Below are 55,298 nucleotides of genomic sequence, written 5' to 3' on the forward strand. Positions count from 1 at the left end.
TTCTTCGCTGCGGCGGGCATCGACCGCATCGAACGGGTCCTGACCGACAACGCCTGGCCCTACCGCAAGAGCTTCGCCTGGCGTCAGGCGCTGGCCGACCTCGGTGCGGCCGGCACTACCGGCCGCAGACCAACGGCAAGGTCGAACGCTTCAACCGCACCCTGCTCGACGAGTGGGCCTACCTGCGGCCCTACACCAGCAACACCGAACGCACCGAGGCCCTGGCAGACTTCCTGCACACCTACAACCACCACCGCTGCCACACCGCTCTCGGCGGCCAGCCACCCATCAGCCGCGTCAACAACGCTGCGGGTCAATACAACTAGGGCCTGGCGGGGGAGTGGCCGGCCGCCTCCGGGACAGCTGGAAGGGGCCCTGCCGGGATCGGCAGGGCCCCTTCGCGTGCCTTGTGCGAGCCGGTGCGCCGGGAGCCGGTGGCGTCGCGAGGTGCGCGGTCACCGCGGGTGCGTCCCCCGAAGGGCCCTCACCCGCGTGGCCCCCGAGAACAGGCCCCCGTCGGGTCCGGGCCACCAGGATGCCGCCATGGGTATACGCATGCTCCACCGCCGGAAGGCCCACGCACGCGTTCACGCCACGGCGGCCGCGGACTCGCGCTCGGGGCCCGGCGCGGCTTCCCGGACGCGGCCGCGCCCCGCCCTCGCGCCCGGCGCCGCCATCCCTCGCATCCCGTGGACCCCCGCCACGGCCCTGCGTGCGGCCGCCGCACGGCTCCGCGGTCCGGCTCTCACCCGGGTTGCGCCCCGATCGCTGCCTCGGTTGCTGCCCCAGGTCCTGCCCCAGGTCCTGGCCAGGGTCCTGGCCCGGTTCCTCGCCGGGTTCGTTCCCCGCGACGACAGCGGGCGGCGCCTGTGGGCCGACGCGGTACGCGGTCACCTGGTCCTGGCGCTCGACGTCCTCGGCCGACTCCGTGGACCCCGTACGGTCCGTCGCATCCCGCTCTTCGTCGTGACGGCGACCCCCTTCACCGAACGCCCGGGCGACTCCGCCGCACACTGACCCGGTCCGCCGCCCCGTCCGTGTCCGCGTCCACTGCCCCGACCGCGTCCGCCTCCGCTGCCGCGTCCGGCTGCCCGGCGCCGGCATCCGGGGCGGCCGGACGAGCCGGGCGGACGGGACGGGCCGGGCGCCACAGCCGCACGCAGACCGCGTACAGCAGCACCCCCAGCACCAGCCCCGCGCCCGCCCCGAAGCACAGCGTCGGGATCAGCTCCCACGGCTTCGCCTCCCGCGACCCCCAGTACTCCCACCACCGCGTCGCCCGCCGCACCGCCGCGACCAGCGCGCACCCGCCGATCACGGCGCCCGCCCACCACCGGTCCCGCACCGACAGCACCGCGACCCCCACCGGCTCGCCGGCCGGCGCCCGGCGCAGCGCGTACGTCACGAACGCGGCGATCACGACCGCGGCCACGGCCGAACCCCCGTACTGGAGGTACCAGTACAGAGGCGATCCGGCGATGTCCTCGCCGAGGACCGGGAACAGCCGCATGCCCCAGCGGTCCAGGTGCGTGAACGCGTCCCACACCACATGGGTCAGCGCGCCGAGCGCCGCCGAGACGTACCACCACAGGGCGGTGACCGGCCGTACACGCGCGCGTGGCGCCCCGCAGCGGGTCAGCGTGGCCGCCCGGCCCTGCCGGGACCGCGGCAGCAGCGCCACCAGCGGCTCGCGCACCAGCAGCCAGAGCCCCACCAGCACCCAGGCGACGACCACGTCGATCGTGAACACGCCGGGGAGGGAGTGCGTGACGTCGCCGAACTCCATGGCCCCGGACAGGACACTCGCCGCGTAGTAGGTCATGTCGGGAGCGAAGGAACCCGCCAGGAGGGCGGCCGGAACCAGAGGCCCGCGGCCGGTGCCGTCGGCGCGCACGGCGGGTAGCACGGCCGCCGCGTGACTCAGGGTGAACGGCAACGGGGCTCCCCGGGGCGAACGTTGACGGGCCGGGCGGCCCGGTGATCTACGACGTCCAGTATGCGGGGCACGGTTCCAGGCCAACCGCACATGGCCGGCTGGTGAAAACGGCACCCGAACGGGTGCCGGTGCAAAAGAAGTTGTCGTAGGGTCGCCTGGGTCGGCGTGCCCGAGGGCGCGTCGAACGCAAGAGCGGAGCAGGGCGAACCGCCCATGGGTGCAACCCTCGGGGCGGGTTGATCGTCACAACGGTGACGGCGGCCGTAGCGGCGACGGCCACGACAGTGGCAACAGCCGCAACGGCAGGGTGCAGGCGAAGAGACGGGCGTACCGCGTCCACGGGAGGGTTCCACTTCATGTCGGCGCATTTCGGCACGAGGCTGCGCAAGGGAGCGGTCAACACGACCGTGGCCGCACTGGCGGTGGCGGCTCTGGCCGCGTCCCAGGCACCGGACGTCACGGCCGACGGCCACGGCAGACAGACCGCCGCCGACACCCCGTCGTCCGCCGAGAGCGGCAGCGGCACCGGTGACAGCGCCACCGGCAACTCGCCGTACTACACGGACCTGCCGCCGCTGAAGAGCCCGAACCCCGCACCGAGCGAGAGCTCCGCCACCACCCCGGCCGCCGGCGGCACCACGGAGGCGGGCATCCCGGCGACCGTCCTGGACGCCTACAAGAAGGCCGAGGCGGAGCTGGCGCAGTCCAAGCCGGGCTGCAACCTGCCCTGGCAACTCCTCGCCGCCATCGGCAAGGTCGAGTCGGGCCAGGCCCGCGGCGGCAACGTGACCGCCGACGGCACCACCATCTCGCCGATCCTCGGCCCGGTCCTCAACGGCGTCGGCTTCGCGAACATCAGCGACACCGACAACGGCGCGTACGACGGCGACAGCACCTACGACCGTGCCGTGGGCCCCATGCAGTTCATCCCGTCGACCTGGGCATGGGCGGGCCGCGACGGCAACGCCGACGGCAAGAAGGACCCCAACAACATCTACGACGCCGCGCTCGCCGCAGGCCACTACCTGTGCCGTTACGACTGGGACATGTCGGCCACGTCCGGGATGCGCAGCGCGATCCTCAGCTACAACAACTCGACGGACTACCTGAACACCGTCCTGTCGTGGCTGGAGTACTACCGCAAGGGCACGCACGAGATCCCCGACGGCACCGGCACCGTGCCCGACAACCGCAGCGACGACGACAGCGGCTACACGCCCGCCTCGCCGTCCACCCCGTCGACGCCCAGCACACCCAGTACGCCGAGCACGCCGTCGACCCCCGACAAGCCCAGCGCGCCGGCGACACCCAGCACCCCGACGCCGACCCCAACGCCGACCGACACGGTCGGCCACCTCGAGGACGCGGGCACGGCGAGTCTCACCGCCATGGCGGGCGACGCGTTCACCGACCGCGTCAGCACCCGCGCGGAGACGGCCGCAGGCAAGGCCGTCGCCAAGGTCCGGATCCGCTTCACCATCGTCGGCGACACCGACGCCACGTTCACCGGCGGCGAGAGCGTCGCCACGGTCGTCACCGGCGCCACCGGCATCGCCCTCGCACCCGCCCTCCAGGCGGGGGAGAAGACCGGCGGCTTCACCGTCCGCGCCACGGTCGTGGGTCGCACGCTCTCCGCACTTGACTACAAGGCCACCGTCACCGCCCGCGCCGCCGACACCCTCGCCCGCACCAGCGGCACCACGCTGACCTGCACCGCCGGCGGCGAGTTCGCCGACCTGGTCGAGGTGAAGGCCACCTACAAGGGCGCCGTGGCGGACAAGGTCGCGGCCACCGCCACCCTGATCAGGTCGGCCGACGACACGACCGTGAACGACAAGGGCCCCTACTTCAAGGACGCCGCCGGCAACCCCGTGCGCGCCCTGGACCTCCAGACGGACGCGAACGGCCTGCTGCAGCTGCCCAAGCTGTACGCGGACGACACCGCCGGCGCCTATCTGCTCCGCATCACCACCACGGGCGGAGCGACCCTGACGGTGGAACTCACCGTCACGGCCGCCGCGACCACGACGCCCAGTCCGACGCCCAGCGAGTCCGAGTCGACGACCGCCGACTCGTAACCCTTCCCAGGTCCCGGATCCCAGGTCCAGTTCCAGGTCCCAGGTTCCAGGACCCCGCTGCGGACCCTTCCGCGCACGACGACGGCGGCGCCCCTGTCTCCCCAGGGGCGCCGCCGTCGTGTGCGACGTGTTCTCATCTCGCCCGCCCGTTGCTACCGTGCCCGACCTGACGTCCCGTCAGCTCCGGGAGGACCGTATGCGTGCCCTGATCGCCGCCGCGACCGGTCTCGCCGTCGCGCTCGCCCTGGTCCTCACACTCGCCGCACTGGGCACACCGGCCGGCCAGACCTCCCCGAAGCCACTGCTGACGACGGTCCCCGCACACCCGTAGACGCCCCGCCCGCCGTTCCGCCCGCGAAGGAGGCCGAGATGCGCCGCAAGGCCAGCCTGATCCTGCTCGCCCTCGCCGTGTTCTTCGCGGCGCTGTCCCCCCTGCTGCGCTGGTACGCCTACCCGCGCCTGGCCAAGATCCCGGCGAACGAATACCAGACCATGGTCCTGGAGGCCAAGAACGCCACCCTCCTCGACTACGGCAGCATGACCGCCCGCACCGTCCCCAAGGTCACCATCGTGCAGACCCTCAAGGGCGACGTGCAGGCCTCCGAGAAGATCGAGAAGACGGCCGGCCGGGACGTCGTCGTCTGGGACGGCCTCTCCTACGTCCAAGGGCCCGACGGCAAGATGGTCTCCAAGGTCCCCGAGCGGTACATCTTCGACGCCCACACCCAGGAACCCGTGCACGCCACCGGCGAGATGGTCGACGGCGACCCGGTGCGCCGGGAGGGCATCGAGTTCAAGTGGCCCTTCCTGACGGAGAAGCGGGACTACGAGTACTTCGACGCGCAGACCCGCACCACGGCCCCCATCCACTACAAGGGCACCCAGACCTTCCGCGGCCTGGAGGTCTACTACTTCGAGCAGACCGTCCCCTGGACCAAGGTCGCCATGCCCAGGACGATGCCGGTCGAAGGCATCACCCCGGAGACCGTCGCCGGCACCGGCACCACCCGCTGGTACACCACGGTCCGCAAGTTCTGGGTCGAACCCGTCACCGGCGCGCCCGTCAACGGCGAGGAGATCCACCAGGAGGAACTCCGCGGCGGCACCCTGCTCGGCGGCCGCGCCAAGGTCACCGCCTTCGCCGGGCACGTGAAGATGCGCGAGGACTACATCGAGCACACCGTGTCCGTGATCAAGTCCAACCGCACCCTGGTCCTGCTGCTGACCGCCTACCTGCCCTGGAGCTTCCTCCTGCTCGGCGCCCTCCTGATGTCCCTCTCCCTCTACCTGGAGGCCCGCGCCCGCCGCCCGGACGGACCCACCGCCGCCGAGCCCGCCGCACCGCAGCCCGTCACCGCCTGAGCCGCGCGTTGGTGAACCGCGTCGGCTCGGCCCCGGCCGGATCCTCGGGCCACGGATGCTTCGGATACCGGCCGCGCAACTCCGCCCGCACCCCCTTGTAGCCGTCCCTCCAGAAGGAGGCGAGGTCGGCCGTGACGGCCGCGGGCCGCCCGGCCGGCGACAGCAGATGCACCAGCAACGGCACCCCGGCGACCCGCGGCGACTCCTGGAGCCCGAACATCTCCTGCAACTTCACCGCGAGGACCGGCCGCTCCGCATCCGCGTAGTCGATGCGGATCCTGGACCCGCTCGGCACGGTGATCCGCTCCGGCGCCAACTCCTCCAACCGAGCCGCCTCGCCGGAAGCCCAGGGCAGCAGCCGCCCGAGCGCCTCCCCGGCATCGATCCGCCCGAGATCGCTCCGCCGCCGGGCTCGGCTCAGCTCCGGCTCCAGCCACTCGTCCACACGCGCGAGCAGCGACGCGTCACCGACGTCGGGCCACGGCTCGCCCAGATGCCACCGCAGGAACGCCAGCCGCTGCCGCAGGACGCCCGCGTCCGGCGACCACCGCAGCAGCCGCAGCCCGTCCCTCTCCAGCCCCTCGACCAGCGCACCGCGCACCAGCCCGGCGTCGGCGTCCCGGAGCGGACGCACCGCCAGCTCCACCGCCCCCAGCCGCTCCACCCGCCGCGCCACCACATCCCCGTCGGCCCAGTGGACCTCGTCCCCCTCCTCGAGCAGCACACCGGCCGCGAACCGGGCGACCTCCTCGTCCACGACCGCCGCGAGCTGCACACGCGCGTGCCCCTTCCCCACGGGCCGGTCGGCGACGGCGACCGCCAGCCAGGGGGCCCCACGCAGCTCCGTGCCCTCGCGGACCTCGGCCCGGGTGCCCGAGACCATGAGGTAGGAACCCCCGTCGGCCCTGGCGAGCCGCTCCGGGAAGGCGAGCGCGACGACGAGCCCGGCGAGGGCGTCGGAACCGGCACGGTCTCCGCCTGCGCTCCCTCCCGCGACGGTGGGGCCGGCCGACGCCGAGCCCTCGACGACGGCCCGCAACCGGCGCACCTCCGCCCGCCACCGCGAACCGTAGGCGTCACCCCCGCGCCGCGCGGACCGCAACGCGGCGGCCAGATCGTCGCCGTACTCCCGCGGGGCCTCCTCGCTCAACAGCGCGACCACCTCGACGGCCCGCTCCACCCCCACCGACGCGGCCCCGTCCAGCAGAGCCCGACCCAACCGGGGGTGCAATCCCAGCCGGGCCAGCCGCTTCCCCCGCGCCGTGGCCCGCCCCGCGGCGTCCACCGCCCCGATCGCCGTCAGCAAGGACCTCGCGGCCGCCATCGCCCCAGCCGGCGGCGGATCCAGCAACGCCAGCCCGGAAGCGTCCGGATCCCCCCAGCACGCCGCCTGAAGGGCGAACGCCGTCAGGTCGGCCACCCTGATCTCCGGAGCCGGGAACGACGGCAGACGGGCATCCTCCGCCTCCGCCCAGCACCGGTACACCGCACCCGGCGCCTCCCGCCCGGCCCGCCCCGCCCGCTGCCGGCCCGCCGCCTGCGAGGCCCGGACCGTCGCCAGCGCGCTCAGCCCGCGCGCGTGGTCCACCCGCGGCTCCCGCGCCAGCCCCGAGTCGACGACCACCCGCACCCCGGGCACCGTCAGCGAGGACTCCGCCACGGAGGTCGCCAGAACCACCCGCCGCCGCTCCCCGGGAGCCAGCACCGCGTCCTGCACGGCCGCCGGCGCCCGCCCGTGCACCTGGAGCACGTCCACCCCGGCCGGGCTCCCGAGAAGCCCCGCGACCCGAGCGATCTCCCCGACGCCCGGCAGGAAGCACAACACGTCCCCCGACCGCTCGGCCAACGCCCGCCGCACCACCGACGCGACGTGCGCCAACAACGCGGGATCCACCCGCATGCCGTGCGGCGGCCGCACGGGACGGGCCGCAGGCGCCCAGACCACCTCGACGCCGAAGACCGAACCATGGGCCTCCACCACCGGCGCCCCGCCCAGCAGCCGCGCCCAGCCCGCCGTGTCCGTCGTCGCCGAGGCCGCCACCAGCCGCAGCTCCGGCCGCAGCGTCTCGCGCACGTCCCACAGAAAAGCGGCCGAGGTGTCCGCGTCGAGATGCCGCTCGTGACACTCGTCCAGCACCACCACATCGACGCCCGACAGCTCCTGGTCGCGCTGAAGACGCTGAAGCAGCACACCGGTCGTGACGACCTCCACGCGCGTGTGCCGCCCGACGACCCGCTCCCCGCGCACCGTGTGGCCCACGCTCTCCCCGGGCCGCTCACCCAGCAGCCACGCCATCCGCCGGGCCGCCGCCCGCACCGCGATCCGCCGCGGCTCGGCCACGAGCACCCGGCGCGCCGGCCCCTCGCCCAGCAGCCCCGCCAGCGCGAGCGGCACCAGCGTCGTCTTGCCCGTACCGGGCGGCGCGGCCAGGACGGCCGCGCCGTGGCCGTCCAGGGCGTCGTTCAGGGCGGGCAGGGCGGCCCGCACGGGCAGCGAGTCCAGGGCGTCGTCACGGGGGATCACGCCCCCAGTGTCGTACGCCCCCGAGAACCACCTGCACGAACCACCTGCACGCGCGCGTGCGCGTGCAGGTGTCGCGCGTGCAAATGCGCGCAGGCAGGTGTGCAGGGGGGAGGAGAGGAGGGACGGGGGAAGGACGGAGCGGGGAAGGCGACCCGCTAGTCCCGCTCGCAGACGAAGACGGCCGTCCCCGGGATCAGGTTCCCGCGCAGCGGGGACCAGCCGCCCCACTCCGAGGAGTTCCAGGCCGGCCACTCCGGCTCGACCAGGTCCACCAGCCGGAAACCGCCCGCCACGATGTCGCGGACCCGGTCGCCCAGCGTCCGGTGGTGCTCCACGTACACCGCGCGGCCCTGGTCGTCCTGCTCGACGTAGGGAGTGCGGTCGAAGTAGGACGAGGACACGGTCAGCCCCTCCGGGCCCGGCTCGTCCGGGAACGCCCAGCGGATCGGGTGGGTCGCCGAGAACACGAAACGGCCCCCCGGCCGCAGCACCCGCCGCACCTCCTTCAGCACCAGCACCGGGTCGGCCACGAAGGGCAGCGCCCCGTACGCCGAGCAGGCCAGGTCGAAGGAGGCGTCCGCGAAGGGCAGCGCGCCCGCGTCGGCGCACACCAGCGGGAACGACGCGCCGATGCGCAGCGCGTGCTGGAGCTGGCGGTGCGAGAGGTCCAGAGCGACCGGACGCGCGCCCTGCTCGGCCAGCCAGCGCGCGCACTGCGCCGCGCCGGCGCCGATCTCCAGGACCGACTTCCCCTTCAGTTCCTCCGGCGGCCCGAGCAGCTCCGCCTCCACCTCGTCCAGTCCCTCGGGACCCCACACGAAGCGGTCGTCGCCGAGGAAGGTGCCGTGCTCGATCTGGTATTCGTCCGCGTTGCGGTCCCACCAGCCCCGGTTGGCCCGGGAGCTCTCGGCGACGTCGGCGTCACGTCGGGTGGCTTCCGGCTCGAAGGCCGGCTCGGACGATGCGGGCTCTTGGATGATCGGCTCCCTCGTCGTACTCTTCCGTGCAACCCGCCCGGCGGTGTCACCCGAGGTGTCACCGAAGGGGCTTCCTGCGGCCTGCGTGACCTCAGGAGAAGGGTTGTGTGCCGGGTATGCGGCGATCCGCCCCGGGTGTGCGCCTTCGCGCATTGACCCGGCCCGGCTGCCCCCGTATGCTACAAGTTGCGCTGTGGGCCTGCGCACCTCAGACGTAGCAGGCTGCGCTCGCATCTGTTGTATGTCCCCTCGGTTCTCGAGGTGCCATCACCAGTTCTCTGGTGAGGTGCTTCCTAAGCTGTCCGGCTTCTTCAGGGCGATCACGGGCTTCCGGCGTAGCAGTACCTACGACTCACTGTCCGTACCGGAGCCCTTTCCCACATGACGAGCAGCACCGAGACCACCGCCACCACCCCGCAGGTTGCGGTCAACGACATCGGTGACGAGGAAGCATTCCTCGCCGCTATCGACGAGACGATCAAGTACTTCAACGATGGTGACATCGTCGACGGCGTCATCGTCAAGGTTGACCGGGACGAGGTTCTCCTCGACATCGGTTACAAGACCGAAGGTGTCATCCCGAGCCGCGAGCTCTCGATCAAGCACGACGTCGACCCCAATGAGGTCGTCGCCGTCGGTGACGAGATCGAAGCCCTCGTTCTCCAGAAGGAGGACAAGGAAGGCCGCCTGATCCTCTCGAAGAAGCGCGCCCAGTACGAACGCGCCTGGGGCACCATCGAGAAGATCAAGGAAGAGGACGGCATCGTCACCGGTACCGTCATCGAGGTCGTCAAGGGTGGTCTCATCCTCGACATCGGCCTCCGTGGCTTCCTGCCGGCTTCCCTCGTCGAGATGCGCCGCGTCCGCGACCTCCAGCCCTACGTGGGCAAGGAGCTCGAGGCCAAGATCATCGAGCTGGACAAGAACCGCAACAACGTGGTTCTGTCCCGCCGTGCCTGGCTGGAGCAGACCCAGTCCGAGGTCCGCCAGACCTTCCTCACGACCCTCCAGAAGGGTCAGGTCCGCTCCGGCGTGGTCTCCTCGATCGTCAACTTCGGTGCCTTCGTGGACCTGGGTGGCGTCGACGGTCTGGTCCACGTCTCCGAGCTTTCCTGGAAGCACATCGACCACCCCTCCGAGGTTGTCGAGGTCGGCCAGGAAGTCACCGTCGAGGTCCTCGACGTCGACATGGACCGCGAGCGTGTCTCCCTGTCGCTGAAGGCGACCCAGGAAGACCCGTGGCAGCAGTTCGCCCGCACGCACCAGATCGGGCAGGTTGTTCCCGGTAAGGTCACGAAGCTCGTTCCGTTCGGTGCGTTCGTGCGCGTCGACGAGGGCATCGAGGGTCTGGTCCACATCTCCGAGCTGGCCGAGCGCCACGTGGAGATCCCGGAGCAGGTCGTCCAGGTCAACGACGAGATCTTCGTCAAGGTCATCGACATCGACCTCGAGCGCCGCCGCATCAGCCTCTCGCTGAAGCAGGCCAACGAGTCCTTCGGTGCCGACCCGGCCTCGGTCGAGTTCGACCCGACCCTGTACGGCATGGCCGCGTCCTACGACGACCAGGGCAACTACATCTACCCCGAGGGCTTCGACCCCGAGACCAACGACTGGCTCGAGGGCTTCGAGTCGCAGCGTGAGGTCTGGGAGAACCAGTACGCCGAGGCGCAGACGCGCTTCGAGCAGCACCAGGCTCAGGTCATCAAGTCCCGCGAGGCGGACGAGAAGGCCGCTGCCGAGGGTGGCGACGCGGCGAGTGCCGCGCCGGCCGCGTCCGGTGGCAGTGGCGGTGGCGGTTCCTACTCCTCCGAGGGTGCCGACACGTCCGGCGCGCTGGCCTCGGACGAGGCGCTCGCCGCTCTGCGCGAGAAGCTGGCCGGGGGCCAGAGCTGAACTCCCCCACAAAGGGAACCCCCAGCCGCTGAGGGCTAGCAGCTAGTCGAGGGCCCGCACCTTTCGAGGTGCGGGCCCTCGGTGCTGCCCGGAAGCGGCATCGCCGTTCACCCCGTGACCGCCCCCGCGCGTCCCCGACCCGGCCGGCCCTCACCCGGTCGCCACGAGAAGTCGGTCAGAGTCACCTGATCAAGGCGCGTGGACCGGGAATGCCCACGGTCCGGCGCGCGTTGGACAGTAGGAACACGAGGGGAGCGGTCCAAGTGCTTGATCCGCAGGGTTTGTACGCATGGGAGCCGAAGGGCCTGGCAGTCGTCGACATGGCGCTGGCCCAGGAGTCGGCCGGACTTGTCATGCTCTACCACTTCGACGGATACATCGACGCGGGCGAGACCGGTGACCAGATCGTCGACCGGCTCCTCGACTCGCTGCCCCACCAACTCGTCGCCCGCTTCGACCACGACCGGCTGGTCGACTACCGCGCCCGCCGCCCGCTGCTGACCTTCAAGCGCGACCGGTGGACCGAGTACGAGGAGCCGACCATCGAGGTGCGGCTCGTACAGGACACCACCGGTGCACCCTTCCTGCTGCTGTCCGGCCCCGAACCGGACGTGGAATGGGAACGCTTCGCCGTCGCCGTCAAGCAGATCGTGGAGCGGCTCGGCGTCCGCCTGGCGGTGAACTTCCACGGCATCCCCATGGGCGTCCCGCACACCCGCCCCGTGGGCCTCACCCCGCACGGCAACCGCACGGACCTCATGCCGGGCCACCGCAGCCCCTTCGACGAGGCCGAGGTCCCCGGCAGCGCCGAGGCGCTCGTCGAGTACCGCCTCATGGAAGCCGGACACGACATCCTGGGCGTCGCCGCGCACGTCCCGCACTACATCGCCCGCTCGGCGTACCCGGACGCGGCCCTGACCGTCCTGGAGGCGATCACGGCGGCCACCGGCCTGGTCCTCCCGGGCATCGCGCACGCCCTGCGCACGGACGCCCACCGGACGCAGACCGAGATCGACCGCCAGATCCAGGAGGGCGACGAGGAACTCACCTCCCTCGTCCAGGGCCTGGAGCACCAGTACGACGCCGCCGCCGGCGCCGAGACCCGCGGCAACATGCTCGCCGAGCCCGTCGACATCCCGTCGGCCGACGAGATCGGGCAGGAGTTCGAGCGGTTCCTCGCCGAGCGCGAGGGCGAAGCCTGAAACAAGCCGACGAGCGTCAGCGAGCGGTAGAGGCAGACGCAGAGGCAGACACAGAGGGCAGACACAGAGGCAGAGGCAGACGCAGAGGTAGAGGCAGTACGCAGGGGCCTGTCGGGTGCATCGTCACCGACAGGCCCTAAGCTTCCGCTCATGCTGAAAGTGGGCCTGACCGGCGGGATCGGCGCCGGCAAGAGCGAGGTGTCACGGCTGCTCGTCGAGTGCGGGGCCGTACTGATCGACGCGGACCGCATCGCGCGCGAGGTCGTCGCGCCGGGCACCCCGGGACTCGCGGCCGTCGCGGACGCGTTCGGCGAGGACGTCCTCGCCCCGGACGGCAGCCTCGACCGCCCCCGCCTGGGCTCGGTCGTCTTCGCCGACCCCGCGAAACTCGCCCTCCTCAACTCGATCGTGCACCCCCTGGTCGGCGCCCGCTCCCGTGAACTCGAGGCGGCCGCCCCCGAGGACGCCGTCGTCGTCCACGACGTCCCCCTCCTCACCGAGAACGCCCTCGGCCCCCTGTACGACGTCGTGGTCGTCGTCGACGCGGCCCCCGAGACCCAGCTCGACCGGCTGGTGCGGCTCCGCGGCATGTCGGAGGAGGACGCCCGCGCGCGGATGGCCGCCCAGGCGACCCGAGACCAGCGCCGGGAGATCGCGGACATCGTGATCGACAACGACGTACCGCTCGCCGAACTCCACCGACGGGTGAAGGACGTGTGGGCCGATCTCACGCGCAGAGCACACGCGCCGCACGGGGCCACACCGGAATAGCGGCCCTCGCTCCGCGCGTTGAACGCATTGAGCAAGGGAAGGATTTTTCCGTGCCCGATACCAGCGGTTCGACCGGACGTACTCCGGAGACACATGTCATCGACTTCCGTGCCGCGGAGCAGCTGCTCGCCGCACGGGACCCGCGGGGCGCGGTGAAGTTGCTCGACAAGGTCATTGCCGCGCACCCCGAGAACACCGCCGCCCGGCTGCTGCGCGCGCGTGCCTTCTTCGCCGCCGCCCAACTGCGGCCTGCCGAGCTGGAGTTCACCATCGTCCTGGAGCGCGAGCCGGACAACGCCTTCGCGCACTTCGCGCTCGGCCGCACCTATGAGCGGCAGGGCCGTGGTGACCAGGCCAAGCGCCACTTCCGGCTGGCCGCGGCACTGGACCCGAACCCGCAGTACCTCAAGGCCGCGCGCTTCGAAAGCTGACAACGGCCGGCCTCCGGCTGCTGGACCACTGGGCCGCTGGACCACCAGGCAACCGAGCCGCTGGATCAGTGGGCCACCGAGCTGCTGGGGCAGCGGGTCACCGAGCCGCTCGGTCAGCGGGCAACCGAGCTGCTGGGTCAGCGGGCCACCGGGCTTCAAGGGTGACGATGCTCGGGCGGCCGGTACGGCGGGATGTCGCGGCCCGGCTGGTAGTGGGGGCCCTGCCGCCGATGCCTGAGGATCATCGTCAGATCGACCGTGATCACCAGCCACAGCACTCCGCACGCGGCCGCCCACCCCGGGCGCCCCACGAGAGCGAACGCGGCCGTCCCGAAGATCGCCCAGGCCAGGCCCCACAGGGTCAGCCACAGACGCATCCGCAGCGCACTGCGCGCTGTCACCGGCTCACTGCCCGTACGCATCCCGATCACCGCTCCTCCCTGCAACGTACTCCCCGGTCAGGATGTTCTCCAGGGGGCCGGCGTGCTCGCCTCCCACGCCGCTCGAACAGAGCGGCCGTCCCTCGAACGAGTGAACCAGCCTGGATGGGGAACGGCCGTACGCAGACGGGCCGTTGAACGGGCATGAGGCTGGAAATGCGAGACGGATACCAGGGAACGGGTCCCGGTGCGATCACTCCGGACGGCTGTGCGGTCGAGCTCTACTCGCGCCTGCCGGTGGGGAACGAGCCGGAAGTCATCGCCGCGGCGGTGCCCGCGGGCGCGCACATTCTGGAGCTGGGCAGCGGGGTCGGCCGAGTGACCCACGCCCTGCTGGAGCGCGGGTTCACGGTCACGGCGGTGGACGAGTCCGCCGAGATGCTGGAGCGCGTCCGTGGGGCCCGCACGATATGCGGCCCCATCGAGGACCTCGCCCTGGGCGAGACGTTCGACGTGGTGATGCTCGCCTCGTTCCTCGTGCACAACGGGGACGCCGAGGTGCGGCGAAGGATGCTGCGGGCCTGCGCACGGCACGTCGCGAAGGACGGCTGCGTGCTGATCCAACGAGAAGGAGAGGACTACCACTCGAACGTGCCGCGCGAGCGCGTCGACCCGAGCGGCTTCACGATCCGGATCGTCTCCGCCGAGCCCGTCGGGGACGGCGTCCACTCCGTGCGCGCGGAGTACGACTTCCCGGACGCGGCATGGACCCAGACCTTCCGGTCCCGACCGCTGACCAAGGACCAGTTCGAGGAGGCCCTGGCGGAAGCGGGGCTGAGGGTGGAGCGCTACCTGACGGAGGACCGCATCTGGGTGAGGGCGGTGCCGGTGACTGAGTAGAAAGGGGAGGGACGGCGTGAGAAGGTCCGGCGGGTTGCGATGAGTTCGCTGAGGGAGGTCGGTCTACCTCCCTGACAGCACAACGGACCGCTCACCGCAGGAGACCCTCATGTCCGAGACCACGGCTTCCCTCGCCGCCACCACGTCCGCGCCCGCGCCCGTGCCTGTGCCTGCCTCGGCGGTCGCCCGAGGTCGTCGGGCTCGCCGCGGTCGGATCGCCCTGCGAGGCCTTCAGGTGCTCCTCGCGCTCTTCTACGGCATCGCCAGCGCGCTGCCGAAGCTGATCGCGCACCCGTCGGCCTCCGAAGCCTTCGACGAGATGGGCTGGGGCAGCGCGGGCATGTACACCATCGGCGCCCTGGAACTCGCCGGCGCGGTCGCCCTGCTCATCCCGGTGCTCCAGTCCGTGGCGGCGGTGGCGCTGGGTGCGCTGATGGTGGGCGCGTTCATCGTCCAGGTCGTCGTCTTCGACGGCCAGAACGCGGCGACGCCGCTCATCCTGCTCGTACCGCTGGCGCTCATCGCCTGGAAGCGACGGGAGTCGAACGCGGAGCTGCTGCGGTTGGCGCGCCGAGGAGCGTGACCAGTCGGTGGGCAGGAGGGGGAGGGGAGGGGAGGGGGGAGGGGCCCAGCCCCTTGGGTCAGCCGGCTTTGATCCATCCGGCCTGGTCTTACGGTGGAGACATGGACGCCTCGCCCTTCGCCTCCCCTCTGGCCGTGCTCGACCGGCGGGTCGGGGGCTGTCGGGCGTGTCCTCGGTTGGTGGCCTGGCGTGAGGAGGTCGCCCGGACCAAGCGGGCGGCCTTCGCGGAGTGGACGTACTGGGGTCGGCCCGTGCCCGGCTTCGGGCCGCCGGACGCCCGGCTGCTGATCGTAGGGCTGGCCCCGGCTGCGCACGGGGGGAACCGTACGGGGCGGATGTTCACCGGGGACCGTTCCGGCGATGTGCTGTACCAGGCGTTGTACGACGTGGGGCTGGCGTCGCAGCCCACCGCCGTGTCCGTCGACGACGGGCTGGAGCTGTACGGCGTGCGGATCACCTCGCCCGTTCACTGTGCGCCGCCCGCCAACAAGCCCACCCCGGGGGAGCGGGACACGTGTCGGCCCTGGCTCGTGCAGGAGCTGAGGCTGCTGCGGCCGACGTTGCGCGCGGTCGTCGTGCTCGGTGCTTTCGGTTGGCAGGCCGCGCTGCCCGCGTTCGCCGAGGCGGGCTGGACCGTGCCCCGGCCGCGGCCCGCCTTCGGGCACGGGACCCGGGTGCCGCTCGACGCCCCGGAGGCCCCTGACGCCCCGGACAGCCGGGACAGCCGGGACGGCGTCGGCGGCCTCGACGTCTTCGGCTGCTACCACGTCAGCCAGCGCAACACCTTCACCGGCCGGCTCACCCCCGAGATGCTGCGCGATGTGCTGCGCACGGCTGCGGGGGCTGCTGGGCTGTCGTGAGCGCCGGTCAGACGACGCGTGCCGCGGTGACCGGTCGGGACGTGACCGGGTAGGCCTTGTCCCGGGCGGTGTTGACGCTCCAGCGGTAGCGGGAGAATTCTCCGGTGGCGTCGGAGGCGTAGAACATCATGTGGCCGATGCCGACGCCTTCGAACTGCTCCTCCGCGACGAGGCCGACCATGCGGGTGTCGGGATACTTGGGGTAGTTGGTCAGCGCGTACACGCCGTGCGGTTCGGCCGTGCAGTCGACGACCTCGACGGCGTACTGGGTCTCGCCGGTGAAGTCGGCGACTCCGCTGAAGGCGCCCTTGACCTCGCGGACCATGACGATGTGGCCGGTGTTGCCCTCGACCTGGCCGCTGTAGTCCACCGCGATCAGATCGCCCGGCCGGAGGTCGGCGACCTTGCGGATCTGCTGGAAGCGCGGGCCGGCGGTGCCGTCGGCGAAGGCCTGGCGGTAGTCGGCGGCCTCGGGGACGCGGTCCGCGAAGTACTGGGTGAAGTAGGCGTCGGTGGCCCATCCGTAGGTGTGCTTCAGCGCCCAGGTGACGAAGGACGAGCAGCGGGCTCGGGCGATCCAGCTCGCCAGGTCGTCGGGTGTGCCCCAGGTGACGGTCGACGGGGAGCCGATCAGGTAGACGTTGTTGAGGCGGGCCGTGCGGCCGCTGATCAGGGAGATCTCATCGGCGCTCAGGGCGCGGCCGTACGCCCGCACATCGTCCACGGAGCCCTTGAAGTGGTTCACGTAGGCGCCGTTCCAGCGGGCCCTGCCTATGTTGAAGCCCTGGGGGGCGGCCCAGGACAGGGTGGCGTCGGCGGTGCCTTCCAGTACGCCGTTCACGTACAGGTGGACTCGGGTGCCGTCCCACACTCCGCTCAGGTGGGTCCACTTGCCCGGCGTGGGGGCGGTGGTGGCGAGGGCGGAGATCTTGACGCTCTGGTCCTCGGCGCGCACCTTGAACGCCCAGGCGCCCGCGGTGTCGTCGTACTGGAGCAGGAAGCGGCTGCAGCCGGTGCCGTCCTGGCTGACGGCCGTGTACATGTTGGTCAGGGCGGCGTCGTCCGCGAGGCGTACCCAGGCGGAGACCGTGAACGGGGTCGTGGTGTCCAGCACGGAGGCGGTGGCGGCGTAGGCCGCGTCCAGGGTCAGTTCGCCGCCTGCCCGCAGGGTGGTCCAGCTCGCGCCGGTGCCGGGGGAGACGGGGTGGTCGCGGCCGGAGCGGTCGGCGCCGGAGCCGTCCAGTGGCCAGTGGCCGGTGAGGCCGGTGGGCAGGTAGCCGGCCGCGAGGAGGCGCTGGTACTGGACCATCTGCTCGGCCTGGGCGAGATGGGGTGCGGCGACCGGTGTGAACGGGGTGTCCAGTGGGGTGTCGGCGGCCGCGCTTCCGGCGGTGCCGAGCACGCCGGTCACCGCGCCCGCCCCCACGAGTGCGGCTCCGCTCAGCAGTCCGCGTCTGCTCACCATGGTCGTTGTCCCCGTTCCGTCGGCGTGTGTGCGCCTTCGGACGCCTGTCCGAAGGGTCAGGGGATTCTAGGCGGAGCGTGATCGGGGAGGGGCGGCGCTTCGGGGAGGTCGGCTTCCCCGAACAGGTGCCGGACCGTGGAGCGGTAGTTGGCCTGTACGTGGTTCAGGGCGTGGGCGCGGGCGCGGGCCGGGTCGCCGGAGGCGATGGCGTCGTAGAGGTCCTGGTGTTCGGTGAGGAGTTGGGGCCATTCCTCGTTGCGCCGGGTGAGCCATTGCAGGCGGCCGGCGACCGGTTCCATGACCGAGATGAGCAGGGTGTTGTCGGCCATGGCGAGGAGCCGGTCGTGGAAGCGGGTGTTGATGTCGGTGATCGCCTCGGCGTCCCCTGCGTCGGTGGCGCTGGCCGCGCTCGCGAGGAGTTCCCTTAGTTCCGCGAGGTCCTCCGGGGTGGCCCGGGCGGCGGCCAGTCCGGCCGCGTACACCTCCAACGCCTCGCGCAGTTCGAAGAGTTCCTTCACGTCGGTGGGGCTCAGTGGCCGTACGACCGTACGGCGTGGGGTCTCGAACAGGACGAAGCCCTCGGCGACGAGTGCTCGGATGGCCTCCCGGACCGGGACCCGGGAGACGCCGAACCGGTCGGCCAGCTCGCGCTCGACGAGTCGGTCACCGGGACGCAGCCTGCCGGCGATGATCTCCTGCCGCAGGGACCCCAGGACGCGCTCGCGCACCGCTCCGAGGGGTTCGATCTTCGTCATGGGCCCATCTTCGCCGATGCGAGGGGGCTTTTACGGAGCTGTAACGGGGCGGACATCGGTCGGAACGCTTGACGACGGGACCATGTCCGCAGTTTGGTATACCAAACGGTCCGGCAGTAGTCCTCCTCCGTCCCCTCGCCCATGGAGGCCCCGTGTCCCTCGCCGACAGCGCCGAAGCCACCGACGCACCCGCGTTCGTCCCCGACCCCCGGCTCACCAACGAAGACCTCGCGCCCGCCGAGAAGCGGAACTGGAAGGTCTTCGACCTCTTCGCCATGTGGATGTCGGACGTCCACAACCTCGGCAACTACACCTTCGCCGCCGGACTGCTGGTCCTCGGCATGAACGTGTGGCAGATCTTCACGTCCCTCCTCGTCGGCTTCGTGCTCATCTACATCGGCATGAACTGGATGGGCAGGATCGGCCAGAACCACGGTGTGCCCTTCCCGGTGATCAGCCGCATCAGCTTCGGCGTCTGGGGCGCCAACATCCCGGCTCTCATCCGCGCCGTGATCGCCATCATGTGGTACGGCATCCAGACCTACCTCGCCTCGGTCGCCGTCAACGTGATGCTGCTGGCGGCCTGGCCGGGCCTGGAGTCCTGGACGCACAACTCCTTCCTGGGCCTCGACGCGCTGGGCTGGCTCTCCTTCGTGTCCCTCTGGCTGGTCCAGGCGATGATCATCAGTCAGGGCATGGAGTCCGTGCGCAAGTTCCAGGACTTCTGCGGCCCCGCGATCTGGCTGGTGATGATCGCGCTGGCGGTGTGGGTGCTGTCCAAGGCGGGCTGGACCATCTCGCTCACCTCCACCCCGCACCCGGTCTCCGTGGGGGAGCAGTGGCGGCAGTGGTTCGGCGCGATCGGGCTGATCCTCGCCACGTACGGCACGCTGATGCTGAACTTCTGCGACTTCTCCCGCTTCGCGCCCGACTACAGGACGGTCCGCCGCGGCAACTTCTGGGGGCTGCCCCTCAACTCGACGGCCTTCGTGGTCGTCTCCGTGATCGTCACCGCCGGCTCGCTCGAGGTGTTCGGCGAGGCCATCACCGACCCGGCCGAACTGGTCGCGAAGGTCGGCAACACCTGGGTGCTCGTCCTGGGCGCACTCACCTTCGCCATCGCCACCATGGGCGTCAACATCGTCGCCAACTTCGTGTCGCCGGCGTACGACCTCGCCAACGTCTGGCCGCAGAAGATCACCTTCAGGATCGGCGGCATGATCAGCACGGTCGCGGCGCTCGTGGTCACCCCGTGGAACCTGTTCTCCAACCCCACGGTCGTCAACTACTTCCTCGGCGGTCTCGGCGCCTTCCTCGGCCCGCTGTTCGGCGTGATCATGGTCGACTACTACTGGGTCAAGCGCGGTCGCGTCGACGTGAACGAGCTGTTCGACGCCACCCCCGGCTCCCGCTACTACTACCGCAAGGGCGTCAACCCCAAGGCGCTGTGGGCGTTCCTCCCCTCCGCGGCGGTCGCGGCGGTGCTCGCGCTGGTGACGACCTTCAGCGATGTGGCGCCGTACTCCTGGTTCATCGGGACGGCCCTCGGGGCCGGTCTGTACGTGCTGCTGTGCCGCAGTGAGCGGACCGCCGGGGCCGTGGCCGCCGTCGAGAAGCCCGTGGAGGTCTGAGGAGCGTGCGGAACGTGCGGATCGTCGTCACCAACTGCAACACCACGCAGGAGATGACCGAGGAGATCGTGCGAGGTGCCCGGGCCGCGGCAGGCCCGGGCACCACCGTGACCGGACTGACCCCCGCCTGGGGGCCCGAGTCGGCGGAGGGCTGGCTCGACAGCTTTCTCTCCGCCGCGGCGGTCATGGACGCGCTGCGGACCTACGACGGTGCGCCCTACGACGCCGTCGTCATGGCCGGCTTCGGTGAGCACGGACGTGAGGGCGTACGGGAGTTGGTCGACGTGCCCGTCGTCGACATCACCGAGGCCGCGGCGCATCTGGCGTGTCTGCTGGGGCGCCGGTACGGGGTGGTGACCACGCTGGAGCGGTCCTGCGGCCAGATCGAGGACAGCCTGGAACTGGCCGGGGTGGGCCGCAACTGCGCCGCCGTCGTCGGCACCGGACTCGGCGTCCTCGACCTGGGCGACCGCGACCGCACCGGGGCGGCCTTCCTGGCGGCCGCCGAGCGGGCCCGGGCGGCGGGGGCCGAGGTGCTGGTCCTGGGGTGTGCCGGGATGACGGGCCTGGAGCGGATGGTGGGCGACAAGCTGGGTCTTCCGGTCGTCGACGGGGTGGGCGCGGCGGTGAAGCTGGCCGAGGGGCTGGTCGGGCTGGGCCTGACGACCAGCCGGGCGGGGAGTCTCGCGAAGCCGGTGTCGAAGCGGAGGGTGTGGGGGGCCGAGTAGCCGGGCGGCGGTACTCCCGGGGCGGGAGTGGACGGGCGGCGGTACTCCCGGGACGGGAGTAGGCGGGCGGCGGTACTCCCGGCGCGGCGACGCGACGCGCCGGATCAAGGGGTCTCCTCGGGTCCGCGTGTTCGTGGGGCGCACCCGGTCAGGAACTCCTCGCTGCGCTCGGCCGCTTCGACCCGCTCGACGCGGTAGAGGCGCAGCTGCGGCGCGGCCCGCGCACGGGGATCGATGCTGAGCCGGTCCGGGGGCCCCAGCAGTCGGAGCACCAGCGGGCCCGTCCATCCCCGCATCCGCAGTCCGGCCAGCGACACGTACCGCCGTCCGTCCTCCCTGTACCTCACCAAGGCCCGCTCCCCCCGCCGCACTCCGGTCGTCACGTTCTGTGACGACGCTTCCCATTGAAGCGCGCCCCACTGACAATCGCCGTGCGGCGGATACCCGTTGGACAACGCCGAGCCGTGCTCGTCACGCTGAGGCCCATGCGGAGCAAGTACCTGGGTCGATTCACGGCGGCGGACTTCTCAGGGGCCTCGCCGGAAGTTCCGGCGGGCCCGCGGAGGTCTGCCATGTCCCGTACCGTCCATCACGTCCGTCTGCGGCATCGTGTCCGGCCCGATGACCGGCCGTCCCAGCGCCGGGGCTGGAGCACCGGCCACCGTCTCGACGAACTGCGTTACAGCGCACGGGAGTCGGCCCGGGCGCGGCGCGAGGGGCGTCGACCGGTGCCCGTCCCGCTGGTGTGCGCGTTCCGCTCCTACACCTTTCCCCGGTCCCTGAACTCGCCGATCGGCGGCCCGTACGAGTCCCGTGCGCGTGCCGCGCTGTCCGTGTTCCGCTCGACCGCCCGCAACCGTCTGCGCGCCGCCCCGCCGGGCGCGCTGCTCCGCGCGGCCGAGGAACTGGACCACCCGCCGACCCGCCACCGTCACCAGGACGTGTGGAACGGCTGAACGGCTGAACGAGTCCTTCGTGACCGGGGTGCGCGAGGAGCGCAGGCTGAAGTTGCTGACCTGGGTCCTCAAGTGCGCCGACGTGCGACATGGGTGGCTCCACAGAGGCCGGGGGCAGGCCACGCCCCCGGCCCCGCCCCCGTTTCCGGGCTTGCGTTCATAAAGAACGCGGGATCCGGGCCAGGCGTCACCTCGCCGAAACACAACCGCCCCCACCTCTCCAAGACCGCCCCGTACCGTGGACACCACAGCTCACAGCTGACAAGCCCCGGCCACCGTCGCCCGAAGGCACACCCCCGCCCTCGCCCCGACAGGAGCTACGTGTCCCCGCGCCCGCACATTCCCGCTCGCGCATTCCGTCCGCTCGCCGCCCTTCCGCCCTGGCTCGCCCACGCCCTGCGCGCCCAGCGCGGGCCCGTCCCCTGGAGCGCGGTCACGCGTGGGGCGCTGGCCGCCGGGCCGCTGCTCCTCGCGTCCGTCCTCGCCGGCCGGCTCTCTCTCGGGGTGGTCGCCGCCATCGCCGCGATGCTCGCCGGGATCAACGACCGGCCCGGCAGCAGGCGGACCGCCGTGAAGCGGCTCGGGGCGCCCGCGCTCGTGGGTGCGGGAGGACTGCTCGTCGGGACGTACGTCGGGGATCACGTCGGCGCCGTCGCGCTGACGGCCGTCCTCACCGGGCTCGGGCTGCTGGCCGGCGGGATGAGCGCCATCGGGCCCGTCGCGTCCGGCGCCGGGACGCAGCTGCTCGTCGCCTCGGCGATCGGCGCCGGGATGCCGGTCGCGGACGCCGGATGGACGCGCGCCCTCGCCTTCCTCGCCGGGGCCGGCTGGCTGCTCGCGCTGCGGCTGCTGCTGCCCACGCCCGGCGCGATGACCGGCGACTTCCGGTTCGACGGTGAACGGGACGCGGTGGCCCAGGTGTACGACGCCGTCGCGGAGCTGCTCGACGCCACGGGGACCGAGCACGCCACCACCCGCCGCGCCGCGCTCACCGCGGCCCTCGACCACGCCCAGGACGCCCTCGCCGGACCCCGGCTGCGGCGCGGTGCGAGCTCCGTCGCCGAACGGCGGCTGCGTGCCCAGTACGCCGCCGCACTTCCCCTCGCCGAGGCCGCGACCGCCCTCGCCTGGGCCGCGGAGGGCCTCTCCGAGCGAGCCTCGGCCGGGCCCCGACGGCTTGCCGCCGCCGTCCGCGAGAACACCCACACCGGGCCGCTGCCCGCGCCCTCCCGGTCCGCCCCCGCGCTGCGCGCCCTCGACGACGCCCTGCTGCACGCCGCCGACGCCTTCGACCAGGGCGGCGGCGGCGATCTGCACGCCCGCCGGCGCGGCGTCCGCGATCTGCTGCGCACCGGGTTCGGCGCGGGGGGCCGCGAGTACGGGCTGCGGGTCGCCCTCTCCTTCGGGGTCGGCGTCGCCGTCGCGCAGGCCCTGTACCACTCCCAGTGGTACGGCCGGCACACGCACTGGTACTGGCTGCCCGCCACGGCCGTCTTCCTGGTCAAGCCCGACCTCGGGCCCCTGGTGTCCCGGGTGCTGTGCCGGGCCGCGGGGACCGTGCTCGGGGCGCTGCTCTTCGCCGGCCTCGCCGCCGTGCTGCCCCGGCCGGAGGGGCTCGTGGCGCTGGTCGCCCTGTGCGGCGCGCTCATCCCCGTGTCCACCCGGCATTTCGCCGCCCAGACGGCCGTCGTCACGGTCCTCGTGCTGTCCCTGGTGATGGTCGGCGGCGAGCCCCAGGCGTCCGTCAGCCGGATCGTGGAAACCCTGCTGGCCTGCGCGATCGTGCTGATCTTCGGGCATCTGCCGATGCCGGGGGAGCGCGGTGGCCAGGTACGTGCCCGGCTCGCCGCCGCCGCGGGCGCCGCGCACGCCTACCTCACCCATGTGCTCGACGGCTCCGACGACCGCGCCGCCCGCTGGACCCTGCGCCGCGAGGCCTACCGCGCCCTCGCCGAGGCCCGCACCGCCATCGCCCTCGCCGCCCACGAACTGCCCGCCCTCGCTCGGCACACGGAGGGCACGGACGAGGTCGCCGCCGTCCTCGAACGGCTCGTCGACACGACGACCGCCTGCGCCGTCCACCTCGACGACACCGGGCGGCTCACCGCACGGCACCGGGAGCGGCTCGCCGAACTCCTCGACGAACTCGCGGCGGGGCGGGAACGGGTCGGGCTGCGGGCGCCCGTGCCGCATCTGCCGGTGGCCGGCTAACCCTGCCCTGCCCTGCCCCGCCTGGCCTTCCCTGCCCGTCAGTCGATCCGCACCCACACCGGCGCGTGGTCCGACCCCGGTTCGTTCCTGCGCGCCGCCGGGTCGAGCCCCACCGACGGGAGCCGCAACCCCTCCGGCGCCCCAGGACCCGCATCCGTTCCCGTTCCCGTGCCCGTGCCCGCCGACGTCAGCCGGTGGACCAGGCGGTGGCTCGTCAGTATGTGGTCGATCAGCTCGCGCCGCCCGGAGTTGATCCGTGAGTAGCGGCGGTCGGCGGGGATCAGCGGGGCCACGTTCCACAGGCGGGCCGCGTCGCCCCCATCGGGCGTCTCGAACCCGCGGGTGCCGATCTCCGAGCCGGGCGGGCCGAGCAGGATCTGCGTGGTCGCCGCCTGGACCTCGTCGTTCAGGTCGCCCAGCACCGCCACGTCCCGGTCGCGGCCGTCACCGGCCAGGAGGTCGTCGGCGAGCGCGCGCAGCGCCGTCGCCTCGGCTGCCCGACGGTAGAGGGCGTACGCGCCGTAGCGGGCCCGTTCGCCCTCGTCGCGCGGGAAGAAACGATCACCCGGGTACGACAGCAGCTTCGACTTCAGATGGGCCACCGCCACCCGCAGCGGCCCGGCCGGCGTGACCGTCTCCACCGCGAGGAAGCCACGGCCCGAACCGTCCGAGGCGGCCCCCGAGTCGTCCGCCTGCACGGGCCGCAGTCGCGCCGGGTACGCGCGCGTGTCGGCCAGTACCTCCAGGGGCGTGCGGCTGATCACGCCGACCCGGATGCCCCGGCCGTCGGGGTGCGCGGACAGCGCCGCGTGCCAGGTGCCGCCCACCGTCTCCAGCAGGTCCGCCAGCGCCTCGGGCTCCCCGACCTCCTGGACGCCGAGCACGTCCGGGTCGAGCGCGGTGACGACGGCGGCGAGCGCGGCGAGCTTCGTCTCGTAGGCGGACTTGTCCTTCGGGCCGGACGGTCCTCCGGGCCGGTACAGGTTCTCGAGGTTCCAGGTGCCGAGGAGCATGCCGGGCTCCCTCCAGGAGGTGTCGTGGCGCCAGGGTGCCCGTCCGCCGGGGGTCGGCGACAGGTTCGGGACAAGATGCGCGCCACGGCTCACTCGCGGGCACGACACGGTCCTACGTTGACGCGATGACGTCCTCTCCGCCGCCCTCCCCGGAACAGCCGGAGCACCGGGAACCCACGGACCCCCTCGGCGCTCGCGGAGCCCTCCCGAGAGTCGGCGCTCGCGGAGCCCTCCCGAGAGGGAGGACGCCGCGAGCGTCGTCCGGGACGGGGGTCGTGGACCAGGTCGCGAGCGCATCGACGCGCGCGGCCAGGTCGCGCTGCCCGGGCTCGTCAAGACGACGCCTGAAATACGTTCCGCGGCGGCGATGAGTTCCGTGCCGTCCGTGAGTCACCCCCTCCGACGGACCGTCGCACAGGAGGGGCAGCCATGGCGCATCCGGAGCTTCCGGAGATCGTCTCGCGCGAGGAATGGCGCGCCGCGCGCGAGGAACTGCTGGCCAAGGAGGAGGCGGTGGCACGCGCGCGGGACGCGCTCGACGCCGAGCGGCGCGGACTGCCCATGGTCGAGGTCGGCAGGGAGTACGTCTTCGAGGGCGGCGACGGCAAGGCCGGGCTCCTCGACCTCTTCGAGGGCCGCAGGCAACTCGTCGTCCACCACTTCATGTTCGCCCCCGAGTGGCCGACCGGCTGCCGCTGCTGCGCGGCCTTCCTCGACCAGGTCGGTCATCTGGCCCACCTGAACGCGTACGGCACCTCGTTCGCCGTGGTGTCCAGGGCGCCGTTCACGAGGATCCTGCCGTTCAAGGCGCGCATGGGCTGGACGGTGCCCTGGTACTCCTCGTACGACGACGACTTCAACGGGGACTTCGAAGCGACGGTGGGGCGGGACGGCGGCCTCGTCGAGCGGCCCGGGGTCAGCTGCTTCCTGCGGGAGGGCGACCGGGTCTTCCACACCTACTCGGTGTTCGATCGTGCGCTCGACCGGCTGGGCCCGGCGATGAGCTTCCTGGACCTGACGGCGCAGGGGCCGCCGAGCGGTGCGCGGGTCCGCTACCACGACGAGTACGAGTTCTGACACGGAGCGTGCCCGAGATGTTCGTAAGGTGACCGGATTCTCACACTCCGCGTTGAACGCGTGTCAACTACGTCTCAGTCCCGCAACCGGCCGAGGCCTTCCACCTCCCAAGAGCGTTAACTCCTACAAGTACGACGCTGATCGGAGGTGCGAGATGGTGAACGGGCGGACCGTGCTCGAGCGCTTTCCCGCGGGTGGGCCGCGGGGCTCGTGGCCGGCGGAGGAGTTCGCGCACGCGCGACGTATGGAGGGGCTGGCCGCCGAGGTCGTCATGGACCTCGCCACGGACACGTTCCTGGTGGTCGTCCGGGGCGGCGACACCGCGCGGTGAGCCGTCAGCCCGCCTGTGACGGGGCGGGCACCTGCGCCGTGAACTGCTCGGCCTGAAGCGTGTACAGCTCCGCGTAGACGCCACCGCCCGCCAGCAGCTCGTCCGGGGTCCCGGACTCCACCAGCCGGCCCTGGTCCAGGACGTGCACCAGGTCCGCGTGCCGGACCGACGCCAGCCGATGGGTGATCAACACGACCGTCTGACCGCTGTCGGCCAGCGCGCGGATCTTCTCGAAGACCTCCAGCTCGGCCCGGGCGTCCAGGGCCGCCGTCGGCTCGTCCACGATGAGGATGCGCCCACGCCGGTACGCCGCCCGGGCGATGCCGAGGCGCTGCCACTGGCCGCCGGACATCTCGTGACCGCCGCTGAAGTGCCGGGCCAGCAGCGTGTCCAGACCGCGCGGCAGGTCCTCGACCACCTCATGGGCGCCCGCCTCCGCGATCGACGCGGCCAGCCGTTCCTCGGTGAGCGGCGCGGCGGAACGGCCGATCGCGACATTGACCCGGGCCGTGAACGGCCACCGCTTGAAGTCCTGCGCCACCATCGCGATGCGCTCGGCCAGCTGGTGCCGGTCCGCGTCCGCCGCGTCCACGCCGTCCCACAGGATCCGTCCCCGGTCCGGCTTGTAGAGCCCCGCCAGCAGCTTCACCAGGGTCGTCTTGCCGGAGCCGTTCTCGCCGACGAGAGCGATGATCCGGCCGAGGGGGAGTGAGAGGGTGACGTCGTCGAGGGCCGGACGCGCCGACTCGCCCGGATAGCCGAACGTGACGTTCTCGAAGCGGATCTCGCGCGGCTCCTCCGGCAGGGCCGCGCCGCCCACCGGGATCGCCCGTTCGGCCGCCTCCACGTAGAGGCGTTGGAGGTCGCCCACGAACAGGGCCTCCTCGTGCAGCTGGTTTACCTCCAGGACGAGGGTGTTCAGGCTCGCGGAGCCGCTGCGGATCGCGATCACGGCCGTGCCCGCCACCGCCAGCGCCATCGTCCCGGTGAGCAGCAGCCCGCCCAGCGTGGCGTACGTGGCCAGCGTCGCCAGGCCGGTCCAGGTCGCGGCGAACAGTCCGGTGCGGGCCGCGAGCCGGGCCAGCCGGGCCTGCTCCGCCTCCGCCGTCTCCGACATCGCGCGGAAGTGCCGCAGCAGGAAGGGGCCGACGCCGTGGACGCGGATCTCCGGCGCGGCCGCCGGCTCGGTGAGGAGACCGGCGATCAGATGGCCCGCGCGCGCGTGCTGCACCCAGGTGTGGAAGGACTCGTAGCGGCGCCGGGCGTTGGTCAGGGCGCTCCAGGCACTCGGCAGCGTCATCGTCACCAGCAGCGGCAGCAGGAGCGGGTGCAGCACGGTGAGGACGCCCGCCGACGCGGCCAGCGAGATCATCGCGTTCACCACGCGCGTACCGTGACTGATCATGTAGCGGCTGGACCGGGCCCCGTACTGCGCGGTGTCCAGCAGCTTGTGGAAGGCGTGGTCCTCGATCGCGGCGAGCTCGACGGCGGCGGCCCGTTCCAGGTACAGCTCGGTCGCCACCCGTTCCACCTTGGGCTCGAGCCGCCCGGTGGCATACGTCGACGCGGCCCGCAGCAGCGCCCCGATCAGGAGGACGACGGCCATGGCGGACAGAGCGGGGGCGGCGCCGCGCAGCCGGTCCTCGATCGGGCCGCCGGTGATGAGCCGGCCCAGCACGGAGTTCATGGCGAGCAGACCGATCGCCTGCGCCACGCCCCGGGCGATCTCGGCGGACAGCACGATCCGGGCGGCTTTCGGGTCGGCCTGCCGGGCCAGTCGGAGGCTGGTGCGCAGGAGCGACGGCAGCCGGGTGAGCATGGCGCGGAAGTTCAGCTCCAGGAAGGCGTCCCGGTGCTGGTTCCAGCCCATGTCGTAGCGCAGCGGGCCGCCGAAGAGGAGCCGCTCCGACTCGGACACGTCACGTTCGTCGGGACCCTGCGGTTTGCGTGCCTTGCCCGCCTCCTGTGCCTTGCCCGCCTCTCGTGCCTCTCCCACCGTCGGCCCCCCGATCGCGATAGTCGACGAAGGGCCACTATCGCGGGACGAGGCGGGTGAGGGCAGGGCGTGGGGCGGGAGAGCCGGGACGCGCGGGCGTGCGCCGGACGGCCCCGGACCGGCCGACGCAGGGGCGGCGGGCTATGCGCTGATCGCCCGTGACCAGGTGGGCGTCGTGCCCGTGAGGCGGCACAGGGCCAGATAGAGGGGGATCGGCGGGGTGTACGGAAGAGTGCCGTCCGGTCGGTGGATGAGACCGGGGATGTGCGGGGAGTCCGGCAGGAGCGCCCCCGTGGCGTAGTGCGCGGGGGCGGGCCACTCCAGGGCGTAGTCGGAGTCGGAGGGCACCAGCCACCACCAGCGCGCCTCGTCGGCGTAGACGCAGCCCACGCGCGGCAGGCGCGGCATGAGCAGCGGGCCGAGGCGGGCGGGGACGGAGACGGCGTCGCAGCCCAGCGGGGCCGTCATGCCGTCGGGCACGGTCAGTCTGCGCTGAGGCTCGGGGGCCTGCGCACCGCGCGGCCCGCGCTGGAGGCGGACGAGCGTGTCGAGGGTCAGCAGCGGAGTCCGACCGGAGACCGCGCTCATGCCCTTCCCCGCTCGCGGCCGTGCTCGAGCGGGAGAGGGCCGGCGAAGTGGCCGGCCGGCCGGCCGTCGCGGCCGCCCTCGTGTCCGGCGTGGCCGCCGGAGGCGCGGTGCCACTGCGGCGCGACGCGGGGAGCAGGGCCGTCGGGTGCGGATGCGGGCGCCGGTGCGGGTGCGGGCTTGGCGGAGGTCGCGGCGGGTGCGGGCCTGGCGGAGGTGGTGGCGGTTGCGGCCGGCGGCACGGGGTGCGGTCGTCGGGCGGCCCGGCCGGCCATGGCGCGGTACCACTGTTCGGCCTGCTCGTCCTCGTCGGCCGGACCGTCCGCCGGTCCCGGCTTCGGGCGGGAGCCCCAGCCGAGGTCGTTGCGGGGCCCGGTCGGGTCGGTGCGCGGCTCGGCGGGACCGTCGTGGAACTCGTCCAGGGTGTCGAGGAGCTCGCCCAGGTCGGCGTGGTGCGGCTCGGCCGTGTCGAGGCTGTTGCAGGGCTCGGCGGGGTCGCGGGGAGCGTCGGCCTTGCGGGTCAGGTCGGCCCAGACCAGCAGGCCGGGCCCGTGCTCCTGGGCGCCCCAGGCGTGACAGAGGGCTTCGACGAGGAGCAGTCCCCTCCCGTGCTCCTCCTCGGGACGCTGCGGGGAGGGATGGGGCTCACCCGGCGCGCACCCCTCGTCGCGCACGGCTATGCGGACCAGGTCGTCGCCGTCGTGCAGCTCGCAGACGACGATGTCGCTCGCGGTGTGCACGATCGCGTTGGTGACCAGCTCGGATATGACCAGGGCGGCGGTGTCGCAGGTGTCCTCGCACACCGACCAACCGGTCAGCCGGGCCCTCGTCAGGCGTCTGGCCTGGGCGGGGGAACCCGGATGGGCGGCCAGTTCGAATCGGAACCGGCGCTCGGCAGCAGCCTGGTCTGGGCCTGCTCCCGCGCTGGCACCGAGACCCTGGGGGCGGCCTGCGGCGGCGTCTGTTCCTAAGGGCGCGGACGGAATCACGCTTGCCACTATCTCCCCGCCGTGAACACTTGGCAAGTGTCACTCTGAAAAATGCAGAGTGCTGTGTGACGCAGTGAGGGGCCGTGGCACACTGCTCGCAACAGCACGTTGAACGGCGCCAATTGGGATCGGTGAAGATCCGTACGGATTCGTACAGACCTTCGAATCGATCTTCGAGCGGCGCCGTAAGGCTGTCGGGATTCTTTTCGTGACCGGCCGGGTCGGGGCTCGTGCGGCCCCCGCGTGACCGGCCGGGCTCTTCGTGGAGGTGGGGCGTGAGCGAACCGCGGTCCGCGCCGACGGTCGGACAGGTCGTCCTGGGTCGACGCCTGCTGGACCTGCGGGAGCGCGCCGGGCTCAAGCGCGAGGAAGCCGCCCGCATCCTGCGCGTCGCGCCCGCCACGGTCCGGCGTATGGAGATGGCCGAGGTCAGCCTCAAGATTCCGTACCTCCAGCTGCTGCTGAAGGCCTACGGGGTCACCGACGAGGAGGCCGAGGGCTTCGTCCAGCTCGCCGAGGACGCGAACAAGCCGGGCTGGTGGCAACGGTTCCACGACGTCCTGCCCGGCTGGTTCTCGATGCACGTCAGCCTCGAGGGCGCCGCCGCCCTGATCCGCCAGTACGAGCCCCACTTCGTCCCCGGCCTGCTCCAGACCAAGGACTACGCACGCGGTGTCCTGAAGTCCGGCGCCATCGGCCAGACCCGCCCGGAGGACATCGAGCGCCTCGTCGACCTGCGCATACAACGTCAGGACCTGCTCACCCGTCAGGACGCCCCCCGGCTGTGGGTCGTGATGGACGAGACGGTGCTGCGTCGCCCGGTCGGCGGCCCGGAGGTGATGCGCGCGCAGATCGACACCCTGCTCGAGGCCGCGAAGCTGCCCAATGTGACGTTGCAGGTCGCCCCGTATGAGAACGGGCCGCATCCGGGCACGTACGGGCCCTTCGTGCTGTTCCGATTCGCCATGCCGGAGCTTCCGGACATGGTCTACAGCGAGTACCTGACCGGCGCCGTCTATCTCGACGCCCGCACCGAGGTGGCGACCCACCTCGAGGTCATGGACCGCATGGCGGCGCAGGCCGCTACTGCACATCGCACGAAGGAGATCCTCCGGGATCTCCGCAAGGAGTTGTGAATGAACCACATCAGGATCCAGTCCAGGCCGCCTCGGGTCCGCGCTCAGCGGATCTACAACGGCATGCCCGCCCGGGAACTGGGCAGCGAGGGCTGGCACAAGCCGTGGAGCGGCGGCAACGGAGGCAACTGCCTGGAAGCGATGAAGCTCGCCGACGGCCGGATCGCCGTCCGGCAGTCCACCGACCCCGACGGGCCGGCGCTGATCTACACCTCCGACGAGATGACGGCCTTCATCGAGGGCGCCAAGGCGGGGGAGGCGGACTTCCTGCTGTCCTGAACGGACCTGTCCGGCACCTTTTGCTCAGCTCACCCCCCACCCGTCCTTTCCCCATCCCTGTTTTCCCCACCCTTCTTTCCCCACCCCTTGTTCCCCATCCCCGCTCACCCGCCCTTGCCTTAGCTCAACTTCCTTAATTTGGTACTGACTTGAACACAATCCGCGTCACACGCTCAGGGGGTGCCTCATGACCGGGCAGGACCCCACCGGAGCCGTCGAGATCGACACCGGCAAGCCCCAATCCCGCACGGATGTACGACTGCTATCTCGGGGGGAAGGACAGGGCCGGCAGATGCTCGCCCTCGACCCCCGCGTGCCGGTGATGGCACGAGTCAACCGGGCCGTCATGCACCGCTCCACCCGCCGGCCGGCCGGCACTTCGTCTCCGACGAGGACGGCGCGCACGAACCGGTGGACCGGCTGTTCGCCGCACTGCCCTTCGGCAGCCACCTGATGATGACCCACGCCACCGCGGACTTCTCTCCGGAGGAGTCGGCGGCGGCCACGGTGAAGCTGAAGGCGGCGGGCGTCACCCTCGCTCTGCGTTCGCGCGCGGAGTGCACCCGCTTCTTCGCCGGGCTCGACCTCGCCGAACCCGTCGTCGCGGTGGTCCCCGGCCTCGGGGAACATCGGTACAGCGGTTGGCGCTGAGAACGATCATGGTCCGGGTGTGAGCGTGCTGACCCGGTTCTCGTACTCACGGCGGGCCTTGCGCTGAGCCGGGATCGCGGAGCCGCCGTGGCCGCCGTCGAGGGGCTGGCAGCGGGCGAGGAACTGGCGGTGCACGGAGGGCGCGGCGGTGACGCGCAGGGTATAGCCCTGGCCGCGCCGTACGGTCACGCCCTGGTCGAGCACGGCCCGCTCGGTGGCATCCAGCTCGGCGGTGCGGAGGAAGTCGGCGACCTTGCCCGGCATGTCGAGGGTGACCGGCAGCTCCGGCGCCGGACCCTCTTCCTCGATGGCGATGTGGTCGGGCAGGAGGTCGGCGACGGCCGTGCGGATCGCGCCGCGGCTCACGTCGTGGTCGCGGGCGAGGGCGGCGATCGAGTGGCTCTCCAGGTACGCGGCGCGCACGTCGGCGACCGCGCCGCCCGCGAGCGCGGGGCGGCGTCCGCCCTTGTTGCCCTTGGCCTCGGCGGCGCGCAATCCGTCGTAGGTCAGTTCCCGCTGGAGATCGCGTTGGAGTTCGCCGGCGGCGGCGAGGGTCTGCACCATGAACTTCACGGTGGACAGCAGTTCGCCGGTGCGCGGGTGGCGGGCGGTGAGGTCCATGGCGGAGAACGCGCCGTCGTGGATGCGCAGGGCGAGCTGGTCGCGGTGCAGGACTTCGAGGACGTCGAGGATGTGCTGGTTGCCGCGCACGAGGCGGAACATCTCGGAGATGTGCACGGTGTCGCCCGGCCGCGCGTACGTGAGTAGTTCACTGAACTTCGGCCGCTGGAGCGGGTGGAGGCGGCTGGAGGTACCCGGGTCTTCCTCGAAGACGACCGGGTTCTCGATCCCGGCCTCGGCCAGGACGAGGTCTTGGCGGGCGGTGGACTGCTGGTCGGTCGACACCCTCTTGTAGACGAGATTGGCCACGCTGTTCCCCGCTTCTGCCGCCGCATCGGACCTTGGGTGTCATCTAACCCTGTCGTCAGCCTTCATCGGATCTCATTGGATCGGAGCCGCCGTCAGGCCCCGGAATCACTGGGTTCATTGGACGCCGGCCCGCGCCTGTCGTCATTCGATCGTCTGCCGACACTCAGGCGGTGGTTCCGGCGACCACGTCGACGGCGTGGCGGCGGTGTGCTGCGAAGAGGTCGAGGGCGGTGCTGGTGTCCCGGGCGCGCAGCGCGGTGACGAGTCCGTGGTGCTCGCGCGGGATGCGGTCGAGGTAGCCGGCGGTGCTGCGGCCGATCCGGGTCAGCAGGAACAGGTGGACCTGGCACCGTATACCGTCCCAGGCGTCGGCGAGGCGCTGGTGTCCTGCGGCGGCGAACACCGCGTCGTGGAAGGCGATGTCCAGGCGCACCATTTCGTGTGCGTCGCCGGCTCGCTCCATCATGCCGGCCGTCTTCGCGATGGACGCGAGATCCTCGTCCGAGGCGTGGGCGATCACCTGGCGGACGGCGAGGTCCTCCAGTGCGCCGCGCAGGCTGTCGAGTTCGGCTACGTCCTCGGTGGACAGCGTCGTCACCGTCGTGCCCCGGTGCCAGGCGCAGTGCACCAGGCCCTCGCGCTCAAGGAGCCGTAGCGCCTCGCGCACCGGGCCGCGGCTGACGTCCATCTCGCCGGACAGCTCTACCTCGCGCAGCTGCTCGCCCGGGGCGTAGGCCCCGTTGAAGATGGCCTCGCGGATGCGGTCAGCGACCTCGTCGGCCAGACCGCGGCGGCGGGCCGGGGCCACCTTGCCCTGATCACCCATGTCCGAATTGCACCTCCTCAGCCAATGGCCTAATGTTAACATTCAGGCGTTGTCATGATGTCAACATTAGGACAATCGAGCAGGATCGCCCACGGGCCACTCCGCTCCTGGCAGGAAGGCAGTGTCATGACCGTTCTCGACTCCCCGATCCCCCGCTTTCACCTGGCCGTTCCGGTCGATGACCTGGCTGCCGCGCGCCGCTTCTACGGCGACGTCCTGGGCCTGGAGCAGGGCCGCAGTGCGGAGACGTGGGTGGACTGGAATCTGCACGGCCATCAGTTCGTCACGCACCTCGCGCCGGAGCGCGCCCAGCGCATACACAACCCGGTCGACGGCCACGACGTACCCGTGCCGCACTTCGGTCTGGTTCTGACGGTCGAGGCGTTCCAGGAGCTTGCTGAGCGGCTTCGGGCGGCGGGCACCGAGTTCGTCATCGAGCCGTACGTGCGTTTCGCGGGCCAGAAGGGCGAGCAGTGGACGATGTTCCTCCTCGACCCGGCCGGCAACGCGCTGGAGTTCAAGGCGTTCGCCGACGACTCGCAGGTGTTCGCCGCCTGACCGGCGGCTGGCACCCCCACCCCCACACGCGAAAGACGGGACGAGCTCATGAAGGTGTTCCAGATCGGCGCTGCCGGAGGAGTCGGCCGCCGCCTCACTCAACTCCTCACCGTACGCGGTGACTTTGTGACCGGCATGCACCGCGGGCCCGCTCAGGGTGAGACGGTGCGGGCGGCCGGCGGGACTCCGGTGGTCGGTGATCTCATCGCCGACTCGGTCGAGGATCTGGCCGGCAAGATGCGCGGCCATGACGCCGTGGTCTTCTCGGCCGGCGCACACGGCACCGGTCAGGACAAGACGAGCCTGATCGACGGCCGTGGCCTTCAGAAGGCCGCCGACGCGGCCGCGCTGGCCGGGGTGGCGCGGTTCGCCCTCGTCTCGGTGTTCCCCGACGCGCTGCGCGACGGGACACGTAGTGAGGGCTTCGAGCACTACATCAAGGTCAAGAAGACCGCCGACGTCTATCTGACACGCACCGACCTGGACTGGCTGATCGTCCGTCCCGGAACCCTCCTGGACACCCCCGGCACCGGCCGGGTCACCGCCGGTCCCGCCGTCGAGTACGGCGACGTACACCGCGACGACGTCGCCGCGTTCCTCGACGCCGCCCTGCACGCTCCGGCCCTCAGCCGCGTGATCGTCGAGCTCACCTCCGGTGACACCCCTGTCGCGGAGGCCGTCACCCGCCTCGCGGCCGCCTGAGCTCACACCCGCATCTCAACCACAGCACCATCAGCAAGGAGAAGCACCATGACCGCCATCGATTCCTACAGCCACGACGTCTCCGGTGAGAAGGAGTTCGGGTTCGCCCAGGCCATCAAGGTCGGCGACACGATCTACGTCTCCGGGCAGCTCTCGCACGACGAGCAGGGCAACTTCCTCTACCCGGGCGACTTCGACGCCCAGCTGAAGCAGTCCTACGCCAACTTCGAGAAGGTGCTCGCCCACTACGGCGCCACCCGTAACCAGGTCGTCTCCGAGACCCAGTTCATCGTGGACCTGCCGCGGTACAACATGGCGATGGCCGCGGCGAACCTGGCCTACTTCGGTGACCACCGCCCCACCAGCTCCACCATCGGCGTCGCGTCGCTGTTCTTCCCGGGCCAGCTCATCGAGGTCAACTTTGTCCTCGACACCCGTCTGCCGGCCTGATCATGAAGGTCGTGATCGCCGGAGGGCACGGCAAGATCGCCCTTCTCCTGGAGCAGCTGCTGTCCCGGCGCGGCGATGTGGTCACCGGCCTCATCCGCAACCCGGCCCAGGCCGAGGCGCTGGAGAAGGCCGGGGCCCAGGCCCGGCTCGTGGATCTGGAGAAGGCCACCGGTGACGAGGTCGCCCGGCATCTGACGGGTGCCGACGCGGTGGTGTTCGCCGCCGGGGCGGGTCCCGGGAGTTCGGCGGGCCGTAAGGACAGCGTGGACCGCGGCGCGGCGATCCTGTTGGCGGACGCCGCCGAGAGCGCCAGTGTCGGACGCTATCTGCTGCTCTCCGCCATGGGCGCCGATCTGCGGGCCCTCGACAACGAGAGCCTCGACCCGGTCTTCCGTACCTATCTCCGGGCCAAGATCGCGGCCGAGAGCGCCGTCCGGTCCCGGTCCGCGCTCCGGGCGACGATCGTCCGCCCCGGTCTGCTCGACGACAACCCCGGCACCGGCCGGGTCACGCTCGCCGAGCGGACCGGTCCGGGCCCCATCTCCCGGGCCGATGTCGCCGCCGTCCTGCTGGCGCTGCTCGACGAATCGCGGCTGACCGGCCGGACCGTCGAGGTCATCGGCGGCGCCACCCCTATCGCGGATGCCGTGGCGGCCCACGCCCCCCACTGAACTGCCCGTTCCGCCTCTCCCCTCATCTCCCTCTCGACGGCGTTGTCCCGGCCGGCGATGCCCCACCTGAAAGAGAAACACCGTGAGTACTCTGTTCACCCCCCTCAAGCTGCGCTCCCTCCAGATACCCACCGGGTGTGGATGTCGCCGATGTGCATGTACTCCGCCGCCCCCACTGGCCTGGAGACCGGCGCGCCGACCGACTTCCACCTCGCCCACCTGGCCTCGCGCGCCGCCGGTGGCGCGGGCCTGGTCATGGCCGAGGCCACCGGGGTCCGTCCCGACGGACGGATCAGCCCCTGGGACTTGGGCCTGTGGAACGACCGTCAGCAGGAGGCGTTCGCCAGGATCACCCAGGGCATCAAGGCGTACGGCGCCGTCCCGGCCATCCAGCTCGCCCACGCTGGCCGCAAGGCGTCGGTGGACAAGCCCTGGCTGTCCGACCGGTACGTGCCCCAGAGCGAGAGCGGCTGGCAGACGGTGGCGCCCAGCGCGGTCGCGTACGACGGCCTGCCCGTCCCGCACGAGCTGACCGTGGCCGAGATCCAGCAGCTTGTAGCCGACTTCGCCGCCTCCGCCAAGCGCGCCCTGGCCGCCGGCTTCCAGGTCGCGGAGGTGCACGGCGCCCACGGCTACTTGATCAACTCCTTCCTCTCCCCGGTCATCAACCACCGCACCGACGCCTACGGCGGCAGCTTCGAGAACCGGATCCGCTTCGCTCTGGAGGTCGTCGACGCGGTGCGCGCCGTGTGGCCCGCCGAGCTTCCGGTCTTCTTCCGCACCTCGGCGACCGACTGGCTGACCGAGAACCCCGAGGACACCCGCGAGGGCTGGACCGGTGAGGACACCGTCCGCCTCGCCAAGGAACTGACCGCTCACGGCGTCGACCTGCTCGACGTCTCGACCGGCGGCATGGTCCGCGACGCGAAGATCGTCGCCGGGCCGAACTACCAGGTCCCCTTCGCTGGCCAGGCCCGCAACCAGGCCGGTATCCCCACCGCCGCCGTCGGCATCATCACCGAGCCTCAGCAGGCCGAGGACGTCATCGCCTCCGGCCAGGCCGACGCCGTCTTCCTCGGCCGCGAACTGCTCCGCAACCCATACTGGGCACAGCACGCCGCCCTCGCACTCGATGCCGAGCCGACCTGGCCGGACCAGTACGCCTACGTCGTCCAGCGCCGCAAGCGCTGACCCTCAAGCCACCCTCCTGACCACCAGCCGTCTGCCTCACCAGGCACGATGCGTTGCACCACCTCCCTGGGAGATTGCACGATGGCCGAGCGCCGCAGAGTTCTGTTCGTGACCGACCTCGCCTACCCAGCCCGGGGGCGGCGCTACTGCGACGAGGACATCTTCCTGACCTCCCGACTGCGCGACGCCTTCGACATCGCCCTGTGCCACCCGCTGGATGCCGCCGCGCTGATGGACGCCTTCGACGTGGTGGTGGTCCGCAACAGCGGGCCCGTGCTGCACTACCAGAAGGAGTACGACGCCTTCCGGGAGCAGGCCCTGGCCCGGGACATCCGCGTCTACAACCCGCTGTCCGGCCGGGGCGACATGGCCGGCAAGCAGTACCTGCTGGACCTGACCGCCGCCGGATACCCGGTCATCCCCACCATCGACCGGCCCGAGGACCTGCACCTGCTGCCCGAGGCCGCCCAGTACGCGGCCAAGCCGAAAGCGGGCGCGGACTCCATCGGCCTGACCTTCCTGGCCCCGGAGCAACTGAGCGACCTCGTCTACGGCGACATCCTGGTCCAGCCGCGCATCGACTTCCGCTACGAGGTGTCCTTCTACTACGTCGACGACGCCTTCCAGTACGCCCTTCACGCCCCCGACCCCGAGCGGCGCTGGGTCCTTGAGCCCTACGAGCCCACCGACGCCGACCTGGCCTTTGCTCGGCCCTTCATCAACTGGAACACCCTCGACCACGGCATCCAGCGCGTGGACGCCTGCCGCACCCGGGAAGGTGATCTGCTCCTCGTAGAGCTGGAGGACCTCAACCCGTACCTGTCCCTGGACCTGGTATCCGACCGGACCCGTGACGCGTTCGTGGCGAGCATGACGGCATCCCTCCACCGGTTCCTGGACGCTCAGCGCCGCGTCTGAGGTGACATACGAGCCCTCAACAGCGATCGCGACCCCGGGCAGGCATGCCCCGACACAGGTTGACGACAGGTGGCAAGGCTGCCGGTGCTCAGGCAGCTCGGAGCACCGCAGCCCAGGTCGCCCCGCTGGACGAGCATGTTCGGCCAGGTGACGACCTCGCACCGGCTCTAGGACGCCTTGGGGAAGGTGAAGGTCAGGTGCCGGTAGATCCCGTCGTTCTTGAGGACGGTCATCGTCGCGCCCTCGCGGTCGGCGGCGAACCGCTCTTCGGCCTCGCTCAGGTGCTGCTTCAGCTCGTCGTACGGATCGGTCACGCTCATCTCGGTGCCCCTCTTCTGCGGCCCCGCCGGGCGGCAGTGGTCTTCCCGACGTACAACGACCCGCCCCGGACGGCGGATGCGGCGCTCACTCCTCCTGGCCGTCGTCGTCATCGTCGAGGTCGGCGGCGTCCGGGTCGCGCAGGGGCCGCAGCCCCTTGACCGGCGGGGAAGCGGTGAAGCTGTAGCGGCCCAGGCAGTTGAGGTTCTTGTGCTTGAGCGGGGACAGCCGGGCGACGTCCTCGTCGCGGATCTCGTGGCCCTCGGCGCGGAGCTGGGCGACCGCGGCGTCGATGTAGCGCGTCGTCCACAGCACGATGGCGTTGAGGACCAGGCCGAGCGCGCCGAGCTGGTCCTCCATCCCCTCCCGGTACGCCTGGTGGATGGTGCCGCGCTTGCCGTGGCACACGTCCCTCGCGAGCTTGTGGCGGGACTCCTGCACAGTGAGCTGCCGGTTCATCTGCCGGCGGTAGGTGTCGTCCACCGGGTCGACCACCCGCAGCAGGTGCTCGGTCTTGGCGATCCGCCCGTACTCCGCGAACGCCGCCCCCAGCGGCGTCGGGCGCCCGTCACGTCCGAACATGCGCAGCAGGTCGTAGGCGCGGACCTGGTTGGTGACCAGGGAACCGGCGACCTTCAGCATGTCCGGCCAGTGCGTGATCACCTTGTTCAGGTTGACCCGGTTGCGGGCCAGGTCCTCCACCACGCCGTAGTGGCTGGTCTCGACGCCGGGCAGGGTGGCCCGCCAGAACCGCTGGTCGTCCAGGTCGCGGAACCGCGGGCTGAAGTTGTAGCCGAGGATCTTGAACAGGCCGAACACCATGTCGGAGTACGAGGCGTTGTCGGTCGCCACCATCTCCGGCTTCACGCCGCCGTCGAGGTTCAGCAGGGCGTCCAGGATGTGCAGGGAGTCGCGCGGGGTGCCGGGGACGACCATCTGCCCGATGCCCGCGACCTGGTCGTTGACGGCGTTGAGCCAGGTGATGCCCCGCTTGAACCCGAAGTACTTCGGCGATGGGGCGGCGTTGATGGTGCGCACCGGCACCTGGAAGCGCAGCCCGTCCACGGAGGTGAGCAGCCCGTCTCCCCAGTAACGCACGATCGGGATGTCGGCCTGGGCGGCGATCAGCGCAGCGTTCGCCGCGGCGATGGTGTCGGCGCGCAGGTAGTACTGGTCGACGTGCACGAGCCGGGCCCGGGTCAGGGCCTCGTAGCCGGGGTTGACCACCGGGGCCAGGCCGATGTTGCACGCCTCGGACACCAGCAGCGCGACCACCGAGGTGGACAGATCCTTCATCCGCGTGGTGCCGTCCCCGAGGTGCACGAAGGCGTCGAGGAACCCAGTCCAGGCGTTCACCTCGAACAGCAGGTCCGGCAGGTCGATCTTCGGGAGCATCTTCTCGACCCGCTGGCGCAGCCAGGTCAGAGACTTCGGCTCGCCGAGCGCGCCGAGCTTGTCGACGTTCAGCTTCACCCGCCCGTCGTCCTGCACCTCGATGGACACCTTCGCCGCCGGCCCCGCCTCCGCGAGGCGTTCGGCGAGCTGCTTCCATCCGGCGTCTAGGCCCCGCACCAGCTCCTCCAGGTGCTCGGTGACGGGCATGTCCAGGCTCAGGGCCGCCAGGACGTCCTCCTCGACCGCGTCCCAGTCCGGACCCTCCAGCAGGCGGGCCCGGGGGTTGGACCACCGGTGCGAGGGCGAGGCGAACACGTCGCGGTTGTTCAACGCCCGGTGCAGCTGCTCCAGCACGCACACCACGTACGCGTCCCGGTCCACCGACCCCTGCGGCAGATCCGGGTTGGCGTACACCGCCTTGCGCCACACCGGCGGCACCAGCTTGTCGTCCACCTCACGCGGCAGCAGCGGCTTGACCCCCACCTTCCGCCGCGCCAGCGCCGGCAACCCCCGCACCCCGGCCAGGACCCGCTTGCCCGCGCTCGCCGCGTCCAGCGCCTTCGACTCGCCCAGCAGAGCGAGGAACGGGCGCACGGTGGCGTACCGGGTCGCCAGCGCGGCCCGCATCGCAACATCGGCCGTGTTCTCGTCCTCGGGCACCAGCGTCACCACGGTCGCCGCGGCAGTCGTCACCGCCGCGCGCGGGCCGACTTCCTCCAACGCCGCCCACAGCGCGCCCACGTCCAGGTCCGCGCCGTGCTCCTCGACCAGCTCCAACTCCTCGACCAGCACCGCCCACGCGCGAGCGACGAGTCGGGACGCCTCTCCAACTGCGGCAGCGTCGACAACCGCTCCTTCTCCGTCTTGCGCTTCGCGGTGTTCAGCAGCCGGGCGGCCATCAGGACCTGGAACAGGTCCAGGGCCTCGTCGATCGCCTTCGCCTCCAGGTGCCGCATCACCGCGGTCAGCATCGCCGTGCGCTTCGGCTCCGAGGCCCGCTCCAGCAACGGCGCCTTCGACCCCAGCGCGTACCGGGCCAGCGCCGCCATCCGGTTCGGCGGAATCTGCGACAGCCTCAACCGGCCCAGCCGGTACGCGCCGATCTCGTCCACCCGCTCCAGCGCGCGGGCGAACGCCGTCCCGGTGGTCCGCGTCGGCGGCCGGCGCAGCCGCTCCAGCTCCGAGAACCGCGAGCCCTCCGGCGTCTTCAGCGTCGCCACCAGCTCACCGGGCAACGCCGGGTCGGCGCGGCGGGCCGCGCCCGCGACCGTGGCGTGCAGCCGCTTCTCCGCGACCTTCCGGGCCTCCGAGACCTGCCGCGCCAGCACACTCACCCCGGGCAGCAGCACCCGGTGACGGCGCAGCCAGCCCACCGCATGGTTGAACAGCGCCACCGGCCCCTCGGCGTGCGTCCACGCCCGCCCGTGCAGGAACGTCCGGAACCGCCGCGACCACTCCGCATCCTCGTACTCGCGGTACTCGTAGGCATCCCGGATCTCCCACGCGTGCTCGTACGCCGTCTTGGGACGCTCGGTGTACCGCTTCACCACCGACGCGTCCTCGATGCCGAGCTGCACGGCCAGATGCTCGACCACCGGCCACGGCGCATCGAGCGGGTCGTCCGGGAGGAACCGGCCGATGTAGCGAACCGTGCACATCTGGAGCGCGAAGCCGAGCTGATGGTGCGCCGAGCGGCGCCGCGCGATCAGATCCCGGTCGACGTCGTCGAGGAAGAAGAACCGCTCCAGCTCAGGGCGGGTCGGCTCCTCGGCGAACTTCTCGTACGCCTCGGCCTGCTCATCAGTCAGAAACTCCACCGGCACAACCGGACCGTAGCCAGCACCGCTACCCGCCCGGCGGCCTTTCCGGGAACCCCAGCGGCACCACCGACCGGTGTGCTAGCCGACCATGATCGTTCTCAGCGCCAACCGCTGTACCGATGTTCCCCGAGGCCGGTCCCCGAGTGGCATCCCGAGCTCGGCGAACCGGTGCCGGGACAGAACGACGGCGTGATCCCGGGACACGGGGCGGCGGGCCGCAAGCGCTGAAGCCGGCGCGACCCGCGCCGTGCGTGCCGTGCGCGCCGTGGACGTCCCCGGGACGCCCCACGGCGCACCTCTCATCCGGGCGCGGGACGCCGCCGCGCGTCCGGCGGCGGCAGGATCCGGCACAGGGCGTCCAGCGCCGCCCCGTAGGCGTGCTCCGCCGGCGTCGCGTAGCCGACGACGAGCCCGTCCTCCGGAGCCATGCCGGTCGCCGGATGCCGGAAGGCGGCCAGGCCGTCCAGGGCGACGCCCTGCCAGGCGGCCGCCTTGAGCGCGGACCGCTCGGTGCCGGGCGGCAGCCGCAGTACGGCGTGGAGGCCGGCCGCGATCCCGGTGACCTCGACGTGCGGCGCCTGCGCGGTGAGCGCCTCGACCAGCCGGTCCCGGCGGCCGCGGTATCGCTGCCGCATACGCCGCACATGACGGTCGTACGACCCGGACGCGATGAAGTCGGCCAGGCTCAGCTGGTCCAGGACGCTCGCCCAGGCCTCCCGCTCGCCCTTGGCCGCGAGGACGCCGTCGACATACCGCTCGGGCAGCACCATCCAGCCCAGGCGCAGCGCGGGCGACAGGCTCTTGCTGACCGAGCCGAGGTAGATCACCCGCTCGGGATCGAGCCCCTGGACGGCGCCGACGGGCTTGCGGTCGTAACGGAACTCCCCGTCGTAGTCGTCCTCGAGGAGGACCCCGCCACGCGCGCGTGCCCAGTCGATCACGGCGGTCCGGCGGCTCGCGTGCAGGGGACCACCGGTCGGGAACTGGTGCGCGGGGGTGAGCAGCACCGCGCGCTCGCGGTCCAGCCGCTCCACGCACGCCCCGTCCGCGTCCAGGGGCAGCGGAGTCGTCCGCACGCCCGCCGCCGCCAGCAGCCCCCGGTGGAAGTCCAGACCGTACGCCTCCACGGCCAGCGGACCGCGCGGGAGCCCGCTGCCCGGGGCGAACAGGAGGCGCAGCGCATGGGCGAAGCCCGAGCAGATCACGATGTGCTCGGGGTCGGTGCGCACGCCACGCGCGCGTGCCAGGTACTCGGCGAGGGCCTCCCGCAGTTCCCGGCGGCCGGCGGGGTCACCGGGACCGAACGCCTCGTTGGGCGCCTGCTGGAGGGCCCGCCGGTAGGAGGCGAGCCAGGCGGCGCGCGGGAACGACGACGCGTCCGGTGCGCCCTGCCGCAGGTCGTGCCGGGGGCCACGCGCGCGTGGCGGTGCCTTGACGGGCGTGCGCTCGGCGGGCCGCAGGGCTCCGGTCCGGTCGGCGACCCGTGTACCGGATCCCTGCCGGGCGGTCAGCCAGCCCTCCGCGACGAGTTCCGCGTACGCGTCGGCCACCGTGTTGCGCGCGACCCCGAGGTCGGCGGCGAGCGAACGGTACGGCGGCAGCCGGGTCCCGGGAGGCAGGCGTCCGCCACGCACGGCCTCGCGCAGCGCCCGGATCAGGGCGGCCCGCCGACCGCCCGGACCGGCCAGCTCCACATGCAGGTCTGCGCCGATCCGCTCCGCGGAATTGACCCACGAATCCACCATGAAAATGCACCTTACAGGGGGTCTTTCTGGCCCGTAGATTGAGGGACATGACGACGAACACGACGGCGAACACGGCCACGGACACCACGACCGACGCGACGACGGGCGCGACGGGTGCCGAGGGGGCGGCGGGGGTGGCCCCACGGTCCCGCCTCGACTTCGGGAAGACCGCCGGCAAGGCGTTCCGCGCCCTCATCGGCTTCGACGCCGCCGCCCGCGAGGGCCTCGACCCGGCGCTCGTCGAACTGATCCAGATCCGCGCCTCGCACCTCAACCACTGCGCCTACTGCCTCCACATGCACACGAGCGACGCCCGCAAGGCCGGCGAGAGCGAGGAGCGGCTGCACATGGTCGCCGTCTGGCGCGAGGCCCGCCACTTCTTCACCGAGAAGGAGCAGGCGGCCCTGGCCCTGACGGAGGCCGTCACCCTGGTGGCCGACGGCGGCGTCCCGGACGATGTCTACGCCGAGGCCGCCGCCCGCTTCGACGAGCGGGAGCTCGCACAGGTGCTGGCCCTGATCTGCACGATCAACACCTGGAACCGGGTGGCCCTGGCGACGGGGAAGGTGGCCGGCACGGACGAGCGCCGCTGAGCCGATCCGACCGCGATCCGACCGCGATCCGGTCGCGATCCGGTCGGGTTCCGGCCATGTGCTGTCCTGACGCCCGGTTCCGGACGCCCTGTCCGGGCCTAGCTGCTCATCGGACGGTCGTACGGGCCGATCGGCGACGGCAGCCGGGAACTCCCCGTCAGATGGCGGTCGACGGCCGACGCCACCGCCCGCCCCTCCGCGATGGCCCACACGATCAGCGACTGCCCGCGCGCCGCGTCCCCCGCGGCGAACACGCCGGGGACGTTCGTCGCGAAGTCGCCGTCCCGCGCGATCGTGCCGCGCGGCTCCAGCGCCAGCCCCAGCTGCTCGACGAGCCCGTCCTCCCGGTCGGGCCCGGAGAAGCCGAGGGCGAGCAGCACGAGGTCGGCGGGGAGCGCCCGTGCGGTGCCCTCCACCGGCCTCCGCCGCGCGTCGACCTCGACGAGGTGCAGCGACCGCACGTGGCCGGCCCCGTCGCCGGTGAAGCGGAGCGTGGACGCCGCGAACAGTCGCGCGTCCGCGTCCGCCGCCGGCGCCGACTCCAGATCGCGCGCCTCCTCGTGCGCCGCCGAGAGCCGGTAGATCTTCGGATACGTGGGCCAGGGGTCGGTGTCCTCGTCGCGCTCGGGGCCGGGCTGCGCGTAGATGTCCAGCTGGGTCACGGACGCGGCGCCCTCGCGCACCGCCGTGCCCAGACAGTCGGCGCCCGTGTCACCCCCGCCGACGATGACGACGTGCTTCCCGGCGGCGGACATCGGGGACGACTCCAGGTCTCCCTCGCCCACCCGGTTGGCCAGCGGCAGATACTCCATCGCCTGCTGTATGCCGGTCAACTCCCGCCCCGGAACATGCAGTTCCCGCCAGTCGGTCGCCCCGGTGGCGATCACCACGGCGTCGTAGCGGACCCGCAGATCCGCGGCCATGACATCCCGCCCGATGGTGGTCGAGGTGCGGAACTTCGTGCCCTCGGCCCGCATCTGCTCGATCCGTCGCTCCAGATGGATCTTCTCCATCTTGAAGGAGGGGATCCCGTACCGCATCAGTCCGCCGATCCGGTCGTCCTTCTCGTAGACGGCGACCGTGTGCCCGGCCCGGGTCAACTGCTGTGCCGCGGCCAGCCCGGTGGGCCCGGAACCGATCACCGCGACCGTCCTGCCGGACAGCCGGTCCGGCGGCCGGGGCGGCGTGAGGCCGTCCGCCCAGGCCCGGTCGGCGATGGCGACCTCGACGTTCTTGATGGTGACGGCCGGCTGGTTGATGGCGAGGACGCACCCGGCCTCGCAGGGCGCCGGGCACAACCGGCCGGTGAACTCGGGGAAGTTGTTCGTCGCGTGCAGCCGGTCGCTCGCCGCCCGCCAGTCCTCCCGGGACACGAGGTCGTTCCACTCGGGGATCAGGTTGCCGAGCGGACAGGCGTCGTGGCAGAACGGGACGCCGCAGTCCATGCAGCGGTCGGCCTGCTTGCTGACGATGGGCAGCAGCGCCCCGGGGACGTACACCTCGTCCCAGTCCCGTACCCGTTCCTCGACCGGCCGCCGGGGCCAGTCCTCGCGGGGTGTGGTCATGAATCCCTTGGGATCGGCCATGGGCGTCTTCCTCGCGTACGCGTACGACAGGCCGAGCGTCATCGGGCGGCACTCTTTCGGCCACGATACGTCGCGTCGGCCCCCCACGCAGAGCGGCGGACAGCGCTTGCCGCGGTGGGTGCCCGGTACGTCGCCGGGTGTTCGTGTCCGTGTCCGGTCAGACCAGGGCGAGGACGTACACGACCGCCGAGGCCGCGGACGCGACCGCGCGTACGTGGTTCCACCGCGTCCACTGACGCAGATAGGCCGGCCAGTACGCGACGGCCTCCGGCGTGCCGGGTTTCAGCTTCGCCAGTGCCTCGTTGCGCGGCACGTTGGCCGTCACGGTCACCCCGAACGCGCCGCACAGGTACAGCGCGCTGCCCAGCAGCAGGTGGACCGTGCCGTCGTCCGGCCACAGCACGAAGGTCACCACGGCGATCACCGCGCACACCGCCGCCGCACCGAGGAACAGGACCATGAACGCCGGAGTCATCGCCGAGGAGTTGATCGCGTTCATCGCCGCGACGCCCTGCGCGGGCGGCAGCGCGGCGAGCCCCCGCATCACCAGGACCGAGAAGGCACAGAAGACCCCGGCCATCAGCCCCGTGGTCAGCGCGCCCACCACCGCGAGCACCACATACGGTCCATCGATCATGACGACGTCAACTCCCACCCGTGGAGCGGAGATCTTGCCCGGGTCCTCACCGCACCTCAAGTGAAATCCCGTTCATGATCGGTGACCATGGCCGAGACCCGCGGGGACATGCGCGGAAGTCCACCAGGCTGCCGCTCGGGCTCCCGAACCGTGCCGTCCGTCCCGTCCGCCCTGTCCGTCTCATCCATCCTGCCCGTCCCGCGCGTCCCATCCGTCCCGTCGCCGCCCTCCCGCCACGTCCGGATCCGGGCCTCCACGTCCGCCGCGATCCGCCGGCGCGCCTCGTGCCGGGGCATGCCGCTCATCAGCAGCCGGTCGTACGGCGTGTCCAGATGCCGTACGGCCGCCACGACCGCGGAGACGACGGCTCCCTCGGACAACGCCCGCCCGGCGGCGCTGCGTCCCACCCGGCCACTGCCCCGCAGGGAGGCGTGCGCGGCGATCCCGCGCGCCCGGCCTCCCGGGCAGCCGGGAAGCAGCCGAAGGATCTCCGCCGCGAACGCCTCCGCGAAGCGCTCGTCCTGCGCCGCCCGGCGCCGCGCGTCCCGGGTTCGGCGCCGCCGCCGTGCCTCGGCGTCCGCCAGGCACCGCTCCTCGGCCCGCGCGAGCGCCGCCTCCTCCACCAGGACGCCCTGGCGCTCGTAACGCCCCTTGCGCCGGTTGAACCGGACCACCACCGCCGACAGCCCGCTCTCCTCCCGCGACCTGCGGGTCAGCGCCGTGTCACCGCGCGGCAGGAACACCAGGTGCCCCAGATCGGCGCAGTCGAGGCAGCGCGGCGCGGCGTCCTCCAGGAGCAGCATCGGCAGCGGCCCGCGTCGGCACCCGGCGCAGTGCTTGCGCCGGAGCGGCTGGACGACGAGAAACCCGGTGCGGGGCGCGGGAGCGATGAGGGCTGCGGCTGCCATACGGCCTTCATGCCCCCCGGCGCCCGCGGCGGCACCTGGCACAGGCCTGACGCCCACGGCGGCACCTGGCCACCGGCCCGCGGGCGGATGGACCGTGGCCGTGGCCGCCGGACCCAGGTCGCGGACGAAAAGGGGCCGAAGGACGCAGGTCGCACCGGGGCGAGGCGGCCGGACCGGCGTCTGACGCATCATGGGCCGGGTGCGACTCGAACCGATCACCTGGGAACGGCTCGGCGACCTCCTCGCCGAGCGGCTGCTCGACCTGAAGCCCGCCGACGGCATCCGTTGGCCGCGCATCGCCTTCGACGGCGCCCCGGCAGCCCGTCCCGGAGACCTCGCCGAGCGGGTCGCCGAGGCCCTGCACAGCCGCGGCCGCCCCTCCCGGGTCGTGGACACACACGGCTTCCTGCGCCCCGCCTCCCTCCGCCTGGAGTACGGCCATCACGACGTGGACGCCTATTACGACGGCTGGTTCGACACCGGCGCCCTGTGGCGCGAGGTGTTCGATCCCCTCGAACCCGGCGGCGACGGACGGATCCTGCCCGATCTCCGGGACCCCGTCACCGACCGTGCCACCCGTAGCCCCTACGTCCCGCTCCCGCCCGGCGGCTTCCTGCTGCTGCACGGCCCACTGCTGCTGCGGCACTGGTTCCCCTTCGACCTGACCGTCCACGTCCTCCTCTCCCCGCCGGCCCTGCGCCGGCGCACCCCCGAAGCCGACCACTGGACGCTGCCCGCCTTCGAGCGGTACGTCCAGGAGACCGATCCGGCCGCCGCGGCCGACGTCCTCGTCCGCGCGGACGACCCCCGTCATCCGGCCTGGGGCGGCTGAGCCCCGGGTGCGGGCGCCAGGCGGCGCGGCGAGAATGTAGGTCGCCGGGACTAGCGGCGCCCCCCGTGCCGCGCCGGCCGTCCGGCACCGGGAGGTACTCCATGACCACCGCCGGAGACATCATGCACCGGGGCGCTCAGTGGATCCCCGCCCACGAGACCCTCGACCGCGCCGCCCAGCTGATGCGCGAACTGAACGTCGGCGCGCTGCCCATCAGCGACGAGAACGAGCGGCTCTGCGGGATCCTCACCGACCGGGACATCGTCGTCGGGTGCGTGGCCATGGGGCACGACCCCGCCAAGGTCACCGCCGGCGAGATGGCCCAGGGCACACCACGATGGATCGACGCGGGCGCCGACGTCGGCGAGGTGCTCCAGGAGATGCAGGAACACCAGATCCGCCGACTGCCCGTCATCGAGAACAAGCGCCTGGTGGGCATGATCAGCGAGGCCGACCTCGCCCGGCACCTGCCCGAGGAGCAGATCGCCACCTGGGCCGAGACCGTCTACGCCCGGTCCGGACCCGCCCGGCACTGACAGCGGCGACAGTACGGACGGCGGCGACAGTAAGGACAGCGTTGACAGCACGGCCGGCCGTGACAGCACGGCCGGCCGTGGCAGCCGTTACAGCGGTCGCCGCCCGGGCCGGAGCGGTCGCTCAGAGCCAGCCGTTGCGCCGGAAACCGCGGTACAGGACCCAGCAGGCGACGGATATCACGCCGACGACCAGGGGGTAGCCGAACCTCCAGTGCAGCTCCGGCATGTGGTCGAAGTTCATGCCGTACACCCCGCAGACCATCGTCGGCACGGCGATCACCGCGGCCCAGGCCGTGATCTTGCGCATGTCCTCGTTCTGCGCGACCGTGACCTGCGCCAGGTGCGCCTGGAGGATCGAGTTGAGCAACTCGTCGAAGGCGGCGATCTGCTCCGTGGCACGCAGCAGGTGGTCGGAGACGTCCCGGAAGTAGGCCTGTATCTCCGGATCGACCACCCGGACCGGCCGGTCCGCGAGGTCCAGCAGCGGACGACCGAGCGGTACCACGGCCCGCTTCAGCTCGAGGAGTTCACGCTTGAGCTGGTAGATACGACCCGGATCGGCCCGTGCGCCGTTCGCCGCGAAGACCTCCGTCTCGACCTTGTCGATGTCCTCCTGCACGGAGTCGATGACATTGAGGTAGTCGTCCACCACATGGTCCGCGATCGCGTGCAGCACCGCCGACGGCCCCTTGGCCAGCTGCGTCGTGTCGGATTCCAGCTCCTCGCGCAGCGGGCCCAGCGAACCGTGCCGTCCGTGGCGCACCGTGATCACGAAGTCCCGGCCGACGAACACCATGATCTCGCCGGTGTTGACCACTTCGCTGGTCGCCGTGAGCTCCTCGTGTTCGACGTAGCAGACCGTCTTGAACACCGCGAACAAGGTCTCCCCGTACCGCTCGACCTTCGGTCGCTGATGAGCCTCGACGGCGTCCTCGACGGCCAGCGGATGCAGGTCGAAGAGCTCGGCGATGCCGGCGAACTCGTCGTTCGTCGGCTCGTGCAGGCCGAGCCAGACGAAGCCGTGACCATGCTTGCGCACCCGTTCCACCGTGTCGACCAGGTCGCCGCCGCGCGGGGCCCGGACCCCGTCCCGGTACGTCACGCAGTTCACCACCGAGGAACCGAGCGGGGAACGCGCGGGGTGACTCAGATCGACCCGCGGACGCCGCCGGGCCAACCGCGCCACCCTGCGCAGGCCGCCGACCCCTCCGAGGCCGGTGACCTTCCGCAGATTCCCCGCCATGGTCATCTGGGTCTCCTTGCGTGTATCTCCGCGGGCCGCGCTTCCGCGTCCTGGCGCGCCAGTCTGCCAGGCCCGCGTGTGCCGAGGGTAAGCCTGTGGAAAGGGGCGGTTCCGCTTTGTTCCCGCCTGTGGACGACGAGTACCGGACCGCTCCCCGGACCACTCCCCGCACCGTTGCGCGGACCGGTGGCCGACCGTTCCCGGTACGGGTTCCCGGCGTCGCCGACCGCATCCGGGCCGGGCTGTCCCGTACCCCGTCCCGGCCGCGTCGACGACCTCCGTCGAGTGGGACAACTGGGATGATCGGCGCATGACGCGATCCGACGGCTACCTCCTCGACAACCGGCAGCCCGAGGCGGGGGAACGCTTCGACGCCTTCGCCGCCCTCTTCGACGCCCCGACGTTCCGCCACTTCGAGGCGTTCGGGGTCGGACCCGGCTGGCGCTGCTGGGAGGCCGGTGCCGGCGGCACCTCCGTGGTGTCCTGGCTGGCGAAGAAGGTCGGCCCGACGGGCAAGGTCCTCGCGACCGACATCGACACCTCCCTGCTGACGTCGGCCGCCCGCCCACCGGTCGAGGTGCGCGTCCACGACCTGGGCGCCGAGGAGCCGCCGATGGAGGGCTTCGACCTGGTGCACGCCCGGCTCGTGCTGGTCCATGTGCCGGACCGGGAGCGGGCGTTGCGCTCGATGGTCAAGGCGCTGCGACCGGGCGGACGGCTCCTGATCGAGGACGCCGACCCCGCCCTCCAGCCCTTGCTCTGCCCCGACGAGCACGGCCCCGAACAGCAGCTGGCGAACCGCTTGCGGCACGGCTTCCGCAAGCTCCTGGCCGGCCGCGGCGCCGACCTCTCCTACGGTCGTAAGCTCCCGCGTCTGCTTCGCGAGGCCGGGCTGCGCCGGGTCGAGGCCGACGCCTACTTCCCCGTCACCTCACCCGCCTGCGCGGCCCTGGAGTCCGCGACGGTCCGCCAGATTCGTGGCGAACTCGTCGGCGCGGGCCTCGCGACCGACGAGGACATCGACCGCCACCTGGCGAACGTCGCCTCCGGCGACATGGACCTGGCCACGGCGCCCATGATCTCGGCGTGGGGACGCAAGGGGTAGAAGGGGCGGAAGGAGCGGAAGGCGCGGAAGGAGCACGCGAGCGCGAGGCGCGTGCGGTGGACGGCGTGAGCGGCGAACGGGCGTGAGCTGTGAACGGGCGTGTGCGGTAGGACGGGCGTGTGCCGTAGGACAGGCGTGTGCGGTGGACGGGTGGGAGACCGCCGGAGGTGGACGCCCGCCCGGCGTGGTGCTCTCAGCCGGCGTGGGTCCGGTACGTCGTCGACGCCGCGCCGGCACCACGCGCGGGTGGTCTGCCGCCCACACGTTCCACCGCCCGGGCCCCCGCCCGGCACCCCTCGGCCGCCGCGGCGCCCCATTCGGCGCCCGCGAGCAGTGCGGCGAGGAACGCTCCCGTGAAGGCGTCGCCGGCTCCCGTGGTGTCCATGGGCGTCGCCGGAGCGGCGGGGACACGGGCGAGCACGGCGCCGTCACAGGCCACCAGCGCACCGTCGGCCCCCTCCTTGGACACCACCAGCGGAACCAGACGGCTCAGCGCGGCCGCCGCGCCCGCCCCGTCGAGCAGTCCGGTCAGCAGGCAGGCCTCGGCACGGCTGGGCAGCAGCACGTCCACCCCCTCGACGAGGGACAGGAAGCGGTCGACGCCCAGGTCCACCAGGAAGCCCGCCGACGCCGGATCGAGACTCACCGGCACCCCACGCGCGCGTGCCGCCGCCGACGCCGTGCCCACCAGCGCCCGCCCGGACTCCGAGAACAACAGATAGCCCGACAGGTGCAGCCGGCCGACCCCGTCCAGGAGAGCGTCCGACCAGTCGCCGGGCTCGAGCCGCAGGGACGCGCCGCTGTCGGTGAGGAACGTGCGCTCGGCCGCGGCACCGGTGTCGACCAGGCAGATCACCGTCCCCGTGGTCGCCTGCGGGTCGACGACGAGCCGGGGCCGCACCCCGCAGGCGATCAGCTCCCGTTCGTGCCAGGCCGCCGACTCCGCGCCCACCCGGCCGAGGAGCCGTACGTCCGCGCACCCCCAATGCGCCGCCCAGCACGCCACGTTGGCGCCCGCCCCGCCCGGCAGGGTCCGGATCACGGAGGCCGTGTCCGTGCCCGACGCGAGGGGGCCGCGATGGCGGGCGACGATGTCCGTCACGACGTCCCCGACGACCAGCAGCGCCCCGCTTCCCGAGTCCCCTTCCCGGATCGGCTTGCCGGGGTCGCCTCGACCGCCGTCCGTCCCGTCCGGTCGCGCGGTCATGCCTCGGCCCACGCCGTCGCGATCCGCGCCGCCAGTCGCACATTGCCGCGCACCGCAGCCAGATTGGCGCTCAGGGACGCGCCGTCGGTGTGCCGGACCAGGTAGTCGAGCAGGAACGGCGTGACGCCCTGGCCGGTGACGCCGGCCTCCTCGCACGCGTGCAGCGCGTCGGCGAGCACACGCGCGTGCAACTCGGGATCCAGCTGCTCCTCCTCGGGAACCGGGTTGGCGACGATCAGCGCGGACTGCGGTACGCCGAGCGCGTCCTGAGCCCGCATCACGTCTGCCACCTGCCGCGGGGTCCGCACCGTCCAGTCCACGGGATGCCCCGAGTCGGACAGATAGAACCCCGGGAAGCGGTCGGTGCCGTACCCGGCGACGGCGACGCCCAGCGTCTCCAGCCGCTGGAGGGTCGCCGGCACGTCCAGGATCGACTTCACCCCCGCGCACACCACCGTGATCCGGGTGCTCGCGAGCAGCCCCAGGTCGGCCGACTCGTCCTGGGTGACCGTCCACTGCCGGTGCACCCCGCCGAGCCCACCCGTCGCGAACACCCGCACCCCCGCGAGCGCGGCCAGCAGCGCCGTGGCCGAAACGGTGGTCGCCCCGCTCGCCCCCGAGGCCACGGCGAGCGGCAGGTCGCGATGGCCCAGCTTGCGGAAGCCGTCCTCGTTGGCGACCCGCTCCAACTGATCCTTGTCCAGGCCTACATGCGGTCGTCCGTCCAGCACGGCGATCGTCGCCGGTACGGCGCCCTCCGCGCGTACGACCGCCTCCAGCTCCAGCGCCACCTGGAGGTTGCGCGGGCGGGGGAGCCCGTGCGAGATGATCGTGGACTCCAGGGCCACCACGGGTCGACGCGCGTCGACCGCGGCCCGCACCTCTTCCGACACCACCAGCACCACGCGCCCGCCTCCTGTCCGTCGGTCTCCCCTCATCTCTGGCGGGCGGCGCGCCCGGTCAAACCCTTGCGACCTGTGGGGCAGGACACCAGCCTGGGACGTATGACGGAAAACACGACACGCCTCGACCACGTGGTCCTGTGGGTACGCGACCCGATCGCCGCCGCCGACTTCTACGAGAAGGCCGTCGGCCTGGAGCCCGTCCGGCTCCCCGAGTTCGCCGCCGGCGAGGAACCGTTTCCCTCCGTACGCGTCAACGACGAGGCCCTCCTCGACCTCATGCCGTTGTCGATGGCCGAGCGGATGAAGATGCTCCCCGGCGCGGCCGAGAGCGCGGGGCACCCCGTGAACCACGTCTGCCTCGCCCTGTCGCGGGGCGACTTCGACACGCTGCTCGCCCGCCTGGAGGAGCACGCCGTCCCCGTCTCGGACGTCTCGCAGGGCTCCTTCGGCGCCCGCGGCGAGGCCACGCGCAGCTTCTACTTCCGTGACCCGGACGGCAACGTCATCGAGGCACGGCACTACGACTGACCTTGCCACGGCTGTCGTACCTGCGACCGACGTACCTGCGTCTGACGTACCTGCGGCTGTCGCATCCACGGCTGCCGCCCTACGGCTGTCTGCCGCACCTACGGCTGTCGTACGCCCGGCGGGCTGTCCGCGGCCGTCCTGCTCCTGTCCCCGTCCCTGTCCCCGTTCCTGTTCTCCTTGTCCCCGTTCCTGTTCCCGGTCCGGGTGAACAGCACCAGGGCGGCCAGCGGGACGAGGAGACTCGCCGCGGCGAGGTTGAGCCACGCGTAGCTCGCCTGCGCGACGATCAGCCCGGCGATCGCTCCGCCGAGTCCCGCCGAGGTGTTCATGGTGAGGTCGGAGAGTCCCTGGGCGGCGGCCCGAGCGGCCTGCGGCACCGCGTCCATCAGCAGTGCGGAACCCGAAACGAGCCCGGCCGACCAGCCCAGCCCGAGCACGAAGAGCCCGGCGGCGGTCTGCCCGTGGCTGCCGCCCGCCGTCCCCGCCAGGAACATCGCGACGGCCAGCAGCCCGGCCGCGAGTCCCGCCACCGAGAGCCGCCCCACCCGGTCCGCCAGCCGTCCCATCAGCGGCGCGAACGCGTACATGCCCGCGATGTGCCCGCTGATGACCAGCCCGATCAGATCGATGCTCGCGCCGTGGTGGGCGAGGTCGAGCGGGGTCATCGACATGACCGAGACCATCGCCGTGTGCGACACGGCGACCGTCACGAGCGCGAGCCGCGCGCGGGGCGAGGCGGAGACGGCCGTCAGCCCGGCGCGCAGGGAACGGGCCTTCGGGGACCGCTCCTCCCGCGGCGCGAGCGCGCGGGCCGTCAGCAGCGGGTCGGGGCGCAGCAGCACGGCCACCAGGACCGCCGATATGACGAAGATCCCGGCGGCCCACAGGAAGGGGCCCGCCGCGGCGGGTATCCCGAGTCCGGCGACGCTCCGGCCGGCCGGAGCGGCGATGTTCGGGCCCAGGACGGCGCCGATGGTGGTCGCCCACACCACGTTCGAGATGGCCCGGGCGCGCCGCTGCGGTTCGGCGAGGTCGGCGGCGGCGAACCGCGCCTGGAGGTTCGCCGAGGACGCCGCGCCGAAAGCGGCCATGCCGCACAGCAGCAGGGGGTAGTTCCCGGCCCGCGCCGCCACCACGACGACACAGGCGCCCAAGGCGCCCAGCAGATAGGCCAGCACCAGCCCCGGTCGGCGTCCCCGCGCGGTCATCAGCGCGGCCATCGGCATCGACAGCACGGCCGTGCCGGCGACGGTGGCGGTGGGGGCGAGCCCGGACAGCGCCTCGGTGCCGCTGACCTGCCGGGCCAGTACGGCGGACAGCGCGATGCCGGTGGCGACGCCGAGCCCGCCGAGGATCTGGCTCGCGACCAGCACGGCGGTGGTGCGGCGCCGCAGCGCGGGCAGGAGAGCGGCGTCGACGGGCGCGGCGGCGGCGCGCTCGACGGCGGTCACGGGCCGCGCCGGACCGTCGCGCGGTCGTGGCGACGACCGGGAGATGTGGTCACCGGCGCAGTGTCCCCTCAGAACAGCGGCTCGGGTAGTACCCCTTCCAGCGCGAGCAGCTTCCGCTTGGTCTCCAGACCGCCCCCGAACCCGCCGATGCCGCCGTCCCTCTCCACCACCCGGTGACAGGGCACGACGACCGGCAGCGGATTGGCGCCCATCGCCACCCCCACCGCCTGCGCCGCCAGCGGCTGTCCCACCCGCCTGGCGAGATCGCCGTAGCCGACGACCGCGCCGTACGGGACGCCGGACTCGAGTTCGCGGAGCACCTGCCGGTTGAAGCCCGAGATCAGCGACCAGTCCAGCGGCAGCTCGAAGGCCCGCCGCTCACCGGCGAAGTAGGCCTTGACCTGGCGTATCGCCTCGGCCAGCAGCGGGGAGTCGGGCGCCTCGACGGGCTCGGTGCCCAGTCGGGCCGCGAGCCGGCCGAGCGCCTGGTCGCGTACCGCGTCGGTGGCGTGGAACACGACGTTGAGCAGGCCCTCACCGGTC

At 72.1% G+C, this 55,298-nt stretch carries 50 protein-coding genes and 6 pseudogenes (1 of these 56 running past the window's edge); 32 read left to right on the forward strand and 24 right to left on the reverse strand.

The features are described from left to right. A pseudogene (locus ACIRPU_RS24270) lies at positions 1-326 on the forward strand (integrase core domain-containing protein); the annotation flags it as partial. A 217-nt stretch (positions 327-543) separates the two neighbouring features. After that, the gene (locus ACIRPU_RS24275; protein WP_403870713.1) at positions 544-1,017 is read left to right on the forward strand and encodes a hypothetical protein; all 474 of its coding nucleotides are present in this window, start codon (positions 544-546) and stop codon (positions 1,015-1,017) included. Here the strand turns inward: ACIRPU_RS24275 and ACIRPU_RS24280 are convergent. Beyond that, on the reverse strand, positions 983-1,936 hold the full coding sequence (locus ACIRPU_RS24280; RefSeq protein ID WP_403870716.1) for a DUF4184 family protein: 954 nt from the start codon (positions 1,934-1,936) through the stop codon (positions 983-985). The two genes, ACIRPU_RS24275 and ACIRPU_RS24280, sit on opposite strands and share 35 nt — an antisense overlap. Positions 1,937-2,292: 356 nt before the next feature. Between ACIRPU_RS24280 and ACIRPU_RS24285 the strand changes: the two genes are divergently transcribed. The 3 genes from ACIRPU_RS24285 to ACIRPU_RS24295 all read left to right on the forward strand — a co-directional run bounded on the left by ACIRPU_RS24285 (position 2,293) and on the right by ACIRPU_RS24295 (position 5,376). After that, complete coding sequence (locus ACIRPU_RS24285) at positions 2,293-4,014, forward strand: lytic transglycosylase domain-containing protein (RefSeq protein WP_403870719.1); 1,722 nt, start codon at positions 2,293-2,295, stop codon at positions 4,012-4,014. 196 nt (positions 4,015-4,210) lie between these two features. Beyond that, entirely contained in the window at positions 4,211-4,345 is a 135-nt protein-coding gene (locus ACIRPU_RS24290) for an SPW_0924 family protein (RefSeq protein ID WP_403870722.1), read from the forward strand. A gap of 38 nt (positions 4,346-4,383) precedes the next feature. Further along, entirely contained in the window at positions 4,384-5,376 is a 993-nt protein-coding gene (locus ACIRPU_RS24295; protein WP_403870724.1) for a DUF3068 domain-containing protein, read from the forward strand. Here the strand turns inward: ACIRPU_RS24295 and hrpB are convergent. Then, positions 5,366-7,897, reverse strand: a complete 2,532-nt coding sequence (gene hrpB, locus ACIRPU_RS24300; protein ID WP_403871284.1) for an ATP-dependent helicase HrpB — start codon at positions 7,895-7,897, stop codon at positions 5,366-5,368. The genes ACIRPU_RS24295 and hrpB overlap by 11 nt on opposite strands. A gap of 158 nt (positions 7,898-8,055) precedes the next feature. Beyond that, positions 8,056-9,030: a class I SAM-dependent methyltransferase gene (locus ACIRPU_RS24305; RefSeq protein WP_403870726.1), complete on the reverse strand. Its 975-nt coding sequence runs from the start codon at positions 9,028-9,030 to the stop codon at positions 8,056-8,058. A gap of 228 nt (positions 9,031-9,258) precedes the next feature. On the opposite strand from ACIRPU_RS24305, the gene rpsA reads away from it, so the two are divergent. The 4 genes from rpsA (at position 9,259) to ACIRPU_RS24325 (ending at position 13,174) form a co-directional block, all read left to right on the forward strand. After that, entirely contained in the window at positions 9,259-10,770 is a 1,512-nt protein-coding gene (gene rpsA / locus ACIRPU_RS24310) for a 30S ribosomal protein S1 (protein WP_403870729.1), read from the forward strand. Between the two features lie 263 nt (positions 10,771-11,033). Then, positions 11,034-11,972 carry a PAC2 family protein gene (locus ACIRPU_RS24315; RefSeq protein WP_355703761.1) on the forward strand — a complete coding sequence of 313 codons (939 nt, stop codon included), beginning with the start codon at positions 11,034-11,036 and terminating at the stop codon, positions 11,970-11,972. A 150-nt stretch (positions 11,973-12,122) separates the two neighbouring features. After that, complete coding sequence (coaE, locus tag ACIRPU_RS24320; protein ID WP_403870732.1) at positions 12,123-12,743, forward strand: dephospho-CoA kinase; 621 nt, start codon at positions 12,123-12,125, stop codon at positions 12,741-12,743. A gap of 50 nt (positions 12,744-12,793) precedes the next feature. After that, complete coding sequence (locus ACIRPU_RS24325; RefSeq protein WP_355703763.1) at positions 12,794-13,174, forward strand: tetratricopeptide repeat protein; 381 nt, start codon at positions 12,794-12,796, stop codon at positions 13,172-13,174. 155 nt (positions 13,175-13,329) lie between these two features. On the opposite strand, the gene ACIRPU_RS24330 is transcribed toward ACIRPU_RS24325, so the two are convergent. Then, positions 13,330-13,596 carry a DUF6343 family protein gene (locus ACIRPU_RS24330; protein ID WP_171396629.1) on the reverse strand — a complete coding sequence of 89 codons (267 nt, stop codon included), beginning with the start codon at positions 13,594-13,596 and terminating at the stop codon, positions 13,330-13,332. 174 nt (positions 13,597-13,770) lie between these two features. On the opposite strand from ACIRPU_RS24330, the gene ACIRPU_RS24335 reads away from it, so the two are divergent. The 3 genes from ACIRPU_RS24335 (at position 13,771) to ACIRPU_RS24345 (ending at position 15,897) form a co-directional block, all read left to right on the forward strand. After that, entirely contained in the window at positions 13,771-14,454 is a 684-nt protein-coding gene (locus tag ACIRPU_RS24335) for a class I SAM-dependent methyltransferase (protein WP_403870736.1), read from the forward strand. Between the two features lie 109 nt (positions 14,455-14,563). After that, positions 14,564-15,037 carry a DoxX family protein gene (locus ACIRPU_RS24340; protein ID WP_403870739.1) on the forward strand — a complete coding sequence of 158 codons (474 nt, stop codon included), beginning with the start codon at positions 14,564-14,566 and terminating at the stop codon, positions 15,035-15,037. A 101-nt stretch (positions 15,038-15,138) separates the two neighbouring features. Continuing rightward, positions 15,139-15,897 carry a uracil-DNA glycosylase gene (locus ACIRPU_RS24345; RefSeq protein ID WP_403870742.1) on the forward strand — a complete coding sequence of 253 codons (759 nt, stop codon included), beginning with the start codon at positions 15,139-15,141 and terminating at the stop codon, positions 15,895-15,897. Positions 15,898-15,904: 7 nt separating this feature from the next. On the opposite strand, the gene ACIRPU_RS24350 is transcribed toward ACIRPU_RS24345, so the two are convergent. Both ACIRPU_RS24350 and ACIRPU_RS24355 read right to left on the reverse strand, forming a co-directional pair. Continuing rightward, a complete protein-coding gene (locus ACIRPU_RS24350; RefSeq protein ID WP_403870745.1) occupies positions 15,905-17,362 on the reverse strand; it encodes a LamG-like jellyroll fold domain-containing protein in 1,458 nt (485 codons plus the stop codon). Between the two features lie 56 nt (positions 17,363-17,418). After that, positions 17,419-18,117, reverse strand: coding sequence for a GntR family transcriptional regulator (locus ACIRPU_RS24355; protein WP_403870748.1), 699 nt, complete (start codon positions 18,115-18,117; stop codon positions 17,419-17,421). 152 nt (positions 18,118-18,269) lie between these two features. Here ACIRPU_RS24355 and ACIRPU_RS24360 point away from each other — a divergent pair, with 152 nt between their 5' ends. Both ACIRPU_RS24360 and ACIRPU_RS24365 read left to right on the forward strand, forming a co-directional pair. Further along, on the forward strand, positions 18,270-19,748 hold the full coding sequence (locus tag ACIRPU_RS24360; protein ID WP_355703770.1) for an NCS1 family nucleobase:cation symporter-1: 1,479 nt from the start codon (positions 18,270-18,272) through the stop codon (positions 19,746-19,748). Positions 19,749-19,762: 14 nt separating this feature from the next. Then, positions 19,763-20,476, forward strand: coding sequence for an aspartate/glutamate racemase family protein (locus tag ACIRPU_RS24365; RefSeq protein ID WP_355703771.1), 714 nt, complete (start codon positions 19,763-19,765; stop codon positions 20,474-20,476). A gap of 104 nt (positions 20,477-20,580) precedes the next feature. Here ACIRPU_RS24365 and ACIRPU_RS24370 read toward each other — a convergent pair whose 3' ends face one another. Then, positions 20,581-20,823: a hypothetical protein gene (locus tag ACIRPU_RS24370; protein WP_403870752.1), complete on the reverse strand. Its 243-nt coding sequence runs from the start codon at positions 20,821-20,823 to the stop codon at positions 20,581-20,583. Positions 20,824-21,048: 225 nt separating this feature from the next. Here ACIRPU_RS24370 and ACIRPU_RS24375 point away from each other — a divergent pair, with 225 nt between their 5' ends. Continuing rightward, a complete protein-coding gene (locus ACIRPU_RS24375; RefSeq protein ID WP_355703772.1) occupies positions 21,049-21,432 on the forward strand; it encodes a hypothetical protein in 384 nt (127 codons plus the stop codon). Positions 21,433-21,753: 321 nt separating this feature from the next. Further along, complete coding sequence (locus ACIRPU_RS24380; protein ID WP_403870755.1) at positions 21,754-23,643, forward strand: FUSC family protein; 1,890 nt, start codon at positions 21,754-21,756, stop codon at positions 23,641-23,643. A gap of 38 nt (positions 23,644-23,681) precedes the next feature. Here the strand turns inward: ACIRPU_RS24380 and ACIRPU_RS24385 are convergent, their stop codons facing one another. Continuing rightward, entirely contained in the window at positions 23,682-24,656 is a 975-nt protein-coding gene (locus ACIRPU_RS24385) for an endonuclease/exonuclease/phosphatase family protein (protein WP_403870758.1), read from the reverse strand. Between the two features lie 429 nt (positions 24,657-25,085). On the opposite strand from ACIRPU_RS24385, the gene ACIRPU_RS24390 reads away from it, so the two are divergent. Both ACIRPU_RS24390 and ACIRPU_RS24395 read left to right on the forward strand, forming a co-directional pair. Continuing rightward, positions 25,086-25,733 carry a DUF899 domain-containing protein gene (locus tag ACIRPU_RS24390; RefSeq protein WP_403870761.1) on the forward strand — a complete coding sequence of 216 codons (648 nt, stop codon included), beginning with the start codon at positions 25,086-25,088 and terminating at the stop codon, positions 25,731-25,733. A 154-nt stretch (positions 25,734-25,887) separates the two neighbouring features. Continuing rightward, complete coding sequence (locus ACIRPU_RS24395) at positions 25,888-26,064, forward strand: hypothetical protein (protein ID WP_351767768.1); 177 nt, start codon at positions 25,888-25,890, stop codon at positions 26,062-26,064. A 4-nt stretch (positions 26,065-26,068) separates the two neighbouring features. On the opposite strand, the gene ACIRPU_RS24400 is transcribed toward ACIRPU_RS24395, so the two are convergent. From ACIRPU_RS24400 to ACIRPU_RS24410, 3 genes and pseudogenes are all read right to left on the reverse strand, one after another. Beyond that, positions 26,069-27,934: an ABC transporter ATP-binding protein gene (locus ACIRPU_RS24400; protein ID WP_403871287.1), complete on the reverse strand. Its 1,866-nt coding sequence runs from the start codon at positions 27,932-27,934 to the stop codon at positions 26,069-26,071. A gap of 267 nt (positions 27,935-28,201) precedes the next feature. Further along, entirely contained in the window at positions 28,202-28,648 is a 447-nt protein-coding gene (locus ACIRPU_RS24405; protein ID WP_403870764.1) for a hypothetical protein, read from the reverse strand. Positions 28,649-29,130: 482 nt separating this feature from the next. Then, positions 29,131-29,643, reverse strand: a pseudogene (locus tag ACIRPU_RS24410) (ATP-binding protein); the annotation flags it as partial. A 266-nt stretch (positions 29,644-29,909) separates the two neighbouring features. Between ACIRPU_RS24410 and ACIRPU_RS24415 the strand changes: the two are divergent. From ACIRPU_RS24415 to ACIRPU_RS24425, 3 genes and pseudogenes are all read left to right on the forward strand, one after another. After that, the gene (locus tag ACIRPU_RS24415) at positions 29,910-30,770 is read left to right on the forward strand and encodes a helix-turn-helix transcriptional regulator (RefSeq protein ID WP_384116406.1); all 861 of its coding nucleotides are present in this window, start codon (positions 29,910-29,912) and stop codon (positions 30,768-30,770) included. After that, entirely contained in the window at positions 30,771-31,049 is a 279-nt protein-coding gene (locus tag ACIRPU_RS24420; RefSeq protein WP_355703779.1) for a DUF397 domain-containing protein, read from the forward strand. It begins immediately after the preceding gene. A 187-nt stretch (positions 31,050-31,236) separates the two neighbouring features. Further along, positions 31,237-31,700: pseudogene (locus tag ACIRPU_RS24425) on the forward strand (SAM-dependent methyltransferase). Positions 31,701-31,706: 6 nt separating this feature from the next. Here ACIRPU_RS24425 and ACIRPU_RS24430 read toward each other — a convergent pair. Next, a complete protein-coding gene (locus tag ACIRPU_RS24430; RefSeq protein ID WP_403870767.1) occupies positions 31,707-32,630 on the reverse strand; it encodes a recombinase family protein in 924 nt (307 codons plus the stop codon). 163 nt (positions 32,631-32,793) lie between these two features. Continuing rightward, the gene (locus ACIRPU_RS24435) at positions 32,794-33,456 is read right to left on the reverse strand and encodes a GntR family transcriptional regulator (RefSeq protein ID WP_403870770.1); all 663 of its coding nucleotides are present in this window, start codon (positions 33,454-33,456) and stop codon (positions 32,794-32,796) included. A 126-nt stretch (positions 33,457-33,582) separates the two neighbouring features. Here ACIRPU_RS24435 and ACIRPU_RS24440 point away from each other — a divergent pair, with 126 nt between their 5' ends. The 6 genes and pseudogenes from ACIRPU_RS24440 (at position 33,583) to ACIRPU_RS24465 (ending at position 37,946) form a co-directional block, all read left to right on the forward strand. Next, complete coding sequence (locus ACIRPU_RS24440; RefSeq protein WP_403870773.1) at positions 33,583-34,014, forward strand: VOC family protein; 432 nt, start codon at positions 33,583-33,585, stop codon at positions 34,012-34,014. Between the two features lie 48 nt (positions 34,015-34,062). Then, complete coding sequence (locus ACIRPU_RS24445) at positions 34,063-34,716, forward strand: NAD(P)H-binding protein (protein WP_403870776.1); 654 nt, start codon at positions 34,063-34,065, stop codon at positions 34,714-34,716. A gap of 48 nt (positions 34,717-34,764) precedes the next feature. After that, complete coding sequence (locus tag ACIRPU_RS24450) at positions 34,765-35,166, forward strand: RidA family protein (protein ID WP_086766085.1); 402 nt, start codon at positions 34,765-34,767, stop codon at positions 35,164-35,166. A gap of 2 nt (positions 35,167-35,168) precedes the next feature. Further along, positions 35,169-35,837, forward strand: a complete 669-nt coding sequence (locus tag ACIRPU_RS24455; protein WP_403870780.1) for an SDR family oxidoreductase — start codon at positions 35,169-35,171, stop codon at positions 35,835-35,837. Between the two features lie 82 nt (positions 35,838-35,919). Continuing rightward, positions 35,920-37,028: pseudogene (locus ACIRPU_RS24460) on the forward strand (NADH:flavin oxidoreductase/NADH oxidase). An 81-nt stretch (positions 37,029-37,109) separates the two neighbouring features. After that, the gene (locus ACIRPU_RS24465) at positions 37,110-37,946 is read left to right on the forward strand and encodes a hypothetical protein (RefSeq protein ID WP_403870783.1); all 837 of its coding nucleotides are present in this window, start codon (positions 37,110-37,112) and stop codon (positions 37,944-37,946) included. Between the two features lie 167 nt (positions 37,947-38,113). Here the strand turns inward: ACIRPU_RS24465 and ACIRPU_RS24470 are convergent, their stop codons facing one another. The 3 genes and pseudogenes from ACIRPU_RS24470 to ACIRPU_RS24480 form a co-directional block, all read right to left on the reverse strand. Then, positions 38,114-38,266, reverse strand: coding sequence for a hypothetical protein (locus ACIRPU_RS24470; RefSeq protein ID WP_403870786.1), 153 nt, complete (start codon positions 38,264-38,266; stop codon positions 38,114-38,116). An 85-nt stretch (positions 38,267-38,351) separates the two neighbouring features. Further along, positions 38,352-41,482, reverse strand: a pseudogene (locus ACIRPU_RS24475) (Tn3 family transposase). 296 nt (positions 41,483-41,778) lie between these two features. Further along, a complete protein-coding gene (locus ACIRPU_RS24480) occupies positions 41,779-43,224 on the reverse strand; it encodes a PLP-dependent aminotransferase family protein (RefSeq protein WP_403870789.1) in 1,446 nt (481 codons plus the stop codon). Between the two features lie 47 nt (positions 43,225-43,271). Here ACIRPU_RS24480 and ACIRPU_RS24485 point away from each other — a divergent pair, with 47 nt between their 5' ends. Beyond that, entirely contained in the window at positions 43,272-43,817 is a 546-nt protein-coding gene (locus ACIRPU_RS24485) for a carboxymuconolactone decarboxylase family protein (RefSeq protein WP_403870792.1), read from the forward strand. A gap of 98 nt (positions 43,818-43,915) precedes the next feature. On the opposite strand, the gene ACIRPU_RS24490 is transcribed toward ACIRPU_RS24485, so the two are convergent. The 3 genes and pseudogenes from ACIRPU_RS24490 to ACIRPU_RS24500 all read right to left on the reverse strand — a co-directional run. Then, positions 43,916-45,403 carry a glutamate synthase subunit beta gene (locus ACIRPU_RS24490; protein ID WP_403871290.1) on the reverse strand — a complete coding sequence of 496 codons (1,488 nt, stop codon included), beginning with the start codon at positions 45,401-45,403 and terminating at the stop codon, positions 43,916-43,918. 157 nt (positions 45,404-45,560) lie between these two features. Then, complete coding sequence (locus tag ACIRPU_RS24495) at positions 45,561-46,040, reverse strand: DUF1772 domain-containing protein (RefSeq protein ID WP_403870795.1); 480 nt, start codon at positions 46,038-46,040, stop codon at positions 45,561-45,563. Between the two features lie 221 nt (positions 46,041-46,261). Further along, a pseudogene (locus ACIRPU_RS24500) lies at positions 46,262-46,948 on the reverse strand (DUF2293 domain-containing protein); the annotation flags it as partial. A gap of 190 nt (positions 46,949-47,138) precedes the next feature. Between ACIRPU_RS24500 and ACIRPU_RS24505 the strand changes: the two are divergent. Both ACIRPU_RS24505 and ACIRPU_RS24510 read left to right on the forward strand, forming a co-directional pair. Next, positions 47,139-47,780 carry a uridine kinase gene (locus ACIRPU_RS24505; RefSeq protein ID WP_403870797.1) on the forward strand — a complete coding sequence of 214 codons (642 nt, stop codon included), beginning with the start codon at positions 47,139-47,141 and terminating at the stop codon, positions 47,778-47,780. Positions 47,781-47,881: 101 nt separating this feature from the next. Then, positions 47,882-48,316: a CBS domain-containing protein gene (locus ACIRPU_RS24510; RefSeq protein WP_403870800.1), complete on the forward strand. Its 435-nt coding sequence runs from the start codon at positions 47,882-47,884 to the stop codon at positions 48,314-48,316. 121 nt (positions 48,317-48,437) lie between these two features. Here the strand turns inward: ACIRPU_RS24510 and ACIRPU_RS24515 are convergent, their stop codons facing one another. Beyond that, positions 48,438-49,565: a magnesium and cobalt transport protein CorA gene (locus ACIRPU_RS24515; protein WP_403870803.1), complete on the reverse strand. Its 1,128-nt coding sequence runs from the start codon at positions 49,563-49,565 to the stop codon at positions 48,438-48,440. 304 nt (positions 49,566-49,869) lie between these two features. Between ACIRPU_RS24515 and ACIRPU_RS24520 the strand changes: the two genes are divergently transcribed. Next, positions 49,870-50,664, forward strand: coding sequence for a methyltransferase domain-containing protein (locus ACIRPU_RS24520; protein ID WP_403870806.1), 795 nt, complete (start codon positions 49,870-49,872; stop codon positions 50,662-50,664). Between the two features lie 193 nt (positions 50,665-50,857). On the opposite strand, the gene ACIRPU_RS24525 is transcribed toward ACIRPU_RS24520, so the two are convergent. Both ACIRPU_RS24525 and ACIRPU_RS24530 read right to left on the reverse strand, forming a co-directional pair. Next, a complete protein-coding gene (locus ACIRPU_RS24525) occupies positions 50,858-51,871 on the reverse strand; it encodes a carbohydrate kinase family protein (RefSeq protein WP_403870809.1) in 1,014 nt (337 codons plus the stop codon). Next, a complete protein-coding gene (locus tag ACIRPU_RS24530; protein ID WP_403870812.1) occupies positions 51,868-52,776 on the reverse strand; it encodes a pseudouridine-5'-phosphate glycosidase in 909 nt (302 codons plus the stop codon). The genes ACIRPU_RS24525 and ACIRPU_RS24530 overlap by 4 nt, the downstream gene beginning before the upstream one ends. A gap of 99 nt (positions 52,777-52,875) precedes the next feature. Between ACIRPU_RS24530 and ACIRPU_RS24535 the strand changes: the two genes are divergently transcribed. Further along, on the forward strand, positions 52,876-53,304 hold the full coding sequence (locus tag ACIRPU_RS24535; protein WP_403870815.1) for a VOC family protein: 429 nt from the start codon (positions 52,876-52,878) through the stop codon (positions 53,302-53,304). 98 nt (positions 53,305-53,402) lie between these two features. Here ACIRPU_RS24535 and ACIRPU_RS24540 read toward each other — a convergent pair whose 3' ends face one another. Further along, entirely contained in the window at positions 53,403-54,755 is a 1,353-nt protein-coding gene (locus ACIRPU_RS24540; protein ID WP_403870817.1) for an MFS transporter, read from the reverse strand. 68 nt (positions 54,756-54,823) lie between these two features. Then, positions 54,824-55,298 carry the 3' portion of a methylated-DNA--[protein]-cysteine S-methyltransferase gene (locus ACIRPU_RS24545; protein ID WP_355703791.1) on the reverse strand. It continues 80 nt past the right edge of the window, so only the last 475 of its 555 coding nucleotides appear in the window; its start codon lies off the right edge, out of view — the gene reads right to left on this strand; it ends in the stop codon at positions 54,824-54,826.

This window comes from Streptomyces sp. NPDC102259, from assembly GCF_044766465.1.
Classification (GTDB): Bacteria; Actinomycetota; Actinomycetes; order Streptomycetales; family Streptomycetaceae; genus Streptomyces.

Excerpts from the sequence above, each read along its gene's own strand:
- ACIRPU_RS24535 (WP_403870815.1), top strand. The coding sequence starts at position 52,876 with ATGACGGAAAACACGACACGCCTCGACCACGTGGTCCTGTGGGTACGC.
- ACIRPU_RS24520 (WP_403870806.1), top strand. The coding sequence starts at position 49,870 with ATGACGCGATCCGACGGCTACCTCCTCGACAACCGGCAGCCCGAGGCG.
- ACIRPU_RS24275 (WP_403870713.1), top strand. The coding sequence starts at position 544 with ATGGGTATACGCATGCTCCACCGCCGGAAGGCCCACGCACGCGTTCAC.
- ACIRPU_RS24395 (WP_351767768.1), top strand. The coding sequence starts at position 25,888 with ATGGTGAACGGGCGGACCGTGCTCGAGCGCTTTCCCGCGGGTGGGCCG.
- ACIRPU_RS24420 (WP_355703779.1), top strand. The coding sequence starts at position 30,771 with ATGAACCACATCAGGATCCAGTCCAGGCCGCCTCGGGTCCGCGCTCAG.
- ACIRPU_RS24285 (WP_403870719.1), top strand. The coding sequence starts at position 2,293 with ATGTCGGCGCATTTCGGCACGAGGCTGCGCAAGGGAGCGGTCAACACG.
- ACIRPU_RS24445 (WP_403870776.1), top strand. The coding sequence starts at position 34,063 with ATGAAGGTGTTCCAGATCGGCGCTGCCGGAGGAGTCGGCCGCCGCCTC.
- ACIRPU_RS24515 (WP_403870803.1), bottom strand. The coding sequence starts at position 49,565 with ATGACCATGGCGGGGAATCTGCGGAAGGTCACCGGCCTCGGAGGGGTC.
- ACIRPU_RS24305 (WP_403870726.1), bottom strand. The coding sequence starts at position 9,030 with ATGCGCGAAGGCGCACACCCGGGGCGGATCGCCGCATACCCGGCACAC.
- ACIRPU_RS24335 (WP_403870736.1), top strand. The coding sequence starts at position 13,771 with ATGCGAGACGGATACCAGGGAACGGGTCCCGGTGCGATCACTCCGGAC.
- ACIRPU_RS24400 (WP_403871287.1), bottom strand. The coding sequence starts at position 27,934 with ATGGGCTGGAACCAGCACCGGGACGCCTTCCTGGAGCTGAACTTCCGC.
- ACIRPU_RS24505 (WP_403870797.1), top strand. The coding sequence starts at position 47,139 with ATGGGCCGGGTGCGACTCGAACCGATCACCTGGGAACGGCTCGGCGAC.
- ACIRPU_RS24485 (WP_403870792.1), top strand. The coding sequence starts at position 43,272 with ATGACGACGAACACGACGGCGAACACGGCCACGGACACCACGACCGAC.
- ACIRPU_RS24480 (WP_403870789.1), bottom strand. The coding sequence starts at position 43,224 with ATGGTGGATTCGTGGGTCAATTCCGCGGAGCGGATCGGCGCAGACCTG.
- ACIRPU_RS24390 (WP_403870761.1), top strand. The coding sequence starts at position 25,086 with ATGGCGCATCCGGAGCTTCCGGAGATCGTCTCGCGCGAGGAATGGCGC.
- ACIRPU_RS24465 (WP_403870783.1), top strand. The coding sequence starts at position 37,110 with ATGGCCGAGCGCCGCAGAGTTCTGTTCGTGACCGACCTCGCCTACCCA.
- ACIRPU_RS24510 (WP_403870800.1), top strand. The coding sequence starts at position 47,882 with ATGACCACCGCCGGAGACATCATGCACCGGGGCGCTCAGTGGATCCCC.
- ACIRPU_RS24385 (WP_403870758.1), bottom strand. The coding sequence starts at position 24,656 with ATGCTCCTCGGCACCTGGAACCTCGAGAACCTGTACCGGCCCGGAGGA.
- ACIRPU_RS24340 (WP_403870739.1), top strand. The coding sequence starts at position 14,564 with ATGTCCGAGACCACGGCTTCCCTCGCCGCCACCACGTCCGCGCCCGCG.
- ACIRPU_RS24330 (WP_171396629.1), bottom strand. The coding sequence starts at position 13,596 with ATGCGTACGGGCAGTGAGCCGGTGACAGCGCGCAGTGCGCTGCGGATG.
- ACIRPU_RS24295 (WP_403870724.1), top strand. The coding sequence starts at position 4,384 with ATGCGCCGCAAGGCCAGCCTGATCCTGCTCGCCCTCGCCGTGTTCTTC.
- rpsA (WP_403870729.1), top strand. The coding sequence starts at position 9,259 with ATGACGAGCAGCACCGAGACCACCGCCACCACCCCGCAGGTTGCGGTC.
- ACIRPU_RS24470 (WP_403870786.1), bottom strand. The coding sequence starts at position 38,266 with ATGAGCGTGACCGATCCGTACGACGAGCTGAAGCAGCACCTGAGCGAG.
- ACIRPU_RS24450 (WP_086766085.1), top strand. The coding sequence starts at position 34,765 with ATGACCGCCATCGATTCCTACAGCCACGACGTCTCCGGTGAGAAGGAG.
- ACIRPU_RS24355 (WP_403870748.1), bottom strand. The coding sequence starts at position 18,117 with ATGACGAAGATCGAACCCCTCGGAGCGGTGCGCGAGCGCGTCCTGGGG.
- ACIRPU_RS24440 (WP_403870773.1), top strand. The coding sequence starts at position 33,583 with ATGACCGTTCTCGACTCCCCGATCCCCCGCTTTCACCTGGCCGTTCCG.
- ACIRPU_RS24455 (WP_403870780.1), top strand. The coding sequence starts at position 35,169 with ATGAAGGTCGTGATCGCCGGAGGGCACGGCAAGATCGCCCTTCTCCTG.
- ACIRPU_RS24435 (WP_403870770.1), bottom strand. The coding sequence starts at position 33,456 with ATGGGTGATCAGGGCAAGGTGGCCCCGGCCCGCCGCCGCGGTCTGGCC.
- coaE (WP_403870732.1), top strand. The coding sequence starts at position 12,123 with ATGCTGAAAGTGGGCCTGACCGGCGGGATCGGCGCCGGCAAGAGCGAG.
- ACIRPU_RS24405 (WP_403870764.1), bottom strand. The coding sequence starts at position 28,648 with ATGAGCGCGGTCTCCGGTCGGACTCCGCTGCTGACCCTCGACACGCTC.
- ACIRPU_RS24375 (WP_355703772.1), top strand. The coding sequence starts at position 21,049 with ATGTCCCGTACCGTCCATCACGTCCGTCTGCGGCATCGTGTCCGGCCC.
- ACIRPU_RS24490 (WP_403871290.1), bottom strand. The coding sequence starts at position 45,403 with ATGGCCGATCCCAAGGGATTCATGACCACACCCCGCGAGGACTGGCCC.
- ACIRPU_RS24290 (WP_403870722.1), top strand. The coding sequence starts at position 4,211 with ATGCGTGCCCTGATCGCCGCCGCGACCGGTCTCGCCGTCGCGCTCGCC.
- ACIRPU_RS24495 (WP_403870795.1), bottom strand. The coding sequence starts at position 46,040 with ATGATCGATGGACCGTATGTGGTGCTCGCGGTGGTGGGCGCGCTGACC.
- ACIRPU_RS24525 (WP_403870809.1), bottom strand. The coding sequence starts at position 51,871 with ATGACCGCGCGACCGGACGGGACGGACGGCGGTCGAGGCGACCCCGGC.
- ACIRPU_RS24350 (WP_403870745.1), bottom strand. The coding sequence starts at position 17,362 with ATGGTGAGCAGACGCGGACTGCTGAGCGGAGCCGCACTCGTGGGGGCG.
- ACIRPU_RS24345 (WP_403870742.1), top strand. The coding sequence starts at position 15,139 with ATGGACGCCTCGCCCTTCGCCTCCCCTCTGGCCGTGCTCGACCGGCGG.